This is a genomic window from Mycolicibacterium bacteremicum (assembly GCF_002086115.1).
In the GTDB taxonomy this organism is placed as follows: Bacteria; Actinomycetota; Actinomycetes; order Mycobacteriales; family Mycobacteriaceae; genus Mycobacterium; species Mycobacterium bacteremicum.
In genome coordinates this window covers 1-55249 of record NZ_MVHJ01000010.1, presented here as the reverse complement: position 1 = coordinate 55249, position 55249 = coordinate 1, and the positions used below count along the sequence as shown (strand labels likewise).

The window sequence follows — 55249 nt, the reverse complement described above, 5'->3', positions numbered from 1 at the left end:
AGAGGAACCACACCAGCTTGGGTACCGGCTGGCCGGACTTCGCGACGGTGGTCAGCCAGGCGTAGTCCTCGGAGGTGAGCCGCTCGACGATTTCCGGTGTCAGGTCTGCAGTCATGATCGCGAATGTAGTCTCGCGTCATGACACTCAACCTGACCGCGGATGAAGTTCTGACCACGACGCGTTCGGTGCGCAAGCGGCTCGATTTCGACAAACCGGTGCCGCGCGAAGTGCTCCTGGAATGCCTCGACATCGCGCTGCAGGCGCCGACCGGCTCCAATTCCCAGGGCTGGCAATGGGTTTTCGTCGAGGATCCGGAGAAGAAGAAGGCGATCGCCGATATTTACCGGGTCGCGGCGACGCCGTACCTGGATGCGCCCAAACCGCAGTACGGCGACAGTCGTGACGAGCGGACCCCGAAGGTGGTGGATTCGGCCAAGTATCTCAACGACCACCTGCATGAGGTCCCGGTCATGCTCATCCCGTGCCTGGAAGGCCGCCCCGACGGCGCGCCCGCGGGGATGAGCGCCGGGTTCTGGGGTTCGCTGATGCCCGCGGTGTGGAGCTTCATGCTGGCGCTGCGCAGCCGCGGCCTCGGTTCGGCGTGGACATCGCTGCACCTGATGGGCGACGGCGAGAAGCAGACCGCCGAACTGCTGGGCATCCCGTTCGACAAGTACTCCCAGGGTGGGCTGTTCCCCATCGCCTACACCAAGGGCACCGACTTCAAGAAGGCCAAGCGCCTGCCCGCCGCCGAGCTGACCCACTGGGACACCTGGTGATCAGACCGCGCCGGTGAACCCCTGCTGGCGCCACGCCTCGTAGGCCGCCACCGCGGCGGCGTTGGACAGATTCAGCGATCGCCGCCCGGCCAGCATCGGGATGCGCACCCGAGCGGTGATGTGCGGGTCGGCCAGCGTCAGCTCGTCCAGACCGGTGGGTTCGGGCCCGAACATCAGCACGTCGCCGGGTTGATAGGACACCTGCGCGAACGAACTGTCGGCGTGCGCGGTGAAGGCGAACACCCGGGTCGGGCCGATCACCGCCCACGCCGCATCCAGATCCTGGTGCACGGTCACCGACGCCAGGTCGTGATAGTCCAGTCCGGCCCGACGCAGCTTCGGTTCGGACAGGTCGAAGCCCAACGGTTCGACCAGATGCAGGTGAGCGCCGGTCGCGGCCACCATGCGGATCGCGTTGCCGGTGTTCGGGGCGATGCGCGGGGAGTAGAAGAGCACATGAAACACCGGGTCATCATCCCCTGCGGATAATGGCGGCATGGTCGAGCAGAGTCTCTGGATGCAGAAGGTGGCGGCCAACCCGGGCCATTCGCAGTGGTACATCGACCGGTTCCGGTCGATGGCGCAGGCGGGCAAGGACCTCGACGGCGAGGCCCGCTTCATCGACGCGATGGCCCCGCGTGGCGCGCGCATCCTCGATGCCGGCTGTGGCCCCGGCCGGGTGGGCGGGTATCTGGCGGCGGCCGGACACGATGTCGTCGGCGTCGACGTCGACCCCGCGCTGATCGCCGCCGCCGAAGCCGACCATCGGGGCCCGCGCTGGCTGGTCGGTGATCTCGCCGAACTGGATCTGCCCGCCCGCGGTATCGCCGAACCGTTCGATGTGATCGTCTCGGCGGGCAATGTGATGACGTTCCTGGCGCCCAGCACGCGCACCCGGGTGCTCGGCCGGTTGCGCGCCCACCTGGCCGGCGACGGCCGCGCGGTGATCGGCTTCGGCGCCGGCCGCGAATACCCGTATGCGGACTTCCTCGCGGACGCCGGCGAGGCCGGGCTGACACCGGATTTGCTGCTGTCGACCTGGGATGTGCGGCCCTTCCGGGAGGACGCCGACTTCCTGGTCGCCATCCTGCGCGCCGGCTGACCTCCGCGAGCGTGCGCAAACTTTCCGTTGCTGGCGGCGTGTCGGGGTGCAGACACGCACGCTCGCCGGGAGGAAAAGGTTGGGCAACGTAACGGTCACGAACTGCCACAACCGTGCCGCGGAGTATGGAAACCCCTGTGCGCGACTGCCATACTCGACAAATTGCCAGGCGTCCCACGCCGGCCCCATCGTGGGCTCAAGCAGCAGGAAGCATATGAACGCGCCACCACCGACCCGCAGCCGGCTCTGATGACGAGCTTCGCCGCGCCGCGCGCGGACGATGAAACCCACGGCGCACCAGCCCAACCCGTGAAGCGTCCGGCACGCTGGTCGCTGAGCAACTGGCCCGTCGGCGCAAAGGTGTTGGCCATCGCGCTGGTGCCGCTGGTACTGGCCGCCACCTTCGGCGGTCTGCGCATCTACTCGGGGTTCACCGAGGCATCGGATCTGCGTCGCGCCGCCGACCGGGCCGAGCTGGTGCCCGCCATCGAGAACTACATGGCCGCACTGGAAGCGGCGCTGCTCGCGCAGGACCCGCAGCAAGCCCTCGGCGACTTCGACACCGGCCGGCAGGAGCTGCAGACCCGGCTCGATGACACCGATGTGGTGCCCGATGTCGACGCCGGGGTCACCGCCCTGCTGCAGGACGGGCAGGACCTGGTGAACCGGGTGGCGTCCAACTCGATCTCGCTGCGTGACCGCGTCACGACCTATGCACCGATCCTGCTGACCGCCGAGGACGCCGTCAACGGCTCGGTCCGCGTCGACGACGCCGCGATCCGCGCCGAGACCCTCGGCCTGTCCCGGGCCATCGGTGCCCGCGGCCAGATGACGATGCAGCAGCTGCTGGTCGACCGCGGCGCGGAGGTGCCCGAAACCGAACTGCGCACCTCGATGAGCACCGTGGCGGGCACCGAACCGTCCACGCTGTCCGGCATGAGCCAGATCCTCGGTGTCGGCTCGGCCGAGGCTCAGGAACTGCAGTCCCAGTTCGTCGGGCGGATGGCGATCATGGCCGACCCGGCCGCGGTGCTGGTGAACAACCCGCAGCTGCGCGAGTCCATCGCCGCCACCGGGGAGATCGCCGGCCGTGTCATCGAGCAGACCACCGCCTCGGTCACCGGCGCGGTGGACGAACAGGCGGCCGCCGCGCGCAGCGCCGCCGTCCGCGACGCCGTCGTCGTCATCGCCGCCATGCTGCTGGCGCTGCTGATCGTCGCGCTGGTGGCGCGCTCACTGGTCCGGCCGCTGCGCCGGCTGCGGGACAGCGCGCTCAAGGTGGCCCATACCGACCTGGCCCGTGAGCTCGACCAGGTGCGCGCCGGCGGCGACCCGGGCCCGGTCACCCCGATCCCGGTGCACACCACCGAGGAGGTCGGGCAGGTCGCGCACGCCGTCGACGAACTGCACGAACAGGCCGTGCTGCTCGCCGGTGAGCAGGCCCGGCTGCAGGTTCAGGTCAGCGACATGTTCGAGACGCTGTCCCGGCGCAGTCGCTCGCTGGTGGACCAGCAGCTCACCCTGATCGACCAGTTGGAGCGCGACGAACAGGACCCGCAGCGGCTCGACAGTCTCTTCCGGCTCGATCACCTGGCCGCCCGGATGCGCCGCAACGGTGCCAACCTGCTGGTGCTGGCCGGCACCAACACCACCCGGGAGCACGCCGAGCCGGTGCCCGTCGCCGCCGTCGTCAACGCCGCCGCCTCCGAGGTCGAGGACTACACGCGCATCGTCACCGCGTCGCTGCCGGACTGCGAGATAGTCGGCGCCACCGCCGCCGACCTGGTGCACGTGCTGGCCGAACTGATGGACAATGCGCTGCGGTACTCACCCCCGGCCACCGCGGTCCGGGTTTCCGGGGTACGCACCGAAGACGGCGCGCTGGTCCTCGAGGTCGGCGACGAGGGGCTCGGGATGGCCGAACCCGACCTGCGGGTCGCCAACACCCGACTGCAGTCCGGGGGTGAGGTCAACCCGTACACCGCCCGGCACATGGGACTGTTCGTGGTGGGCCGGCTGGCCGACCGGCACGGCCTGGTGGTGCGGCTGCGCGCCACCGTGCCCGGCGAGCCCAGCTCGGGCACCACCGCGGGCGTCTATCTGCCGGCCGAACTCGTCGCCGGCGCACCCGTCGGTCCGCGGTTCGCGGAGATCGTGCCTGCCCCGGCCGCCGATCCGTTCGTCGCCCCGGTCCCGCAGGAATCCGCCGCACCCCTCGATCACCCAGCGGGATCGGCTCTACCGCAACGCACCCCCGGATCCAGTGGGTTCGAGGCCGCACCCCGCACCGAACCGCTGCCCACGGCGGCGCCCGCCGAGGCCACCGCGTTCTTCACGCCGCGGCCGCAGGCACCCGCAGAACCCGTCGACTCCGACGACGCGATCTATCAGAAGATGCTCTCCGAATGGCTGGTCGATCCCACGGATCTGGGGACGAGCACTGATCTGGACTGGAAGTCGGTGTGGGACAACGGCTGGTCGGCCGCGGAATCGGCCGAGGCCACACCGGTCGACGAGCACACACCCGAGGGGCTGCCGGTCCGCCGGCCGGGCGCCCGGTTGGTGCCGGGGGCGGGCGACACGCCCGGCAGGCATGCCTCGGTAGCATCGGATTCCGCCGACCCGCCCACCGGGCCGCTGCCGGATCCGGCGGCCATCCGCGCCAGCCTGAGCAGTCACTTCGGTGGGGTGCACGCCGGTCGGTCGCATGCCCGCGACACCGAAGGAGAGCAGTGACGACCCGGGAGTCGCTGGACTGGTTGGTCGCCAAGTTCGCCCGCGAGGTCGACGGGGTCTCGCATGCCGTGCTGGTCTCCGCCGACGGACTGTTGATGGCCGCCAGCGAACACATGCCGGCCGAGCGGGCCGACCAGCTGGCGGCGGTCACCTCGGGCCTGGCCAGTCTGTCCACCGGTGCTGCGCAACTGTTCCAGGGCGGCCATGTCATGCAGTCCATCGTCGAGATGGAACACGGATTCCTGCTGCTGATGCGCGTCGGCGACGGATCGAACATCGCCGCGCTGGCCACCCGCTCCTGCGATATCGGCCAGATCGGCTACGAGATGGCGATCCTGGTCGAGCGAGTCGGCAACGTGGTGCAGGCCGCGCGCCGCAGCCGCCAGCCCTCGTGAGGTCGCGATGGACACCCCGCCCGACGCCTGGGAGAGCGGCGAACCGGCCGACGTGCCCAGCATGGTGCGGCCCTACACGCTGACCTCGGGACGCACCCGCACCCCGATCGAGCTGCCGCTGGAGGCCCCGGTCCGCACCGTGGAACCCGATCGGGCCGGCCGCTGGCCGGCGCGCGACGTCCGATCGGAGATCCTTTCGCTGGGCCGGCACGGGCCATCGGTCGCGGAGGTCGCCGCCCGGTTGTCATTACCGCTCGGAGTGGCGCGTGTGCTCATCGGCGACCTGGTCGCGGACGGGTATCTTCGGGTGCACGCGACGCTGGACGACACCGCCTCCGCCGACGACCGTCGCGACCTGATCGGAAGGACGTTGCGTGGCCTTCGGGCACTCTAGGCCGGGATCGACCAAGATCGTCATCTCCGGCGGCTTCGGCTCCGGCAAGACGACATTCGTCGGCGCGGTCAGCGAGATCATGCCGCTGCGCACCGAGGCCCTGGTCACCACGGCGTCCTCCGGGGTCGACGGTCTGGAGGCCACCCCCGGCAAGAACACCACGACGGTCGCGATGGACTTCGGCCGCATCACGCTGGCCGACGATCTGGTGCTCTACCTGTTCGGCACGCCCGGGCAACGCCGGTTCTGGTTCATGTGGGACGACCTGATCCGCGGCGCCATCGGCGCGGTGATCCTGGTGGACATCCGGCGCCTGCAGGACAGCTTCGCCGCGGTGGACTTCTTCGAGGCGCGTGGGCTGCCGTTCATCATCGCGGTCAACGAGTTCGATGACGCGCCACGCTATCCCGAGGCGTCGGTGCGGCAGGCGCTGGCGCTGCGTCCGGACATCCCGATCGTCGCCGTGGACGCCCGGGATCGGCGGTCCGCACGGGCGGCGCTGATCACGGTGGCCGAGTACGCGCTGGCCAGCGTATGACCGACGACCAGGTCTGGGTGGACCGCGAGTTCACCGCCCACGACTTCCGCGACGAAGATCTCAGCCGGCTGCGCACCGAGCGGGTGGTCTTCGACGAGTGCGATTTCAGCGGCGTCGACCTCACCGAGTCCGAGCATCTGGGTTCGGCCTTCCGCAACTGCACCTTTCGGCGGGCCGCGCTGCTGCACAGCACCTTCCGGCAGTGCAGTCTGCTGGGTTCGGTGTTCACCGAGACGCGGCTGCGACCGGTGCAGTTCATCGAGGTCGACCTGTCGCTGAGCGTGCTGGGTGGCTGTGACCTGCGGACCGTCGACCTGTCGGATTGTCGGCTACGCGAGGCCAACCTGGTGGGCACCGACCTGCGCAAGGCCGTGCTGGCGCGTGCGGACCTCAGCGGTGCGCGGGTGCAGAACGCCAAGTTCGACGAGGCCGACCTGCGTGGTGCGCGCGTCGACCCGACCTTCTGGACGACGGCCAAGCTACGCGGCGCGCGGGTGAACATCGAGCAGGGGTTGGCCTATGCCGCGGCACACGGGTTGGATGTGCACGGCGAGTAGTCACGGCTGACCGGAAATGGTGAGTAGGCTCCGCGTATGAGCCCAGCATCGGAAGGTGACCGTAGGTCACATGTCGAGCGGCGGGCGGACAGCCGGACACTGATCCTCGAAGCGGCGGTGCAGGCCCTGGTCGACCACGGCTACCGCGGCGCCACCACCGTGGTGATCCAGCAGCTGGCCGGCGTATCGCGCGGCAGGTTGCTGCACTACTTTCCGTCCAGGGACGAACTGTTGGTGGCCGCCGCGCAGTACCTCGCGGTGGAGCGGATCACCGAGATGGAGCAGTGGTTCGATGCCGCACCCGATGGCGCCGCGGGCAGTCCGGAACGGCTCGATTATGCGGTGTCATTGCTGTGGAGCACATTTCGGCAGCCGTACTTCTGGGCTGCGATGGAGCTGTGGATGGCGGCCCGGACCGATCCCGGCCTGCGGGCCGAACTGGCCCAGGCCGAACGGCGATTGGGGCGGGCCATCGACCATGTCATCGCGACGATGTTCGGTCCGGTGCACAGCAGTCACCAGGCGTTCGCGGACGTCGCTGAGCTGCTGTTCACCAGCATGCGCGGCGTTGCGCTGACCTATGCCATCGACGACCGTATCGCGGACGAGGATCCACACGTCCCGCTGTGGAAGGAGATTGCCCGGACGCTGCTGACAGCCGGGTAGACACGTCGTCAAAAACAGTCAATGGTGACTGTTACTCTGGCAAGGTGATCGGTTCACCGCCCCGTACGCAGGACCAGATGACCCACGATGTCTGGCTACCGGACGAGATCGTCGCGCTGCGTCGCGATGCGAGGAAAGCCGTGCAGCGGCGGCTGGCCCCGCATGCCCGCGAGATCGGGCAGCGCGAGGAGTCCGCGGACAGCTTTCCCTGGGCGGCGTTCCGCGGACTTGCCGAGGAGGGCATGTTCGCGGTCCCGTTCAGTCCCGAATACGGCCGGGGTCTGGCGCATCCGCTACTCGGCACCTGCACGGTGGCCGAGGAGATCGCCTACGAATCGTCGTCCATGGCGGGTGTGTATGACGGGCAGTGCATCCTGGTGCCACAGACCCTGGAGTTCGCCACCGAGGAACTGCGATCCCGCCTGATACCCGAATTGGTGAGCGGGAGGACAGCCTTCGCCTTCGCCATGACCGAACCGGAGACCAGTTCGGACCTCACCGCCCAGCGCCTGCGCACGGTCGCCGAGGAGGTTTCCGACGGTTTCGTGCTGAACGGTCGCAAGCGGTGGATCACCAACAGTGTGGCGGCGGGGTGGGTGTCGGTTCTGGTGCGGGCCGGAGCGCACGGTGACCGGGCGACGATGCTGCTGGTGGATCTCACGTCGCCGGGCATCCGGATCGGTGTTCCGGATCTGAAGATGGGCCACCGGGGCCAGATCACGGCGGATATCGAGTTCGTGGATGTGTTCGTGCCGCGATCCCACGTGCTGGGCACCGTCGGCGGCGGCATGGCCGTGGCACTGTCGGCGCTGGTGCGCGGCCGCATCGGAATCGGGGCGGCCGGCGTCGGGGTGGCCCAGGCTGCATTGGATCTCGCGGTGCACCGGCTCCGGACTCGCGAGGTCTTCGGTGCGCCGCTCGGCGCCATGCAGCACTGGCAGTTCACCATGGCGCAGCGGGCCACCGAGATCGAATGCGCGCGCACGCTCTATCAGAAGGCGGCGACCCTGGTGGACCGCGGCGATCGCACCGCGGAGCCCGAGGCCGCGATGGCCAAGGCATACGGCACCCGGCTGGCCAACGACATCGTGCGCGAGGCGATCCAGATATACGGAGCGCTCGGCTTCGCCCGGCAGGTCGGCGAGACCGGCGAGTCGGTGCGACTGGAGGAGATGTTTCGCGACGCGAAGATCCTGGAGATCTTCGAGGGGGCCAACGAGCTCCAGCAGTGGATCGTGGCCCGCCGGTTGATCGGTCGCGAGATCACCGGCTGACCGGCCTCCGGTTCGGTGACGTGTGGAGTCCCAGCCGGCATGGTTACGGCTCCGACTCCACAAACCGCGGCGAATCAGCCCGCCTTGAGCCGGATCTTCCAGCGCACGAAGGTCAGGTAGCCCACGCTCAACAGCGCCAGCATGCCCATGTCGAACCACCAGGCCGACGCGGTGTGCTCCCAGTGTGAATCCTTGGGCGTCAGCGGGCCGGGGACCAGGTGGATCAGGTCCACCGTCGATGCCGAGGCGGCAAAGCCCCAGCGCGCCGGGGTGAACCAGGACAGCTGGTCGAGCACCAGGCGATCGGTCACCGGGATCATGCCGCCGGAGAACACCAACTGGCTCATCACGGCGACCACCAGCAGCGGCATGATCTGCTCGTTGGACTTGGCCAGTGCCGAGAGCGCCAGACCCACCATGGCCGCGGTCACCGTGGTCGCCGCCATCACCAGGAACAGCTCGGCCGTCGGCGGCAGGAACGACAGCGAGCCCTGCGTCGGGCCGCCCTTACCCAGCACGGCGATGGCGGTGACGATCGAGGACTGGATGATCGCGAACACCGCGTAGATGCACACCTTGGCCAGCAGATACGCCGTCGTCGACAACCCGACGGCTTGCTCGCGGCGGAAGATGGCGCGCTCACCGATCAGATCGCGCACGGTCAGCGCGGTGCCCATGAAGATGGCGCCGACGTTCAGCAGCACCAGGATCTGGCCGGGCTCGTTGGGGGCGTCACCCAACGGATCGGGCACCCCGAAGCCGACGGTGCCGGGCACCGACAGCGACAGCACGCCCATGATGAAGGGCAGCACCGCCAGGAACGCGAAGTAGCCGCGGTCGGAGACGATGAGCCGCATCTGCCGGCGCCCGATGGTCGAGAACTGCCTTCGGACACTGGTTTTCGCGGGCTTGCCCAGATCGGCGGGTTGCTCGGAGGCCTCGGCCTGCGGCAACGGACCGCTACGGGCCAGATAGTTCTGGTGCGAGGCGTCCGGATCGCCGGCGACCGAGGAGAAGATGTCGGCCCAGTTGGTGGTGCCCAGCTCCGGACCGATCTGGCTCGGCGGGCCGTAGAAGGCGGTCTTGCCGCCGGGTGCCAGCAGCAGCACCTGATCACACACGTCCAGATAGGTCAGCGAGTGCGTCACCACCAGCACCACACGGCCGGCGTCGGCGAGCTGACGCAGCATTGTCATGACCTGACGGTCCAGCGCGGGGTCCAGACCCGAGGTCGGCTCGTCGAGGATCAACAGCGAAGGCCCGGTCAGCAGCTCCAGGGCCACCGACGCGCGCTTGCGCTGGCCGCCGGAGAGCTTGTCCACCCGGGTTTCCAGGTGCTTGGTCATCTCCAGCTCTTCGAGGACCTGCAGGACCACCCGCTCGCGGTCCTCCTTGGTGGTGTCCGGGGGCAGGCGCAGCTCGGCGGCGTACATCAGCGCCTGCTTGACCGTCAGCTGACCGTGCACCACATCGTCCTGGGGGACCATGCCGATCCGGGAGCGCAGCGAGGCGTACTCGGCATGGATGTCGTGACCCTCGAAGGACACCGTGCCCGAGGTGGGATGGGTGAGGCCGGCGACCTGCTTGGCGAAGGTCGACTTACCCGCACCCGACGGGCCGATCACCGCGGTCAGCGTGCCCGGCCGGGCGTCGATCGAGATGTTGTTGAGCAGGGTCTTGTTGCCCTCGATGGTCCACGTCAGGCCGCGGACCTCCAGGCCACCGGTCCGGGTGGCGGCCTGGGTCTCCGAGCCGCGGACCAGCGTGCCGCCGGTGAAAACCAGGTCGACGTTGCCGATGGTGACCACGTCACCCTCGCGCAGCAGTGCGTCATCGACACGCTGACCGTTGACGAAGGTGCCGTTGATGCTGCGGTTGTCGAGGATCTCGGTGCCGCCCGGACCGGAGACCAGGGTGGCGTGGTGCCGGGAGGCCAGCACGTCGGGGATGACGATGTCGTTGTCGGTGGCGCGACCGATCTTGATACCGCCCGGCGGCACCTCCGGCGCCTTCCCGGGGCGCAGGATCTTGAGCATGCTCGTGGCGAGGTTGTTCTCCGACGGGCGGGCCACCGCGGTCGGTCCCATCGCGGTCTGCGACGGGTCGGCCGGCGGGATGTAGGTCGGCTGCGAGCGCGAGACGGTCGGCGGCGGCTGTGGCGGCAGGTAGCCCTGCTGCGGCGCGCCCTGATACGGCTGCTGCCCGGTCGGGTGATACGGCTGCTGTCCGGTCGGTTGACGCGACGGCGGCCCCGACGGGTAGCGCGGCGGCTGCTGGGACGGGGCGCCGCCGGTCGGCCACGGCGGCGGAGCCTGCGTCGGGGGCGGCTGCATCGGGGCCTGGGTCGGCCAGGACGCGCTGGGCCGCGGGCCGGTCGGGGTGGCGACCGCCTGCGTGGGCGGCGGGCTGCCCACCGCACCCTGGTGACGGCCGACCTCGAAGACCAGCTGCGGGCCGTCCGGGTTACCGATGTTGACGTGCTGGCCGTCGGTGATGTCCAGGGTCGGGACGCGCTGGCCGTTGACGTACATGCCGTTGAGGCTGCCGTTGTCGATGGCGATCCAGCGGCCCTGATCGAAGCGCAGCACCAGGTGGGCGCGCGAGATCAGCGGGTGGGCGATACGGACATCGGCACGTAGGTCGCGGCCGACGACGACGTCGTTGCCTGCGGAGAAGGTACGGGTCGATCCTTCGTATCGAACGGTCAGCGCGGGCGTTCCGGGGCGGCTCATCGGGACCAACTGTATCGGGTACGCGGACGCAATTCCTGCGTCGAGGTCACCGTTCGGCACGCCGAGCGCAACGAAATGGTCGCTGCCACCGTCCGGGCACGACCATTTCGTCGCTCTGGGTGAACGGCCTCAGATCGTCAGCGCGTCCGGCGCCCCGGTGACCACGCAGTGGGTGTGGGTGTAGATGGTCGGCATGCACTTGTTGCAGTGCGTGCACAGTGACCGGACCGCGGAATCGGCCTTGATCCGATTGACCAGGTCGGGCTCGGCCAGCAGGGCGCGGCCCATGGCGACGAAGTCGAAGCCCTCGGCCATGGCCTTGTCCATGGTCTCGCGATTGGTGATGCCGCCGAGCAGGATCAGCGGCATCGTGAGCTCGGCCCGGAATGCGCGGGCATGCCGCAGCAGATAGGCCTCGCGGTAGGGGTATTCGCGTAGGAACTTCGTGCCGGTCATCCGCATGCCCCAGCTGATCGGCGGTTTGAAGGCACCGGCGAACTCCTTGAGTGGGGCGTCGCCGTGGAACAGGTACATCGGGTTCACCAGCGAGCTGCCCGCGGTCAGCTCGATGGCGTCCAGCCCGCCGTCGGACTCCAGCCACTTGGCGGTCTGCAGCGCCTCGTCGAGCGGGATGCCGCCACGCACCCCGTCGGTCATGGTGAGTTTGGCGGTGACGGCGATCTGCTTGGCACCGTGGCTGTCGACGGCGTCGCGCACCGCGCGGACCACGCCGCGGGCCACCTTCGCCCGGTTCTCCAGGGACCCGCCGAACTCGTCGGTGCGACGGTTGAGCAGCGGCGACAAAAACGAGCTGGCCAGGTAGTTGTGCCCGAGGTGCACCTCTACGGCGTCGAAGCCGGCGTCGATGGCCAGCCGGGCCGCGTCGGCATGCGCGGCGATGACGTCCCGGATGTCGTCCTTGGTGGCCTTGCGGGCGAACCGCATCGACAGCGGGTTGAAGAACCGGATGGGCGCCAGCGCCGGCGCCTTGTTGGTGCGGGCGTTGGCCACCGGTCCGGCGTGGCCGATCTGGGCGCTGATCGCCGCGCCCTCGCCGTGCACGGCGTCGGTGAGCCTGCGCAGGCCGGGGATGGCCTCCGGGCGCATCCAGATCTGCCAGCCGTCGGTGCGTCCGCCGGGTGCCACCGCGCAGTAGGCGACGGTCGTCATGCCGACACCGCCGGCGGCCGGCAGCTGGTGATACCGGATCAGATCGTCGGTGACCAGCGCGTTCGGGCTGGCCGCTTCGAAGGTTGCGGCCTTGATGATGCGGTTGCGCAACGTCACCGGCCCGAGCTTGGCCGCGCCAAACACGTCGGTGAACACTTCAGGCTGGGTGTTCATACCGGGCGAGCCTGCCACAATGTGTTCCGTGGCAGCGACGATTCTGGACGGTAAGGCAACCCGCGACGAGATCCTCGACGATCTCAAGGGCCGGGTGGCGACTCTGACGGCGGCGGGACGCACCCCCGGGCTGGGCACCATCCTGGTCGGCGACGACCCGGGATCGCAGGCCTACGTGCGCGGTAAGCACGCCGACTGCGCCAAGGTCGGCATCAACTCGATCCGTCGCGATCTGCCCGCCGACATCAGCCAGGCCACCCTCGACGAGACCATCGACGAGCTCAATGCCAACCCCGAGTGCACCGGCTACATCGTTCAGCTTCCGCTGCCCAAGCACCTGGATGAGAACGCCGCCCTGGAGCGCATCGACCCGGACAAGGACGCCGACGGTCTGCACCCGACCAACCTGGGCCGGCTGGTGCTCGGTAAAGAGGCCCCGCTGCCCTGCACGCCGCGCGGCATCGTGCATCTGCTGCGCCGCTTCGACGTCCCGATCGCCGGTGCGCACGTGGTGGTGATCGGGCGCGGGGTGACGGTCGGCCGCCCGCTGGGGCTGCTGCTCACCCGCCGTTCGGAGAATGCAACGGTCACGTTGTGCCACACCGGGACTCGCGACCTCGCCGAGCTCACCCGGCAGGCCGACATCATCGTGGCGGCCGTCGGGGTGCCGTACATGGTGACCGCGGACATGGTCAAACCCGGTGCGGCGGTCGTCGACGTCGGCGTCAGTCGGGTGGAGGGCAAGCTGACCGGTGACGTGGCGCCCGATGTCTGGGATGTCGCCGGGCACGTGTCGCCGAACCCGGGTGGGGTGGGCCCGCTGACCCGGGCCTTCCTGCTGACCAATGTCGTGGAGCGCGCGGAGCGCGGGTGACGGCGATCAGCGCTCGCGCGCACAGCACATGACACCGCAGGAGTTCGCCCGCAAGGTGCTGGCCGGCCAGTGGCCGATCCTGCTGGTCGCGTTGATCTTCGTGGCCTCCTTCGGCCTGGTGATCGCCGGCTACTGGCGCCGGGGCGCCCTGGTGATGGGCATCGCGGTCGGGGTGGCCGCGGCGTTGCGCCTGGCGCTCTCCGATGACCGCGCCGGACTTCTCGTGGTGCGCTCGCGCGCAATAGATTTCGCGACGACGGCATCGGTGAGCGCGGCCATGCTCTATATCGCATGGACCATCGACCCGCTGGGGACCAGCTAGCTCGTCAGGTCGGCCCGGATCCCGACGGTGATGTAGGGCAGTGCCAGTCCGGTGCTGTTGGCCAGGGCCGGATGGGTTTTCAGGAGCTCGCGCACCCGGTCCAGGGTCCGCTCGCGCACCTCGGTGGGTGAGGTGATGCAGTAACTGCGCGAGGCCACCAGGTCGATGAGGGCCCGCGGCGTCAGGTAACTCGTCCACTCGACGTGGGTGCGTTCGATCGACCCGAACGGTGCGGCGAGTGTCACCTCGTCGTTGAGCGGGTCGTGTTCGTGGCCGATGATGGCGCCCAGATCCTTGACCCAGCCCATCCGTTCGTCGCGGGTGTTCCACACCAGCCCGAGCCGGCCGCCCGGCCGCAGCACCCGGGCGATCTCCTTGGCGGCGCGTTGCGGGTCGAACCAGTGCCACGCCTGGGCAACGAGCACACAGTCGACGCTGTCATCGGGCAGCGGGATCTCCTCGGCCGTCCCGAGCAGGGCGGGTGTCTTCGGCAGCGAGGAGGACAGCACCTCCAGCATCTCCGCGATCGGATCGACGGCAATCACGTCGAGGCCACGCTCGACCAGTCGCACGGTCAGCTTGCCGGTGCCCGCACCCAGGTCGAGCACCGTGCGGGCACCGGTCGGCAGCAGCCAGTCGATGGCCTCCGGTGGATAGGACGGGCGGCCACGCTCGTAGGCGGCGGCCTCCTCGCCGAAGGACAGGGATCGGGGATCGGGCCTGCTCACTGCGCCGCGATCTCCAGCGTCCGGCGGATCAGCGGTGCGACCGCATCGGTTTCGACGAGGAAGCCGTCGTGACCGTAGATGGATTCGACGACCGAGAGCCCCGGGCAGCCGGGCAGCAAATCGGCGAGTTCCTGCTGCTGACGCAGCGGATACAACCGGTCCGACGTGATGCCGCCGACCAGCACCGGCACCGCACACCCGGCCAGCGCCGCGGGCACCCCGCCCCGGCCGCGGCCGACGTCGTGACTGCTCAGCGCGTCGGTGAGCGCGACATACGTGCCGGCGTCGAAGCGGGATACCAGCTTGCCGCCCTGATGTTCCAGATAGCTCTGCACGGCATAACGGCCGCCGGTGGTGGGATCTTCGTCGCCCTGTGCCTCGTTGGCGAACCGCGAATCCAGTTCCGCCTCACCGCGATAGGTCAGATGCGCGATCCGGCGCGCGATCTCCAGGCCCGCCGCCGGGGTACGGCCGGTGCCGTAATAATCACCGCCCTGCCAGTCCGGGTCGGCCTTGATGGCGGCCACCTGCGTGCTCTGGGTACCGATCTGGTCGGCAGTGGCGCGGGCGCCGACCGCCAGGACCAGGCCGGCCCGCACCGTCTCGGGGTGCCCGACGATCCACTCCAGGGCGCGGGCGCCGCCCATCGAGCCGCCGATCACCGCGGCCACCCGGGTGATCCCCAGCGCGGCCAGCGCGGCCAGGTCGGCGTTCACCTGGTCGCGGATGGTGATCGCGGGAAACCTTGAGCCCCAGGGCTTTCCGTCGGGAGCCGGCGAGCTGGGTCCGGTCGAACCGCGGCAGCCGCCCAGTGCGTTGGTGGCGATGGCGCACCACCGGTCGGTGTCGATGGTGGCGCCGGGGCCGGCCACCCCGTCCCACCAGCCCGGTGTCGGGTGCTCCGGGCCCGCCGGGCCGGTGATGTGTGAGTCGCCGGTGAGGGCGTGCAGCACCATGACGACGTTGTCGCGGGCGGGGGACAGCTCACCCCAGCGCTGCACCGCGATCGAGACATCCGGGAGAACGACACCGCTTTCCAGGGTCAGGTCGCCGATCTCGACGACCCCGAGCTCACCGTGCGCGGGCAGCGTCGACACCGCGTCGCTCTGTATGTCGAAGGTGGTCATGTCGCCTCACACCGATGCGACGCTCTGGCCGGTGCCCGCGAACACGCGGGCGGCGGCGAAACCCCGGTCCAGGTCGGCCAGGATGTCCTCGATGCCCTCGATACCGACGGCCAACCGGACCAGGCCGGGCGTGACACCGGTGGTCAGCTGCTCCTCGGGGGTCAGCTGCTGGTGGGTGGTCGAGGCCGGGTGGATGACCAGCGAGCGCACGTCGCCGATGTTGGCGACATGACTGTGCAACGTGAGCGCGTTGACGAACGCCTGCCCGGCCGCGATACCGCCGGCCAGCTCGAAGGCCAGCACCGCACCGGTGCCCTTGGGGGCCAGTCGGCGACCCACCTCGTACCACGGTGAACTGGGCAGCCCGGCGTAGTTCACCGAGATCACCTCGTCGCGGCCCTCCAGGTACTCGGCGACCTGCTGTGCGTTGGCCACGTGCCGCTCGAGGCGCAGGCTCAGCGTTTCCAGGCCCTGGGCGATCAGGAACGCGTTGAACGGCGCACCCGCCGAGCCCAGGTCGCGCAGCAGCTGCACCCGGGCCTTCAGCGCATAGGCCGGCGGGCCGAGCTCGGCGAACACCACACCGTGGTAGCTCGGGTCGGGCGTGGTGAAGCCGGGGTGGCGGCCCTGGGTCCAGTCGAACCGGCCACTGTCGATGATGACGCCGGCGATCGCGGTGCCGTGCCCACCGAGGTACTTGGTCGCCGAGTGCACGACGATGTCGGCGCCGTGCGCGATGGGCTGGATCAGGTACGGCGTGGCAATCGTGTTGTCGACGATCAGCGGGATGCCGTCGGCGTGGGCGACCTCGGCGACGGACGGGATGTCGAGCACGTCGATCTGCGGATTGGAGATCGTCTCGGCGAAGAATGCCTTGGTGTTCGGCCGGATCGCCGCACGCCAGGACTCGGGATCGTCGGGATTGTCCACGAACGTCGTCTCGATACCCAGCTTGGGCAGCGTGTAGTGCAGCAGGTTGTAGGTGCCGCCGTAGAGCCGGGGGGAGGACACGATGTGATCGCCGGCCTGGGCCAGGTTGAGGATCGCGAACGTCTCGGCGGCCTGGCCGGAGGACAGGAACAGCGCGGCCACACCACCCTCAAGCGCGGCGATGCGCTGCTCGACGACATCCTGCGTCGGGTTCATGATCCGGGTGTAGATGTTGCCGGGCTCGGCCAGACCGAACAGTGCCGCGGCGTGCGCGGTGTCGCGGAACGTATAGGAGGTGGTCTGGTAGATCGGCAGCGCCCGGGCGTTGGTCGCGGCGTCGGGGGTCTGGCCGGCGTGGATCTGCTTGGTCTCGAACGACCACTCTTGTTCTGGCGTGCTCATGAAGAACGAACCTCCATCGGTGTCTGGGGGTCCGTCGGTACGGACCCGCGCTTGCCGCGTAGCCGTCACAGCTACTCAACCTGGTCTTCACCCGGAGCACCCCACCGCGGTTGGAGGGTTGCCGGCCAGCAAGCCGGGGCTTGATGCTGGCGCTCATGACCGAAACAAAGCCTAGCTCACCACTGTGACCTGGTGCCACCTGGTTCCGCAGACCTGTCAGGACAAACTTACTGACCAGTAGCGAAAGCTGACCCATCGCGCCGTCGGTGGCCCTTGTAGTGTTGCCCGTGAGGGCAGCTCCCGACCGTCACCCACGCGGCTGCGGGCTGTCCGCCGAGCGAGATCGTCGCTGTCGAATCACATACGGCAGGGCCGATTTTCGTTACACCTGTCCGACAGTGACGCCGGGAGTACACATGAGCGCCGAGCAGCCGACCATCATCTACACGTTGACCGACGAGGCGCCGCTGTTGGCGACGTACGCCTTCCTGCCGGTGATCCGTACCTTCGCCGATGCCGCCGGCATCGACGTCAAGACCAGCGACATCTCCGTCGCCGCGCGCATCCTCGCCGAATTCAGCGACCGTCTGACCGACGAGCAGAAGGTGCCCGACAACCTGGCCGACCTCGGTGCGCTCACCCAGGACCCCAGCGCCAACATCATCAAGCTCCCCAACATCAGCGCCTCGGTGCCGCAGCTGCTGGCCGCGATCAAGGAGCTCAAGAACAAGGGCTACGACCTGCCGGACTTCCCGGGCGACCCGAAGACCGACGAGGAAAAAGAGATCCGCCAGCGCTACGGCAAGGTGCTCGGCAGCGCGGTGAACCCGGTGCTGCGCGAGGGCAACTCGGACCGTCGCGCCCCCAACGCCGTCAAGGACTACGCCCGCAAGCACCCGCACAGCATGGGCACCTGGTCGCAGGCCTCGCGCACGCACGTGGCCACCATGAAGACCGGCGACTTCTACCACGGCGAGAAGTCGATGACGGTGGACAAGGACCGCAAGGTCAAGATGGTGCTGCAGACCGGTGCGGGGGAGACCGTGCTCAAGCCCGAGGTGAAACTCACCGCCGGGGACGTCATCGACAGCATGTACATGAGCAAGAAGGCGCTGATCGAGTTCTACGAGGAGCAGATCGAGGACGCCTACAAGACCGGCGTCATGTTCTCGCTGCACGTCAAGGCGACCATGATGAAGGTCAGCCACCCCATCGTCTTCGGGCATGCGGTCAAGGTGTTCTACAAGGACGCATTTGCCAAGCACGGCAAGCTCTTCGACGAACTCGGCGTCAACGTCAACAACGGGCTCTCCGATCTCTACGACAAGATCGAGACCCTGCCGGCCAGCCAGCGCGAGGAGATCATCAACGATCTGCACGCCTGCCACGAGCACCGTCCCGAGCTGGCCATGGTCGACTCGGCCAAGGGCATCTCCAACTTCCACTCGCCGTCCGATGTCATCGTCGACGCCTCGATGCCGGCGATGATCCGGCTCGGCGGCAAGATGTACGGCGCCGACGGCCGCACCAAGGACACCAAGGCGGTCAACCCAGAGTCGACCTTCTCCCGCATCTACCAGGAGATGATCAACTTCTGTAAGACCCACGGAAACTTCGATCCGACCACCATGGGCACCGTGCCCAACGTCGGTCTGATGGCCCAGAAGGCCGAGGAGTACGGCAGCCACGACAAGACCTTCGAGATCGCCGAGGCGGGCACCGCCCAGATCGTCGACATCGACTCCGGTGAGGTGCTCCTGGAGCAGGACGTCGAAGAGGGCGACATCTGGCGCATGCCGATCGTCAAGGACGCGGCCATCCGGGACTGGGTGAAGCTGGCGGTCAACCGGGCCCGGCTGTCCGGGATGACCACGGTGTTCTGGCTCGACGACGAGCGTCCGCACGAGAACGAGCTGCGTAAGAAGGTCAAGGCCTACCTCAAGGAAGAGGACACCGAGGGCCTGGACATCACGATCCTGCCGCAGGTGTGGGCCATGCGGTACACCCTGGAGCGCGTCATTCGCGGTCAGGACACCATCGCCGCGACCGGCAACATCCTGCGTGACTACCTGACCGACCTGTTCCCGATCCTGGAACTGGGCACCAGCGCCAAGATGCTCTCGATCGTGCCGCTGATGGCCGGCGGCGGGTTGTACGAGACCGGCGCCGGTGGCTCGGCGCCCAAGCACGTGAGTCAGCTGGTCGAGGAGAACCACCTGCGCTGGGACTCGCTCGGTGAGTTCCTGGCCATCGGTGCGTCGCTGGAGGACCTCGGCAACAAAACCGACAACGCCAAGGCCAAGGTGCTGGCCCAGACGCTGGACTCTGCCGTCGGAAAGCTGTTGGAGGAGAACAAGTCTCCCTCCCGCAAGGCCGGTGAACTGGACAACCGCGGCAGCCAGTTCTACCTGTCGCTGTACTGGGCGCAGGCGCTGGCCGAGCAGTCCGAGGACTCCGAACTGGCCGAGCACTTCGCCCCGCTGGCCAAGACGCTGGCCGAGAACGAGGACACCATCGTCGCCGAACTCAACGAGGTGCAGGGCGGGCACGCCGATATCGGCGGCTACTACTACCCGGACCCGGAGAAGACCGCCGCTGTGATGCGTCCGTCCAAGACGTTCAACACCGCGTTGGAGTCTGCACGGAGCTAACTTCGTCGCGATCGACACCAGTTCAGCCTCGATGGGGTCCACCCCGTCGAGGCTGAACTCGTGTAGGGGTCTCGGCGGATAGAGCTACCTGGTTGCCGTCTCGGCGGCATCAATACCGAACTCGCGCGCCTACCCGGCGGGCGGTGCCTCGCGCGTCGGTTCGGTGTGCTGGTCGACGAAGTCGGCGATCAGCTCGGTGATCTGTCCGGGTGCTTCCAGCATCGGGATGTGCCCGAGGCCCGGCAAGCGGGTCACCTTGGCGTCGGTGGGCAGGTTCTCGATGAAGTACTTGGTGCCGCGCGGGCTGGGGAACACCCGGTCCTTCTCGCACAACACCAGGTGCGTGGGCACGCCGACCTGGGCGAGCTCCAAGAGTCCGGGCAATCGCAGCGTCTTGATCAGCAGCTGGACGTAGGCCGTGCAGTGCGTCGCATCCTCGACCAGCGCCTCCAGATCGGCGCGGCTCGGGCCGTCGGCCGGCCCGCTGACCGGCAGGGTCGCGATGCGGGTGCCGAACGGCAGGTCCAGGATGCGTGGACCGAGCAGCCGGGCGGCGATCAGAGCCGGCCCGCCGGCGAGGAATTTGAGCACGGTCTCGTACTTGGTGGGCGAGTGCTGGCGCCAGCCGCCGGCCGGGGCGATCGCGGTCAGGGTGCGCGCCCGGCCGCGCCGCTCCAACTCGAAGGCCACCCAGCCACCGAGCGAGTTCCCGACGACATGGGCGGTCTCCCAACCGATCTGGTCCATTCGCCGCTCGATGTCGTCGACCAGGGCGGCGGTGTCGAGGAACCAGGTGCCCGACCGGGCCCCACCGTGATGTCCGACCATGGTCGGTGCCAGCACCTCGAAGCGGCCGGTCTCGGCGAGCTGGTCGGCCACCGTGCGCCAGACGTTCTGCGAACACAGGAACGGGTGCAGCATCAGGATCGGTTCACCCGATCCATGGTGGATGGGTGCGCGTTGGGTCATAGCGCCCGACAGTATGGCGGTACCGCGGGTACCGCAAGGGTCCGCCGGCCGGGGGAGCGCGAACATGTCGGGGTGCTCCACTAGGGTCGACGCCCGTGATCGTCACCACCGTCAACGCCAACGGCATCCGGGCCGCGGTCAAACAGCGTTCCGAGACCAACCTGGGCCTGCTGCCCTGGCTGAAGGAGACCGCTGCCGACGTCATCTGTCTGCAGGAGACCCGTGCCGATGACGAGCAGCTGGCCGACGCGCTGTCGCCGGCGCTGGCCGATGGCTGGCACCTGGCCTCGGCCGAGCCGCACGTGAAGGGTCGCAATGGCGTTGCGGTGCTGTCGCGCACCCCCTTCGACGCGATCCGGATCGGCACCGGCGCCGAGGAGTTCGCCACACACGGCCGCTACCTGGAGGTCGACACCGCCGGGACGACGGTGGCCAGCGTCTACCTGCCCACCGGCGAGGCCGGGACCGACCGGCAGCTGGAGAAGGAGCGGTTCATGGCCGCCATCGAGGCCCGGATGGCCGAACTGCTCGCCGGTGGCCGCGATGCCGTGCTGTGCGGTGACTGGAACATCGCGCACACCGAGAACGACATCAAGGCCTGGAAGAACAACGTCAAGAAGGCCGGATTCCTGCCGAGCGAGCGGCAGTGGCTGACCGATCTGCTGGCCACCGGGTGGGTCGACGTGGTGCGTGCGCTGCATCCCGATGTGGCCGGACCGTACAGCTGGTGGTCCTGGCGAGGTAAGGCCTTCGACAACGACGCCGGCTGGCGCATCGATTATCACCTGGCGAGTCCGGCGCTGGCAGCCCGCGCGCTGTCGGCCCGGGTCGAGCGCGCTGAGCTGTACGCACTGCGGTGGTCCGACCATGCCCCGGTGACCGTGCAATTCTCGGCCTGAGGTTCAGGCTGGCGCGCGCCACTGCGGGTCGCGGCCCAGCAGGCGCAGTACCTCGTCCAGATCGCCCCACCCGCCCCCAGGGCGGGCCGGCCCGAACGGCGCGCCGGCGTCATTGCGGCTCGCGTCATCGGGGATGCTCCGCACGATCGGCAGGGCGGCGGCGACCAGGTCGGCCGACGGCGCGAACGGAACCCCGACGCTGACCGCGACATCCCAGCCGTGCACCAGGTAGTCGACGAAGTGCATGCTCATCGCCACCGAACCCGGAACCGTTGCCTGCGCCCCGAACTCGGGTAGCGCGAACACGACATCGGCGATCCCCGGTGCGCCGAACGCGTCCAGGGCGTCGCCGGCAGCGCTCCGGTAGCTGCCGGCCGGGTCGGCGCGCACCGCGTCGGCGACGGTGGCCGGATCCCAGACCCCCTGGTCGGCGCCGGCGCCGCGCGCGGATGCGGCAAAACCGCGGTGCTGCACGGTCATATGGGCGAGCAGGTCGGCCAGGTCCCAGCCGGCGCACGGGGTGGCGTTGCCGAGGTCGGTGCCCTCGACGGTGTCGACGATCGCGATGGACTGCAGGACGGCGGCCCGGTGAAAGGCGGGATAAATGGTAAGCATGTGCATACGATAAGCGATCGCATATAATTGGGCAACGCTTAACATATTGCGGTGCCACGTCGCCCTGATCTGGCCGCCATGCTCGCGCCGTTGCTGCGCGAGCTGGCGCCCGCCGAGGTGCCCGTGCTCGCCGCGCACGACCTCACCATGTGGGGGTACGCGGTCTTGTGCGCTCTCGACGAAGGCGCGGTGCGCAGCCAGGCGGCGCTCGCGGCATCGATCGGTGCGGACAAGACGCGCATCATCCGCACGCTCGACGAACTGCAGGATCGCGGCTTCATCGAGCGCGGGCCCGACCCCGAGGACCGGCGCGTCCGGCTGCTGGCCATCACCGCAGCGGGCAGACGGGTCAAGGACTCCGCCCAGGCCGAGATCCAGCGCGGCGAGGAACGCCGGCTGGGGGTGCTCAGTGCCGCGGACCGGCGCACCTTTCTGCGGGTGCTCGACCTGCTGAGCCGCGCGGAAACCGGATAGGCGAAAATCGACTCATCATGAGCGTCCCCTCCAAGAGCGTCGTATTCTCCGGCGCGCAGCCCACGTCGGACTCCCTGCACCTCGGCAACGCCCTCGGCGCGGTGAACCAGTGGGTGAGCATGCAGCGCGACTACGACGCCTATTTCTGCGTCGTCGATCTGCACGCGATCACCATCCCGCAGGATCCCGAGGTGCTGCGCAAACGCACCCTGGTCACCGCCGCGCAGTACCTGGCCCTCGGTGTGGACCCCGAGCAGGCGACGGTCTTCGTGCAGAGCCATGTGCCCGCCCACACCCAGCTGGCCTGGGTGCTGGGATGCTTCGCCGGTTTCGGGCAGGCGTCGCGGATGACGCAGTTCAAGGACAAGTCGCAGAAGCAGGGCGCCGAGGCCACCACCGTCGGACTGTTCACCTACCCCGTGCTGATGGCCGCCGACATCCTGCTCTACGACACCGATCTGGTGCCCGTCGGTGAGGATCAGCGCCAGCATCTCGAACTCGCCCGCGACCTCGCCGAGCGCATCAACGCCCGCTTCCCGAAAACCTTCGTCGTCCCCGAGGCCACCATCCCCAAGGCCACCGCGAAGATCTTCGACCTGCAGGACCCGACGGCGAAGATGAGCAAATCGGCCACCACCGACGCCGGCCTGATCAGCCTGCTCGACGATCCGAAGAAGACCGCCAAGAAGATTCGGTCCGCCGTCACCGACAGCGAACGCGACATCCGTTTCGACCGCGATGCCAAGCCCGGGGTGTCCAACCTGCTGACCATCCAGTCCGCGGTCACCGGCACCGATGTCGACACCCTCGTCGCCGGATACCAGGGCCGCGGCTACGGCGACCTGAAGACCGAGACCGCCGATGCCGTGGTGGAGTTCGTGACGCCCATCAAGGCGCGCGTCGACGAGCTGCTCGCGGACCCGGCCGAACTGCAGGCGGTGCTGGCCAAGGGCGCCGACCGGGCCAACGGCGTGGCTTCAGCCACCCTCCAGCGGGTATACGACCGGATGGGTTTTCTCGCGCCGACGCACTGACCGCCCGCGGAAGGGGTACCCATGGCCGACGCCGATCCGGACCAGCCTGGTCTCATCGACCGGTTGCGCAACCGCTTCGGATGGTTCGACCGCGTGATGCTGGCGCAGGGGCGCTACAACGATTGCAAGGGCGATTTCTACGCGGCGGGCATCACGTACTTCACCATCTTCGCGCTGTTCCCGCTGTTGATGGTCGGCTTCTCCATCGGCGGGTTCATCCTGGCCAATCAGCCCGACCTGATGATCCAGGTCGAGGACAAGATCCGCTCGACGGTGTCGGGTGATTTCGGCGCGCAGCTGGTCGAGCTGATGGACTCGGCCATCGAGTCGCGCGGCACGGTCGGGATCATCGGCCTGGCCACCGCGGCGTGGGCGGGTCTGGGCTGGATGAACAATCTGCGCGAGGCGCTCAGTCAGATGTGGGAACAGCGGCACGAGCCTTCCGGATTCGTGGCCACCAAGCTGTCGGATCTGGCCGCCCTGGTCTCGGCGTTCCTGGCGCTCACGCTCACGATCGGGCTGACCGCCCTGAGCAAGAAGTCGGCGATGAGCACCGTGCTGGGCTGGTTCGGCCTGCACGACGTGCCGGGACTCGGTGTGGCACTTCAGGTCGCATCCTGGTTCGTCTCGATTCTGATCTCGTGGATGTTCTTCACCTGGATCATCGCCCGGCTGCCGCGTGAGTCGGTCAGCTTTCGGAGCTCGCTGCGGGCCGGGCTGCTCGCGGCGATTGCCTTCGAGATCTTCAAACAGGTGGCCTCGATCTACCTGCAGTCGGTGCTGACCGGGCCGGCGGGCGCCACCTTCGGGCCGGTGCTCGGCTTGATGGTGTTCGCCTACATCACAGCGCGACTGATCCTGTTCTCGACGGCGTGGGCGGCCACCGCCCCGGAGAATCTGGCCGCCGCACCGGTGGAACCGCCCGGCCCGGTGCTGATCCGGCCGCGGGTTCAGGTCCGGGAGGGCGCGGGATTGCCGGGTGCGGCAGCCGGATTCGCCGCGGGCACGCTCGGTGGGCTGGGGCTTGCCCGGCTGCTCCGCCGTCGGCGTCAATGACCGATGAGTTTGAGCCCCACGACACAGCCGATGATGCCCAGGATCAGCCCCACCTTGATCAGCGAGGCGCCCTCCGATCCGGTGAGCATCGCGTACCCGACGGTGAGCGCGGCGCCGATGCCCACCCAGATCGCATAACTGGTGCTGATGGGCAGGGTGCGCATCGCATAACCCAGACCGGCCATCGAGAACACCAGCGCCACCGCGAAAGTCACCGACGGCCAGAGCCGGCTGAAGCCCGCTGATTTTCCGAGTGCGGTCGCCCAGACGGCTTCCAGCACCCCCGACACCACCAAGATCACCCAGGCCATGACACACCTCCGTTGGCTGCCGTCTTGTCGCTGGCCGGGTACGGTGCCTCTCGTCCGGTGTCACACGGTGACATCTTCGACGGTAGCAAACTGCGGTAGCGTCGGGCCGGTGTCGTTGGTCACCAGCTGGTCGGAGTCGATGGGCCTGCGCGCCCCGATTGTGAACGCCCCGATGGGCGGTGCCGCCGGCGGCCGGCTGGCCTCCGCGGTCACCGCCGCGGGCGGGCTCGGGATGATCGGAATGGGCAGTGCCGCAACGCCCGAGGCGCTGCGCGCCGAGCTGGCGCTGGTGGACGGTCGCGTCGGTATCGGACTGGTGCACTGGGTGATGGCCGAGCGCCCGGCCCTGCTCGATACCGCACTGGCCGCCCGGCCCGCGTTGCTGTCGGTGAGTTTCGGTACCGACTGGGCCTGGGTGCACCAGGCCCACGACGCCGGAGTCGCGGTCACGACGCAGGTCGCCTCCATCGAGGCGGCCCGGCGCGCCGCGGATGCCGGCGTCGACGTGCTGGTGGCACGCGGTGCCGAGGGCGGGGGCCACGGTGAACCGCTGTGGGGAACGTTGCCGCTGCTGGCGGGAGTGCTTGACGCGGTGGATGTTCCGGTGCTGGCGGCCGGTGGGGTCAGCTCCGCGCGCGGGCTCGCCGCGGTGTTGGCCGCGGGCGCGTCGGCGGCCTGGATGGGCACGGTGTTCGCGGCCTGCCCGCAGGCGCTGACCGCCGATGACGCCCGCGCCGAACTGCTTGCCGGTCAGGATACCGAGCTGACCTCCGAGCATGACATCGCGGCCGGATACCGTTGGCCTGCCGGTATTCCGGAGCGGGTGCTGCGCGGATCGCCGGTCAACGCGGGGCAGGGTGTCGCGTCGGTGCGGGAGTCGGTTGACGCGGGGGAGCTGGTGGCGACGCTGTGCGCGGACGCCGAGGACTTGTTGCGCCGGCCGGTGCGGTGAGCCGCGGGGCTCAGGCGCGCTGACGGTTCATCGACCGGGCCACCATCATCAGCGAGAACACGATGATGGCGCCCACCAGGCCGACCCCGATGCGCACCGGCAGGGTATCCGCCGGCGGCAGTGCGGTCGCGGCAACGGCCGTGGGATCCGGTGCGTCTTCGGTTTTGGTGACCGCCAGCGACGGATCCGCCTCGATGAGGGTGCCGACCTTGGTGCCCGGCGGTGTCGAGAAGCCGTAGTCGAGCAGCCGTGCGGCCTGCTCCCACGGTGCGATCGGCACCCGGGTGCCCTTGAGCATCACGGCCACCAGGCGGCGTCCGTCGCGCTCGGCGGCGCCGACGAATGTCTGCCCGGCGTCGTCGGTGTAGCCGGTCTTGCCGCCGAGTGCGCCCGGGTAGTTGTAGAGCAGCTTGTTGTCGTTCTCCAGCTCGTAGGTCGGCCACGGATACTTCTGGCTGCCAACGATCTTGGTGAAGGTGTCGTTCTGCCAGGCGTAGCGGTAGAACAACCCGATGTCATACGCCGAGGTGCTCATGCCGGGGCCGTCCAGGCCCGAGGGCGTCGCCGCACGGGTGTCGCGTGCGCCGAGCTTGCGGGCCAGCGCGTTGATCTTCTGCAGCGCGGTGTCCATCCCGCCCAGTTGCATGGCCAGGGCGTGGGCGGCGTCGTTGCCGGACACCATGAGCAGGCCGTGCAGCAGATCGTTGATGGTGTAGCGCTCGCCGGTCTTGACCCCGACGCTGCTGCCCTCGGCGTGCTCGTCGCCCTCGGTGCCGGTGACGATGCGGTTGATCGGCAGTTCCTGGATGGACTGCATGGCCACCAGCACCTTGATCACGCTGGCCGGGCGGTGCCGCCCGTGCGGGTCCTTGGCCGCGATCACCTCGCCGGTGTCCAGATCGGCCACCAGCCACGCCTCGGCGGACACGTCACCGGGCACCGGTCCGGTGCCCGCCGCGGTCACGATCCCGCAGCCGCCGAGTGCCTCGCCGCCCAGCGGGGTGGCCGGCACCGGGATCGGTCCGGGCGTCGGATCGCCCGGTTTGGGGACTTCGGAGGCGTCGACCGCCGGCGGCGTCGTGGTGCGGTAGGGGCAGGGGTCCGGCGCCGGTTCGGCGCCCGCGAAGGGTGCGCTGACCAGCGCCGGAGCGGTCAGCATCAAAGCCGCGGTGACCGTGCAGGTCAGTCGGCGCAACGTCGCGAGAGAAGCCATGATGAGTGCAGATTAGGAGACCGCGGCGCGATTTCCGCCTCGCCACGCTGTGGCTGGTGTGACTTATGTGAATGATGTGATTCAACGACGACGACGGTGCGCCCAGATCGAGAACATGCCGCTCGTCTCGATCTGCGCGCACCGTCGGTGCTCGTCCGGGTGTGCCGCCGTCACATCCGGCGGCCGGCCTCCGACAACACGTTGTGCAGGATGTCGTAGATCGCGTCGAACTCGGCCTGCCCGCTGATCAGCGGGGGAGCCAGCTGCACCACTGGGTCGCCCCGGTCGTCGGCGCGGCAGTACAGGCCGGCCTCCCACAGCGCGGGGGTCAGGAAACCGCGCAGCAGCCGCTCGGACTCCTCGTCGTTGAACGTCTCCTTGGTGGCTTTGTCCTTGACCAACTCGATGCCGTAGAAGAAACCCTCACCGCGGACGTCACCGACGATCGGGAGGTCGTAGAGCTTTTCCAGGGTGGCCTTGAACGCCGGGGCGTTCTGCTTGACGTGGTCGTTGATGCCCTCGCGCTCGAAGATGTCGAGGTTGGCCAGTGCGACGGCGGCCGAGACCGGGTGCCCGCCGAAGGTGTAGCCGTGGCCGAAGACCGTCGAGCCGTCGTCGAACGGCTCGAACAGCCGGTCGCTGGCGATCATGGCGCCCAGCGGTGAATAGCCCGACGTCAAACCCTTTGCGCTGGTGATGATGTCGGGCACGTAGCCGAAGTCGTCACAAGCGAACATCGAGCCGATCCGGCCGTAGGCGCAGATGACCTCGTCGGAGACCAGCAGCACGTCGTACTCGTCGCAGATCTCGCGGACGCGCTCGAAATATCCCGGCGGCGGCGGGAAGCAGCCACCGGCGTTCTGCACCGGCTCCAGGAACACCGCGGCGACGGTGTCGGGGCCTTCGAACTCGATGGCCTCGGCGATGCGGTCGGCGCAGTACTGTCCGAAGGCCTTCTCGTCATGCGCGAAGGGCTCCGGTGCGCGGTAGAAGTTGGTGTTCGGGGCACGGAAGCCACCCGGCGTCAGCGGCTCGAAGGGCGCCTTGAACGCCGGGATGCCGGTGATCGCCAGCGCCCCCTGCGGGGTGCCGTGGTAGGCGATGGAACGCGAAACCACCTTGTGCTTACCGGGTTTGCCGGTCAGCTTGAAAAACTGCTTGGCCAGCTTCCATGCCGATTCGACGGCCTCGCCGCCGCCGGTGGTGAAGAACACCCGGTTCAGATCGCCGGGTGCGTAGTTGGCCACCCGCTCGGCCAGTTCGATGGCCGTGGGCGTCGCGTAGGACCACAGCGGGAAGAAGGCGAGCTGCTCGGCCTGCTTGGCCGCGGCGGCGGCGAGCTCCTCACGGCCGTGGCCGACCTGGACGACGAACAGCCCGGACAGGCCGTCGATGTAGCTGTTGCCCTTGTCGTCGAAGATGCGGGTGCCTTCGCCGCGGGTGATGATCGGCGGGGTGATGTCGGCGCCGTGGCGGGCGAAGTGTCCCCACAGGTGGCGCTTGGCCTTGGCGGCCAGATCGGTGGTGGTGGCGTTCTCCGTGTCGGAGATGATGGTCATCGGGTTCCCCAGTTGTATTGCTGTTTGACGAGTTTGAGATAGACGAGCGTTTCGGTGGATATCACCCCTGGGACGGCGCGGATCTTGGTGTTGAGCAGGTCGAGCAGGTCGCCGTCGTCCTCGCAGACCACCTCGGCGATGGCGTCGAAGGTGCCGGCGGTCAGGACGACGTAGTCGACGGACTCCAGTTGGGCCAGCTTCTCGGCGACCTTGGTGGTGTCCCCGGTGCAGCGGATGCCGATCATCGCCTGGCGGGCGAACCCCAGCTGCATGGGATCGGTGACGGCGACGATCTGCATGACGCCGGCATCGACCATGCGCTGCACCCGCTGGCGCACGGCCGCCTCGGACAGGCCGACCGCCTTGCCGATTCCGGCATAGGACCGTCTACCGTCCTGCTGCAGCTTCTCGATGATGGCCTTGGACAGCTCATCGAGCTGGAACGCGGCCCCCGGACGCGAATGGTTGATCCGCAGGGACACGGCGGAGGGGCCGGGCGGGGAGTCCGGGTGCGACATGCTCACGATTGTGCACGGAATCCGTCGTTGCAAGCAACCATTTGTATGAAATCAGGCGTTCGTGATGCTGTGAATTGCCGGAATGCGTAGCCTTGGTGCCCGTGAGTGCTCAAACCCCGGCGATCGCCGGCAGTTGGATCAATGGTGCAGCAACAACCACGACGGGGCCGGCCTTCGAGGTCATCAACCCCGCGACCGGTGCGGTGGCGGCGACATATGCGCTGGCCACCCCGGCCGATGTCGACGCCGCGGTGGCGGCAGCGCGCGCGGCGCAACCGGCCTGGGCGGCCGCGCCGCCGGTCGAGCGGGCCGGCGTGCTGGCCAAACTGGCCGAACTGATGGAGGCGGCCGCCGACACGTTCATCGCCGAGGAGGTCGCCCAGTGCGGCAAGCCGGTGCGGTTGGCCACCGAGTTCGACGTGCCGGGCAGCATCGACAACATCGCGTTCTTCGCCGGTGCCGCACGGCATCTGGAGGGTAAGGCCAGCGCCGAGTACTCGGCCGACCACACCTCCAGCATCCGGCGCGAGGCCGTCGGCGTCGTCGCGACCATCACGCCGTGGAACTACCCGCTGCAGATGGCGGTCTGGAAGGTCATCCCGGCGCTGGCCGCAGGGTGCGCGGTGGTCATCAAACCCGCCGAGATCACCCCGCTGACGACACTGACGCTGGCCCGCATCGCCGCCGACGCGGGGCTGCCGGCCGGCGTCCTGAACGTCGTGACCGGGTCGGGCGCCGACGTGGGGACCGCGCTGGCCGGGCACCCCGATGTGGACGTGGTGACCTTCACCGGGTCGACGCCGGTGGGACGCAAGGTGATGGCCGCCGCGGCGGTGCACGGCCACCGCACCCAGCTCGAGCTCGGTGGCAAGGCGCCGTTCGTGGTGTTCGACGACGCGGACCTCGACGCCGCCATCCAGGGCGCGGTCGCCGGGTCGCTGATCAACAGCGGCCAGGACTGCACCGCGGCGACCCGGGCCATCGTCGCGCGCGACCTCTACGACGACTTCGTTGCCGGTGTCGGTGAGGTGATGAGCAAGATCGTCGTCGGCGACCCGCACGACAAGGACACCGATCTGGGTCCGCTGATCACCTACGCGCACCGGGAGAAGGTCGCCGCGATGGTGTCGCGGGCGCCGGATCAGGGTGGGCGCATCGTCACCGGGGGCGTCATCCCGGACCTGCCCGGAGCGTTCTACCGGCCGACCCTGATCGCCGATGTGTCGGAGTCCTCGGAGGTCTACCGCGACGAGATCTTCGGCCCGGTGCTGACGGTGCGCGCGTTCACCGATGACGACGATGCGCTGCGCCAGGCCAATGACACCGCCTACGGTCTGGCCGCCTCGGCGTGGACCCGCGACGTGTACCGGGCCCAGCGGGCGTCCCGCGAGATCAACTCCGGGTGTGTGTGGATCAACGACCACATCCCGATCATCTCCGAGATGCCACACGGGGGTGTCGGGGCCTCCGGGTTCGGAAAAGATATGAGTCAGTACAGCTTCGAGGAGTATCTGACCATCAAGCACGTGATGAGCGATATCACCGGTGTTGCCGACAAGGAGTGGCACCGGACGATCTTCGCGTCTCGCTGAGTGCGCGATGTGCGGAGTCTGAGCCGTGATCATCACGGCTCGGACTCCGCACGTCGCTACTCGTCGCGGGGGATCACGATCACCGGGGCATCGGTGCCGGCCAGGATGCGCGATGCCGTCGAGCCCAGGAAGATCCGCTTCGGCGCGGCGAACCGGCTGGAGCCGACGACCAGGATGTCGTCGGGGTCCCAGCTGAGCTTCTTCAGGGCGGATTCCAAAGTCATCCCGTCGGCGACGAGTGATTCGATGTCGGGTGAATCGGGCAGGGCGCGTGCCGCCACACCCAGATTCTCCTGCGCGGCCGACACCTGCATGGCGCGCAGATCCTTCAGGTCTTCGGCCTCGGCCAGATTCTCCGCGGACACCAGCGACACCATCCGGATCGACAGATTCGCCGCGCTGGCAAGGGTGATCGCGAACGGCAGCGGGTTGTCGTCACCGGGCCGGCTGGGCACCGCGGCCGTCACCGCGGCGATGGTCTCCGGCGGGTCCTCGGCATAACCGCGCGGGGCCAGTGCCACCGGAATCGTCGAACTGTGCAGCAGCGCACTGGAAACCGGACCGATCACATGGCCACCGAAGAAGCCGTCGCGGGCCCCGCCGACCACGATCAGATCCGATTCGTGCGCCTCGGCGAATTTCTCCAGTTCCTCGGCGAACGATTCCCCGACCAGCACGGTGGCGTCGACGGACTTGGCCGCGCCGGTCAGCGTGCCGACCGCCTTGGCGACCCACTGCTTGCCCTTCTCGATCAGCAGTTCCTGATACTGGGCGCGGCCGGGATGTCCGTCGGGCAGTTCCTCGCGGACCACGAGCACCACGTCGACGTCGGCGTCGAAGGTGCGGGCCAGCGCGGCGGCCAGCGCGACGCCGTCGTCGCCGGTGGGGGTGGCCAGATAGCCGACCGTCAGATGCATGGTGTCGCCTGCGCTTTCGTGTCAGTACACATCGGGGACCTTGACCTCGGTATCGGCGCGCAACGTCTGACCGCGGAAGAAGCGCTTGGTGCCGAAGGCAAAGCACGCCAGCATCAACGGGATACCCAGGACCAGCATGCCGACGCCGAGTACGAACACTCCGCCGATCGGTCCGAATGCGGTGAAGCCGTAGTCGGGGGCGATCATGTCCTTGGCGCTGATGCCGAACGCCACGGCCATGGCCAGTCCACCCAGCAGTGGGAAGATGCCGCGGAAGAACAGGTTTCGTACCGAGGAGAACAACGTCCGGCGGAAGTACCAGACGCAGGCGAACGCGGTGATGCCGTAGTAGAAGGCGACGGCCAGGCCCAGTGAAGCCACCGAGTCGGCCAGCGCGTTCTCCGACAGGAAGGTGAGCACGAGGTAGAAGAACAGCGCCATGGCACCCATCACGATGGTGCCGAAGGCCGGCGTCATGTACTTGGGATGGACGCTGGCGAAGCGTCTGGGCAGCGCCTCGTAGACGGCCATCGACAGGGTGCCGCGCGCGGTGGGCAGGATGGTGGTCTGGGTGGAGGACAACGCCGACACCGACACCGTCAGCAGCAGAAGCGAAGCCAGGATGGGGCCACCGACGGGCTCGCCGAGGACGGTCAACACGTCGTCGGTGTTGTTCGGATTGTTCAGCCCGATGCCGACCACGCCGAACCCGGCGAAGGATTGAACCGCGTAGGCCACCAGTACATAGGTGCAGACCAGGATCAGGGTGGTGATGACCGCGGCGATACCCGGTGTGCGGCCCGGGTTCTTGGTCTCCTCGCCGACGGCCAGGCAGGCGTCCCAACCCCAGTAGATGAAGACGCACAGGATGATCGCCGCCGCGATCGAGGAGATGTCCAGGCCGGCCGGCCACAACCAGGACAGCGACGGGCTGACGGCCTGGGCGCCCGCGGTGTTGCCGAACACCCGGATCAACGCCCAGATGCTCGCGACGATCAGCACGCCGAACTGGATGGTGATCAGGACGTTCTGCATCTTCTCCGAGACGACCACGCCGCGCGCGCTCACCAACGTCATGGCGATGATGAAGAACGAGCCCAGGGCAACCTTGGCGAACAAGTTGTCCGCCAGCGCATCCTGGCCGAGAAATTTGAACAGGTAGATCGCGGCGATCTCGGCGACGTTGGCGAGCACGATGATCGCCGACACGGCCAATCCCCAGCCGCCGATCCAGCCGATCCACGGGCCGAAGGCCTTGGTGCCCCAGGTGAAGGTGGTGCCGCAATCCGGGGTGTCGGCCGAGAGTTCCTTGTAGGCGAAGGCGACCAGCAGCATCGGGATGAAGGCCAGCACGAACATCGCCGGCGCCTTGTCGCCGACATTGAGCACCACGTAGCCCAGCGTCGCTGCCAGGCTGTAGGCCGGTGCCACCGCGGCCAGTCCGATGACCACGTTGCCGACCAGGCCCAGCGCGCCGGCCTGCAGGCCCTTGTCGGTGGTCGCCGGTGTCGGCTGCTCCGCGATTGCCATGCGCGTGAATATACGGTTTCAGTTGTCTCTGGGGGCTGATACGACGAAAAGGTTTTCATTCGGGTAACACGGCAACGGATTCAACACATGCGGAGGCTTGCGGCGGCGAGTTCTAGACTCGGCGCATGACGGCGAGCACGTGGACCGACGAGTTCGAGGAGTTGCGTCCGCACCTGCTGGCCGTCGGGTACCGACTCACCGGAACCTACGCCGACGCCGAGGACATCGTCCAGGACGCCTGGCTGCGCCGACACGGGACCGGTGAGCAGATCGTCGACCTGCGGGCGTGGCTGACGACGGTGGTGAGCCGACTCGGTCTGGACAGGCTGCGCTCGGCGGCGCACCGCCGGGAAACCTATGTGGGGCAGTGGTTGCCGGAGCCGGTGGTGACCGGACTGGCCGGTGATGATCCGCTGGCCGCGGTGGTGGCCGGTGAGGACGCCCGCTTCGCGGCCATGGTGGTGCTGGAGCGGTTGACGCCCGAGCAGCGGGTGGCCTTCGTGCTGCACGACGGTTTCGGGGTCCCGTTCGATGAGATCGCCGCGATCCTGGGCATCAGTGCCGCCGCAGCGCGTCAGCACGCCTCGCGGGCCCGCCGCGCCGCAGCCGCACCGGACGCCGTGTCACCGGACACCCACAACGAGGTGGTGGGCCGGCTGATGGCGGCGCTGGCCGAGGGTGATCTCGACGCCGTCGTCGCGCTGCTGCATCCCGAGGCCACCTTCACCGGTGACTCGAACCGGCGGGCACCGACCGCCCCGCGTGTCATCCACGGCGCCGAGAAGGTGGCGCGGTTCCTGTCCGGGTTGGCCCGCCGGTACGGACCGAACTGGATGGCCGGCAGCGAACTGGTGCTGATCAACGGCGAACTCGGCAGCTACACACCCGGCGCGCCCGCCGTCGACGGCTATCCCGAACTCATGCCGCGCATCAGCGCGATGACCATCAGAGACGGGTTGGTCTACGCCGTCTGGGATATCGCGAACCCGGACAAGTTCACGGCGTCTCCGCTGCATCGGCCCACGGAACCCGGCACGCATCCCCGGAACTGAAGCCCTGCTCGGTGATGCCCAGCGCCGAGTACATCCGGGCCCGCATGTTCTCCACCCCGATCTGATAGGTCAACTCGATGACGCCGTCGTCGCCGAAGCGCCGCCTCAGGTCGGCCACCTGCTCGTCGGTCACGGTGTGCGGATCCGTGGTCATCGCATCGGCGTAGGCGATTGCGGCGCGCTCGTCGTCGTCGAACAGTGGTGAACTCGCGTACTCGTCGATGGTCTTGAGCCTGTCGACGTCCAGACCGTCCAGGCGTTGCAGCATGGAGCCGAAATCCACGCACCAGGAACACCCGATGGTGCGCGCGGCCCAGAACACGGACAGCTCGCGGACGCTGGCCGGCAGGGTCTTCGATCCGGACTGCAGCAGCATCTCGTGCACGGCGTTGGCCGCAAGCAGCCGCGGGTGGTGTGCGGCGACGGTGAACGGTTCGGGGACTTCGCCGAACCTGCGCTTGGCGAACCGGTACATCAGCCGGGTGAGGATGCCGGCGTCGGCGGGGGCCAGGGGAGCGATTCTCGTTGTCATACAGATAAGACGGGACAGGCCGACAATTTGTGACCGGTGTTCCAGTTCGAACCCCTCGGGTGCGGGTAGAGAGGAAGCGTGACTGACAAACTGCCGAGCCGCGGCTCGGTATTCGGTGCCCATCTCCGGTCGGCCGCCACGGTCTCGGTCCAGGTCGTCGCGGTGTCGGCGTTCCTGTGGATTCTGGCGTGGGTCGTCGGTGAGGCCTGGGTGATCATCCTGCCGGTGGCGCTGGCGGTGGTGGTCTGCACCGTGTTGTGGCCGCCGGTGCGCTGGATGCGATCCAGGGGAGTCCCGCCCGCCGCCGCGGCTCTGCTGATGCTCGTGGTGGCGCTGGCGGTGATCGCGGGGTTGATCGCGGCGGTGGCCCCGGCGATCGTCGAGCAGTCGACCGAACTCGCCGAGCAGGCGACCGCCGGCGTGGTGCAGGTGCGCGACTGGCTGGGCGGTCCGCCGCTGAACATCAGTCAGGCGCAACTCGATTCGGCCGTGACGGCGATCAACGACCAGCTCAACTCGAGCAGCAGCCAGATCGCGAGCGGCGTGTTCACCGGGGTCGGGGCGGCCACCTCGGCACTGGTCACGCTGTTCACCACCATCGTGGTGATCTTCTTCCTGCTCAAGGACGGCCCGCGGTTCATCCCGTGGCTGCGGCGTTCTGTCGGGCATCCCGGCGCTCCGCACCTGGCCGAGGTGTTGCAGCGCATCTGGGCCACCCTGGGCGGGTTCATCCGCACCCAGGCGCTGGTCAGTTTCGTCGACGCCGTGCTGATCGGGATCGGCCTGGTGGTCCTGGGCGTGCCGCTGGCCTACGCGCTGGCGATCATCACCTTCATCGGTGGTTTCGTGCCGATCGTCGGTGCCTTCGTGGCCGGCGGCCTGGCGGTGCTGATCGCGTTGGTGGCCAACGGCCCGGTGAACGCCCTGATCGTGTTGGCGATCATCATCGCGGTGCAGCAACTGGAGGGCAATGTGCTGCAGCCGTGGTTGCAGTCCAAGTCGATGAAGCTGCACGCGGTGATCGTGCTGCTGGCGGTGACGCTGGGCGCATCGACGTTCGGCGTCATCGGCGCGTTCCTGGCGGTGCCGGTGGCCGCGGCGGTCGCGGTGATCATCCGGTATTACGACGAGCAGGTCGCCGAGCGGGCGGGGGAGAACATCGGGCCCGAGCCGCCCCCGGAGGATGCGGCCGCTGAGGAGTGACCGCCAATCTGAAGTAGATGGCGTGATTGGCCAGTATTTCCGCCATCTAGTTCAGACCCGGCGGCGGTGGAACCGGCGGGCCCACCGCTGCGTCTGAATTCGCATGGTCTTTCTCGGCTCCGAAGCGCTGGCCGCCGGTACCGTCACGCGCCATCAGCTCACCCACCACCACGAGATGTTGCACCGTGATGTGTATGTGGCGCGGGGTTCCGTGCTGACGCCGGTCGATAAAGCGCGGGCTGCGTGGCTCTGGTCGCGACGTCGTGGTGTTGCCGCGGGGCTGTCGGCGGCCGCTCTGCACGGCTGCAGATGGATCGACCCGGCATTACCCGCCGAGCTGATTCAGCGCAGCCAGCACAAGGTGGCCGGCATCCTGCTGCATTGTGAGCATCTGCCCGCAGACGACATCTGCGTCCTCGACGGCATCCGGGCGACGACACCGGCCCGGACCGCCTTCGATCTCGGCCGCCGCCGGGGATTGGTGCGTGCTGTGAGCCGGGTCGACGCGTTGCTACAGGCAACGGATCTCACACTTGATGGGCTGCAGGCTCTGATGGACGATCACGGGGGAGCGCGTGGCGTCGTGCAGCTGCGCCGAGTAATCGACCTGGCCGATGTTGGCGCCGAGTCACCGCAGGAGACGCGGCTGCGCCTGGTGCTGACACAGGCCGAGTTGCGGCCGTCGCGAACCCAGATCGAGGTGTTCGACCATGAGATTCTGGTCGGCCGCCTGGATATGGGCTATCCGGAGTGGAAGGTCGGGGTGCAGTATGACGGGGCGCAACACTGGACCGATCCTCGCCAGCGGGCGCTCGACATCGATCAGGATGCCCGTTACCGCGAACTGGGCTGGCGCATCGTCCGGGTGGACGCAGACCTACTGCGCCGCAGGCAGCTGCTGATCGTCCGCCGGGTCCGGGGCGATCTGGACGCCGCCGGTGCTCCCCAGGAGCTGCCCAACATGAAGAAGATGGCGAGACTTCTAGGAAATCTCGCCATCTAGTTCAGACTCGAAGCAAGCAGAAGGACCTAACGCGCGAACATCAGCGCGCGCTTGACCTCCTGGATCGCCTGGGTCACCTGGATGCCACGCGGGCAGGCCTCGGTGCAGTTGAACGTGGTGCGGCAGCGCCACACACCGTCGACCTCGTTGAGGATGTCCAGGCGCTCGGCCGCACCCTCGTCACGCGAATCGAAGATGAACCGGTGCGCATTGACGATCGCGGCCGGGCCGAAGTAGGACCCTTCGCTCCAGTACACCGGGCACGAGGTGGTGCAGCAGGCGCACAGGATGCACTTGGTGGTGTCATCGAACCGGGCCCGGTCGGTCGCACTCTGCACGCGTTCCTTGGTCGGCGGGTTGCCGCTGGTGATCAGGAACGGCTTGACCGCACGGTAGGCGTCGAAGAACGGCTCCATGTTCACGATCAGGTCCTTCTCCACGGGCAACCCGCGGATCGGCTCGATCGTGATGGTCAGCTGCTTGGAAGCCTTCTTGGGCAGCATGTCGCGCATGAGCACCTTGCACGCCAGCCGGTTCACCCCGTTGATGCGCATGGCATCCGAACCGCACACCCCGTGCGCGCAGGACCGGCGGAACGTCAGCGTGCCGTCGAGGTACCACTTCACGTAGTGCAGCAGGTTCAGCAGCCGGTCGCTGGGCAGGCACGGCACCCGGAAGCTCTGGTAGCCGGCCTCGTCGGGAGCGTCCGGGTTGAACCGGGCGATCTTGAGCGTGACCATGACCGCGCCGTCGGGCACGGGCGGCAGCTCCGGCCCGTCGGTGGCAGGCTTCTCCAACACTGAAGTCATTTTGTCTCCTCGCGCAAGCGCTCGTCAGCCGCCATGGTCAGTACTTCCGTTCCATCGGCTCATACCGGGTCTGGACCACGGGCTTGTAGTCCAACCGGATATCGCTCAGCAGATCGGTGCCCTCTTTGTAGGCCATCGTGTGACGCATGTAGTTGGTGTCGTCGCGGTTGGGGTAGTCCTCGCGGGCATGGCCGCCGCGGGATTCCTTGCGGTTGAGTGCACCGACGACGGTCACCTCGGCCAGCTCCAGCAGGAAGCCGAGCTCGATCGCCTCCAGCAGATCGCTGTTGTAGCGCTTGCCCTTGTCCTGCACCGAGATCCGCGAGTAACGCTCCTTGAGTGCGTGGATGTCGGTGAGCGCCTGCTTCAGCGTCTCCTCGGTGCGGAACACCGCGGCGTTGTTGTCCATCGACTGCTGCAGCTGGGTGCGGATGTCGGCGACGCGCTCGTTGCCGTGCTCGGACAGGATGTCGCCGACCCAATCCACGACCATGTTCGCCGGGTCGTCCGGCAGATCGACGTGGTTGTGGTTGAGCGCGTACTCGGCGGCGGCGATACCGGCGCGACGGCCGAACACGTTGATGTCCAGCAGCGAGTTGGTGCCCAGCCGGTTGGCGCCGTGCACCGACACACACGCACACTCGCCGGCGGCGTACAGGCCGGGGATGATGTTGGTGTTGTCGCGCAGCACCTGGCCGTTGACGTTGGTCGGGATGCCGCCCATCACGTAGTGGCAGGTGGGGTACACCGGCACCAGCTCGGTCACCGGATCCACGCCCAGGTAGGTGCGGGCGAATTCGGTGATATCGGGCAGCTTGGCCTCCAGCACGTCCTCGCCGAGGTGCCGCACGTCGATGTAGACGTAGTCCTTGTTCGGTCCGGCGCCGCGGCCCTCGAGCACCTCGAGCACCATCGAACGGGCGACGATGTCACGCGGGGCCAGGTCGACGATGGTCGGTGCGTAACGCTCCATGAAGCGCTCGCCGTCGGCGTTGAGCAGGCGGCCGCCCTCGCCGCGCACGGCCTCCGAGATCAGGATGCCCAGACCGGCCAGACCGGTCGGGTGGAACTGGTGGAACTCCATGTCCTCCAGCGGAAGTCCCTTGCGGAAGATGATGCCCAGGCCGTCACCGGTGAGGGTGTGGGCGTTGGAGGTGGTCTTGTACATCCGGCCCGACCCGCCGGTGGCGAAGACGATCGCCTTGGCGTGGAAGACGTGGATGTCGCCGGTGGCCAGCTCGTAGGCGACCACGCCGGTGGCCACCGGGCCGCCGGGGGTGTCGGTGAGCACGACGTCGAGGGCGTAGAACTCGTTGAAGAACTGCACATCATGCTTGACGCAGTTTTGGTAGAGCGTCTGCAGGATCATGTGGCCGGTGCGGTCGGCGGCGTAGCAGGCCCGGCGCACCGGGGCCTTGCCGTGGTCACGGGTGTGACCGCCGAAGCGGCGCTGGTCGATCCGGCCCTCGGGGGTGCGGTTGAACGGCATCCCCATCTTCTCCAGGTCGTAGACCGCGTCGATGGCTTCCTTGCACATGATCTCGACGGCGTCCTGGTCGGCGAGGTAGTCCCCACCCTTGACGGTGTCGAAGGTGTGCCATTCCCAGTTGTCGTCCTCGACGTTGGCCAGCGCGGCGCACATGCCGCCCTGGGCCGCGCCGGTGTGACTCCGCGTGGGGTACAGCTTGGTCAGCACCGCGGTGCGGGCGCGGGGTCCGGCCTCGACGGCAGCGCGCATGCCCGCGCCGCCGGCGCCGACGATGACGACGTCGTAACGATGTTCTTGAATCATCCTGCGTCCCTAGCTAGATATTGGCGTCGAACGTGACGAGCACGTAGCTGCCCAGCACCAGCGTGAAGCCGGTCGCCAGCAGCAGCAGCGAGTTCAGCCAGAACTTCGTGGTGTTCTTGCGGGCGTAGTCGCCGATGATGGTGCGCATGCCGTTGGCGCCGTGCAGCATCGCCAACCACAGCAGGGCCATGTCCCAGATCTGCCAGAACGGCGACGCCCAGCGTTCGGCGACGTAGTTGAAGTCGATCCGGTACACACCGTCTTCCCACAGCAGCATGATGAAGAGGTGGCCGAGCGCCAGGAAGACCAGCGCCACGCCGGAGAACCGCATGAACAGCCAGGCGTACTTCTCGAAGTACGGGATGCCGCGGGGCTTACGCGGTGCGCGCGGGTGGTCCAGGCTCGCCGGCCGGTCGTGTTCCTTCTCCTGCACCGGGGCGATACGCCCCTCCTTGTGGTGCGGGGTCCATGCTTCGGTCACAGGAATCGCTCCGCCATGTGCATACCGATCACTCCCACGGACGGGATCATCACGGCCAGCCAGACGCCGGCGATGACCCACAACATCTTGCGCTGATACTTGGGACCCTTCTGCCAGAAGTCGATCAGGATCACCCGGATGCCGTTGAGCGCGTGGTACAGCACCGCGGCCACCAGGCCGAGTTCCATCAGCCCGATGATCGGCGTCTTGTACGTCTCGATGATCTGGTTGTAGGCCTCCGGGCTGACCCGGACGAGTGCCGTGTCGAGCACGTGCACCAACAGGAAGAAGAAAATGGTGGCGCCGGTGATGCGGTGCAACACCCAGCTCCACATACCTGGGTCGCCGCGGTACAAGCTGCGGCGGCGCGCCGGTTTCGATCGCGGTGCCGGGATATCGGATTCCGCGGCCGTGGCTGTGCTCATTGAGTCCTCCAACGCCTTCGGTGGACGTCTGGGGGCAAGGCTGATATCCGTCCCCAAACCTCGTGGCGACTCTAATCCCATTTGGGGTGCCTGAAGAACTAGCGTGGGGGTCCAAGCGGCCCCCTTACCACAAAGTTAGGGTTACCTACCTTGTTCCCCTGCTTGGGAAGTGGAGTTTTCGGAATGCATTCAGACGACGGTGAACGGGCGCGAAATGACTGGTGAAATCAAATGGAATGTGCTGCGGGACAAGGCAATCGACGTATCGAGACGGGCGTACGCGCCCTATTCGGGCTTCCCGGTGGGGGCGGCGGCGATCACCGACGATGACCGAATCATCCTCGGATGCAATGTGGAGAATGTCTCATATGGCCTGGGTCTCTGTGCCGAGTGCGCTGTGGTCTGCGCCCTGCATTCCAGCGGTGGTGGACGGCTGGTCGCGCTCAGTTGTGTCGCCGCCGACGGGGCCCCGCTGATGCCGTGCGGCCGGTGCCGGCAGCTGCTCTACGAACACGGCGGGCCCGAGCTGCTCATCGACCACCCCGACGGCCCCAAGCGGCTCGCCGAACTGCTGCCCGACGCGTTCGGCCCGAACGACCTGGAGCGGGCGGGGAGGCACCCATGAACCATCCGAAGCCGAGCGGGAGTGCGGATCGCAGCGAGGGACGAGCGAGCGCAGGGGCGAACATCGAGTTCGATGCCCCGTCGGTGATCCGCACCAAGCGTGACGGCGGCGTGCTGTCCGACGCCGCCATCGACTGGGTGATCGACGGGTACACCCACGGCCGGGTGGCCGACGAGCAGATGTCGGCGCTGCTGATGGCGATTTTCCTGCGCGGCATGACGCCCGCGGAGATCGCCCGCTGGACCGCGGCGATGATCGACTCCGGCGAGCGCTTCGACTTCGGCGATCTGGGCCCGCCGATGGTGGACAAACACTCCACCGGCGGGGTCGGTGACAAGATCACCATCCCCCTGGTACCGGTGGTACTGGCTTGTGGCGCAGCGGTTCCGCAGGCCGCCGGCCGCGGTCTGGGCCACACCGGCGGCACGCTGGACAAGTTGGAATCCATTGCCGGATTCACCGCCGAACTGTCCACCGCGCAGATCCGAGCCCAGCTCGCCGGAGTGGGCGCGGCGATCTTCGCAGCCGGCGGGCTGGCCCCCGCCGACCGCAAGATCTATGCGCTGCGCGATGTCACCGCGACCACCGAATCGCTGCCGCTGATCGCCAGCTCGGTGATGAGCAAGAAGCTCGCCGAGGGGGCCCGGTCGCTGGTGCTCGACGTGAAGGTCGGCAAGGGGGCCTTTCTGAAGACCGAGGCCGAATCACGGGAGCTCGCCGCGACGATGGTCGCCCTCGGCAACGCCAGCGGGGTGCCGACGCGCGCGCTGCTGACCGATATGAACCGTCCGCTCGGCCGCACCGTCGGCAACGCGGTGGAGGTCGCCGAGGCCCTGGAGGTGCTCGCCGGGGGCGGGCCTGAGGATGTCGTGACGCTGACGGTCGCGCTGGCCGCCGAGATGCTCGACGCCGCCGGGGTGGACCACACGGACCCGGCCGAGACGCTGCGAAATGGCACCGCCATGGACCGGTTCCGTGAACTGGTCACCGCCCAGGGTGGTGACCTGGACCGGCCGCTGCCCGTCGGCGCGCACTCGGAGACGGTGACGGCCGGCACCGGCGGGGTGATGGGCGATATCGACGCCATGGCGGTCGCGATGGCGGCCTGGCGTCTCGGCGCCGGCCGCGCGGCGCCCGGCCAACCCGTGCAATTCGGTGCCGGGGTACGCATCCACCGCCGGCCGGGCGAACCCGTCGCCGCCGGGGAACAGCTGTTCACGCTCTACACCGACACCGCCGACCGGCTCGCGCCCGCGCTGGCCGAACTCGAGAGCGGCTGGAGCGTCGGCGCCGCGGCACCGGAGATCGGTCCGCTGATCATCGACCGCATCGAAGGGTGACCGACCGGCGACGGTTCGGTGAACAGGGCTGCCGGTTCTTGCCTGCGCGAGGAAGATGGACAGATGAGTACGCCTTTGACGCTCGACCTCATCGAACAGGCCCCCAAGGCCCTCCTGCACGACCACCTCGACGGGGGGTTACGGCCGGCCACCGTGCTCGATCTGGCGCAGCAGAACGGATATGAGGGCCTGCCCACCACCGACGCCGACGAGCTGGCGACCTTCTTCCGTACGGCCGCCCACAGCGGGTCGTTGGAGCGCTACCTGGAGCCGTTCGCCCACACCGTCGGGGTGATGCAGACCCCGGAGGCGTTGCACCGGGTGGCCTACGAGTGCGTCGAGGACCTCGCCGCCGACAACGTCGTCTATGCCGAGGTGCGGTTCGCTCCGGAACTGCACATCGACGGTGGCCTGTCGCTGGACGCCGTCGTCGACGCGGTGCTCGACGGATTCGCCGAGGGCGAGAAGGCGGCGGCCGGGGCCGGGCGCGCGATCGTGGTGCGCTGTCTGGTGACCGCCATGCGTCATGCAGCCCGGTCCCGTGAGATCGCGGAACTGGCCGTACGGTTCCGCGACCGCGGGGTGGTCGGATTCGACATCGCCGGCGCCGAGGCCGGGTATCCGCCCAGCCGGCATCTGGACGCCTTCGAGTACATGCGAAGCAACAACGCGCGCTTCACCATTCATGCCGGCGAGGCGTTCGGGCTGCCCTCCATCCACGAGGCGATCGCGTTCTGCGGAGCCGACCGGTTGGGGCATGGGGTGCGCATCGCCGACGACATCACGGTGGCCAAGGACGGCACCCTACAGCTGGGCCGGCTGGCAGCATTGCTGCGGGACAAGCGAATTCCGCTCGAACTGTGCCCGAGCTCCAACGTGCAGACCGGCGCGGTCGGCAGCATCGCCGAGCACCCGTTCGATCTGTTGGCGCGCGCCCGGTTCCGGGTCACCGTGAACACCGACAACCGGCTGATGAGCGACACCACCATGAGCCAGGAGATGCTGCGCCTGGTCGAGGCGTTCGGCTACGGCTGGAGCGACCTGCTGCGATTCACCATCAACGCGATGAAGTCGTCGTTCCTGCACTTCGACGAGCGACTGGCGCTCATCGACGGGGTGATCAAGCCGCGGTACGCGGTGCTGATCGGCTGACTTGTGGGGTTTCGGCCGGACTCTTTAGGGCTGAAACTCCGCAGTTCACTCGGCGCGCAGCCGTGACTCGGTGAAGCGCTCCAGTTCCTCCCACTGCTCCACCGCGGCGGCCGTGGAGCCCTTGGGCTTGGGCTTGCCGGGGTCGAGCACGTGGTCGACGAAGGCGCCCAGCGGTTGGTCGGCGGCCAGCGCCTTGGACACGCTCGGGTCCTCGGCGTAATCGCCGACGTCCCTGAGGAATTCCAGCGCCAGGTCGAGTTGGTCACGGTCCACGGCCTCGGGACCGTCGGCGATGTCATCGGCCAGGCCGGACAGCACGTAGATGTTCTCGTCGGTGACCTCGACGCGCAGCGAGCCGTCGGTGGCGGCGGTCCGGATGATCTCGTAGGAGCTGAAGCCGGACAGGTCGCTCTCGTGCTCGTCGGCCAGGTAGCGGGCCAGCGCGCGTTCGGAGCTGAAGACGCTGATGCGGCCGTTGCGGCCGAGGAAGCGCGGCTCGTCGCCGATGTAGCAGCGCAGCGTGTAGAGGGTGCCGCCGCTGGTCATGATGCGGATCGGGTCGATGCCGACCTGCGTCCAGAAGTCTTCGTCGCCGCCGAGCACCTGACGCTCGGCCTCGGCCTCGAGAGCATCTTCCTCTTCCTCGGTGTCGACCACGCCCTCGATGACCACGTCGTCATCGTCGTCGACCAGGATGTCGTCCTCTTCGGGTGCGGGCTCGTCGAGTTCGGCGGCGGCCTTGGCCGATTCGGCCTCGTCCACGTCCGGCGTGCTCACCAGCGCGTCGAGGGTGTCGATGACACCGTCCCAGGCGCGGCCGATGACGGTCTCGATCTCCGACCACCGCTTGCGGCCGGCGCGGCCCTCGAAGGCCTCGATACCGCCGCCCAGGGTGCCCAGCACCGGGTTGCCGTTGAAGAACTTGGTGATGGTGGGTAGCTCGCACACGTTGCCGATGGCCGACACCAGCGCCAGCGCGCCGCGTAGCGCAGCGACCGAATCGGCGGTGGGCTTCTCGGCGACGACCTCGGGCACGCCGATCAGGTCGTGCTGCTGATCCTCGGCCGGATCGAACCGGTGCGCGTTAGCTTTGGTGAGCCTGTCCCAGGCCGGGTGATCGGTCAGGTCGTTGTCATCGTTGGTCCGCACGAATGCGGCCAGGTCGGCGGCCGACTCGAACGCGAAGATGTCCTCGTCCTTGCCGAGGAACGCCTCCCACTCGTCGCCGGCATCACGCCAGCGCGGAGCCCACAGGGTGTACAGGTCGCCATTGGTCAGTCCGAGCCGGACCGGCACGATGTCAGCCGCCATGCGGCATAGCGTAACGATGCATGCTGAGCGGTTTCGGGCCACACCCTGGGACAGCGACCGCACCTCACGCGGTCGGCCGCCAGAAGCCCTGGAATCCCTGGCCGGCGTTGGTCGTGCGGATGGGCGACAACTGCACCGGGTCACCGGCCTCGATCATCGTCCCGTTGCCGACGATCATCGCGACGTGACCGTCCCAGACCGCCAGGTCGCCGGGTCGCAGCGAACCGGCATCGACGGCCGCGCCGATGTCCTGCTCCTGGGCCAGCCGCGGCAGGGTCAGGCCGGCCTCGCGGTAGGCCCACTGCGTCAACCCACTGCAGTCCAGCCCGACGCCCGCGGTGGTGCCGCCCCATTGATAGGGCACGCCGAGCTGGGTGAGCGCATGCCGCACCGCCCCGGCGGCCACCGCATTCGGCGCCTGCACCGAGGTGCCGTCGGGCAGGCGCACCGCCACCCCCGCGCCGAATTCGGCGGCATCGGGCCGCGGGGTGTCGCGGTGCGCGGCCAGGACCGCCTCACCGGGACCCGAACCACCCCAGGCCGTCGGGCCCGGGCCGAAGCCGCCGACGCCGGGCACCGCACCGAACCCACCCGCGGCCGGCATCGCCTGCGCCCCGCCGGCCAGTGCGCCACGCAGGCCGTCGACAAGTTGTCCGGCGGTCGCCTGCGCGTGCTGGGCCTCCCCGGGCAGTGCCGCGCTGCCGCCGGGCTGCGCCTCCAGCGCGGTGGCCCGGGCCTCGAAGTCGGCGATCAGCCGTTCCAGCTCGGCCCGGGCGACGCTGACCTGCTGCGCCGCGGCGTCGACCTCGCCACCCATCGCCTCGAGTTCTCCGGCCAGCGTGTGCAGCGCCGCGGCCAATTGGTCCAGCCGGTCGGTCGCCGCGGCGGCAGCCGGCCCGGCCCACGCGTGCTGCAGCCGCTCGCTGAGCCGGGCGACGGCGGCGCCGAGGTCGGACAGGTGCGCGCGCAGCCGCTGCAGGTCGACGGCGGGCCGGGCGGCATCGCCGGGCCCGAGCTGTGCCAGCAGCTGGTGCAGCGGGGCGCTGAGGGCGGTGGGCATGTCAGATGGCGAGGACGGCGACGGCATGCTGTTCGGCGCCGATGTAGGCGGCCGCGCCACCGGCCGCGGCACCGGCCGCTGCGTCCAGGGCCGCGCTCAGCCGCGCGGCCCACTGCGCCGTCGCATCGAGCGCGGTGGTCAACGCGGTCATGAACTCGGCGCCCACCGGTCCGAGGGCGGCGGCGCAGGCCGGTGCGACCCCCGGCAGGGCGGCGGCGACGGCGTCCAGGTCGGCGGACAGCCGCCGCAGCTCGGTGCCCAGGGTTGCGATGGCCGCGGTATCAGCGAACATGCCGTTATGACGCAGCCGCCGCCGCTTCGGTTCCATCGAGTTTTCGACCGCCGGGCCGACTAGTCTCTCAGCCCATGGATCCCATCGATGTCCATGTCGTCGATCACCCGCTGGCCGCAGCCCGTCTGACCGCCCTGCGCGACGAACGCACCGACAATGCCGCCTTCCGTGCGGCATTGCGCGACCTGACCCTGATGCTGGTCTACGAGGCGACCCGGGATGCCGCCACCGAGTCGATCCGGGTGCGCACCCCGCTGACCGAGACCGACGGCACCAGGCTGGCCAACCCGCCGCTGCTGGTGCCCGTACTGCGGGCCGGGCTGGGCATGGTCGACCAGGCGCACGCGCTCATCCCCGAGGCCCAGGTCGGATTCGTCGGGATCGCCCGCGACGAGCAGACCCACCAGCCCACGCCGTATCTCGCCTCGTTGCCCGATGATCTGCGCGGCCGTGCGGTGTTCGTGCTCGACCCGATGCTGGCCACCGGGGGATCGATGGCGCACACCCTCGGGTTGCTGCAGGAGCGCAATGCCGATGACATCACCGCGATCTGCGTGGTCTGCGCACCGGAGGGGATCGCCGCGCTGGAACAGGTTGCGCCCGGAATCCGGCTCGTCACCGCGACGATCGACGACGGGCTCAACGAGATCGCCTACATCGTGCCGGGATTGGGTGACGCCGGTGACCGGCAGTTCGGGCCGCGCTGACTAGAACCGCTCGACGACCGTGCGCACCGCTGCGCCCAGGGTCGCGGCCTCGGCGCGCGCGGCGGGCAGGTCATCGGTGCGCGGGCGGCGGATCTCGATGTAGGACTTCAGTTTCGGTTCGGTGCCCGACGGTCGCACCACCACCCGCAGTCCGTCGCCGGTGAAGACCAGACCGTCGGTGCGCTGCTGCCCGCGGCGCAGGTTCAGATCCTCGACCCCGACCGCGATCCCGGCGAACTCCTGCGGCGGGTCGGCCCGCAGCCGGGTCATCGCCGCGGTCGCGTCGTCGACGCGACGTGACACGGCCAACGTGTGGTGCACACCGTGGCGGCGCGCGAGGTCGTCGAGCGCGTCGAGCAGGGTGCGGCCCTGTGCGCGCAGGGCCGCCACCAGATCGCAGCCCAGTACGGCGGCGCTGATGCCGTCCTTGTCCCGCACCGCATCCGGGTCCACGCAGTGCCCGATGGCCTCCTCGTAGGCGTAGATCAGCCCGTCGCCGGCGCGGGCCAGCCATTTGAATCCGGTCAGCGTCTCGACGTGCCGCGCGCCGTGGTGGGCGGCGATCGCAGCCAGCATCCGGGAGGACACCACCGTGCTGGCCACCAGGGCGTGCTGCGGATCCGGGTGCGAGGAGAGCAGGTAATCGCCCAGCAGCCAACCGGTTTCGTCGCCGGTGAGCATGCGCCAGCCGGGCGTTGCCCCCTCGCTGCCCGCGGTCGGAACACCGATGGCGCACCGGTCGGCGTCGGGATCCAGCGCGATCGCGATATCGGCGTCCTCGTCGGCCGCGGCCGCCAGCACCAGGTCGGCGGCCCCGGGCTCCTCTGGATTGGGGAAGGCCACGGTGGGGAAGTCGGGGTCGGGCGCGAACTGTTCGGCGACGATGTGCACGTCGTCGATACCCGCCAAAGCCAGTGCATCGAGTGCGAATTCGCCGCCGACACCGTGCAGCGGGGTCAACGCCACCCGCACCGACCCCGCCGAGCGGCGCACCGCGGCCGCTTTCTCGAGATAGTCGGCGACGATATCGGCACCGGCGAATTCGACCGGAGTACGGGCGATCTGATCGGCATGCGGGGCGCGCGCGATGGCGGCCTCGATATCGCGGTCGGTGGGCGAGATGATCTGCATGCCGCCGTCGCCGTAGACCTTGTAGCCGTTGTCGGTGGCCGGATTGTGCGATGCGGTGATCTGCACCCCGGCGGCTGCGCCGAGTCGGCGGACCGCGAAGGCGACCACCGGGGTGGGGGCCGGGGCATACAGGAAGGTCACCGCGAAGCCCTCGGCGGCAAGGACTTCGGCGGCGGCGGTGGCGAACTGCTCGGACCCGTGTCGGGCGTCGCGACCCACCACGACCGGCGATCCGCCCAGGCAACGCTGCTTGAGCACCTGGGCCAGCGCCCAGGTGGTGCGCAGGACGACGGCCAGATTCATCCCGCCCGGCCCGCCGCGCAACGGACCGCGCAGGCCCGCTGTCCCGAAGGTCAACGGATGGGCGAACCGGCGGGCGAGTTCGTCGTCGTCGCAGCCGGCCAGCTCGGCGGCGGTGGCCGGATCCGGGTCGTGGGCGATCCAGTCTCGCGGCTGCGTCATGCCCCGATTGTGCCTGCCTCGGCGTCGGCGAGCTTGCGTAGTACCGGGGCGACGAGCATCAGCAGGTCGAACTCCAGATCGGTCAGGTTCTCGCGCATCGACCGGTGCAGCCAGGCGTCTCGCTCGGCGCGGTCGGCGGCGAGCAGGTCGGCGCCGGCATCGGTCAGTTCGACCAGCTGGCGCCTGCGGTCCTCGGCATCGGTGCGCCGCGACGCCAGACCCGCCGCGACCAGGCCGTTGATGCTGTCGGTCAGCGACTGCACCCGCACGTGCATCCGGGTGGCGAGCTCGGCCGGGGTGGCGGCGCCGGTCCGGGTGACCTCTGCCAGCACCTGCATCTGGCTCAGCGTCAGACCGTGGTCGGGGCGATGACGGCGCAACTGACGGGCCACCGCCATCACCGATTCCCGCAGCGCGGTGGCAGCGGGTGGATCCGAGTGCGTCATATACCAAGTTATACCTTGCTATTACTACAAGAAAGTGCAGTTTGCATGACCTCGATGGCAAGGAGATACTTGTCATCGAAGGGAGTGATCGTTGACAGGCAAGGCGCGCACGACGGCGAAGTGGTTGGTTCTGGCGGCGACCAGCGTGGCCGTGACGGTGGGGTTCACCGCGGTGGGCGTGCCGTCGGCGGGGCTGTTCGCCGCGCTCGTCGTCGGCATCGCGCTCGCCCTGACGTCCTTCGCTCCGGCCGGGGTGCCACGTCGGCTCGCAACGGCAGCCCAGGGTGTGCTCGGGGTGTACATCGGCACGATGGTGTCCCAGGACGCGGCGGCCGCCCTCGGTCCGGACTGGCCGGTCGTGGTGGCCGTCGCGGTGGCCACCCTGCTGCTCAGCGTGCTGGCCGGAGCGCTGCTCGGACTGCGCCGTGACATCACCCCGCTGACCGGGTCGCTGGCGCTGACGGCGGGCGGCGCCTCGGGGCTGGTTGCCATTGCCCGCGATCTGGGCGGCGACGAACGTGTGGTCTCGGTGGTGCAGTACCTGCGGGTGGGAGTCGTGACGGCATCCATGCCACTGGTGGTGACCTTGATCTTCCACGCCGACAAATCGCACCCGGCGGCCTCACCGCTGACCGACACCGCCGCCGCACCGTGGTATCTGAGCGTCGCGATCATGGTCGTGCTGGTGCTGGTCGGGACCGTGGTCGGCAAGCTGATCCGGCTGCCCGGGGCGGGCCTGCTCGGACCGCTGGCGCTGACCGTCGCCCTCGAGCTGAGCGGCTACTCGTTCGGCCTGAGCGTGCCCGTCGTGCTGGTCCAGCTCGGCTATCTGCTGATCGGGTGGCAGGCCGGATTGACGTTCACCCGCGAATCCCTGCGCTCGGTCGGCCGGGCGCTGCCGGCGGCGTTGGCACTGATCGTCGTGCTCACCGTCGCCACCGCCGGTCTCGGCGTGCTGCTGGCCCATCTCACCGGCCTCACCCTGCTCGAGGGGTATCTGGCCACCAGCCCGGGTGGGGTGTACGCAGTCCTGGCCACCGCCGTCGAGACCGGCTCCAACGTCACCTTCATCATCGCCGCCCAGGTGGTGCGCATCCTGCTGATGCTGTTCGCGGCGCCGTTCCTGGCCAAGGGGATGGCGGCACTGAGCCGGCGCCGCGCGGCGCGTCGGGGCGACGCCGCGGTCACTGCGCACGCTGTCAGATGATCTGCTTCAGCGCCGGTCCAGGCCGGACAGCCGGAGTGCCGCGGCACGTCGGACGGCAGGCACGGTGCCGGCCAACCGCAGGGCGGCGTTGCGGAACGGCCGTCGGTGGCGGGGCAGGGTCGCAACGTCGGTGAGTCTGCCCGCCATGGTGATGACGCGTTCGGCGGTGCGGTGGCGCGCTGCGGCGTAGTCGTCGAGCAGCGCTGTCGGCTCGCCGCCCAGCACCCGGTCGAGCACCTCGCCGGCGGCGACGGCGTCCTCGATGCCGAGGTTCATGCCCTGCCCGCCCGCGGGCGAGTGCACATGCGCCGCATCGCCGGCCAGCAGCACCCGATCTGCGCGGAACGCATCGGCGATCCGGTGGTGCACACGAAAGCGTGAACCCCACACGACCTGCTCGACGATCGCCGGCCGTGCCTGCGGGCCACGCTCGTCGAGCAGCCGTTGGACGAACGGGACGTCGGGTTCGGCCGGCGCCACGTCGACCGTCGCGACGATCCGGTGACGATTGTCGGGCAGCGGCGCGACCACCACCAGGCCCGCCGGCGAGAAGTACAGGACCACCTCGTCAGCAGGCATGCCGCCGGACAGGCGGACATCGGCGAGCACGAACGACTCGGCATAGGTGCTGCCGCTGAAACCGATGCCTGCGCCCTGCCGCACGGTGCTGCGCAGACCGTCGGCGCCCAGCAGGTAGTGCGCGTGGATCTGCCCGCCGTCGGCACAGGTGGCGATCACACCGTCGGTGTGGTGCGTGACGGCGGTGACCTCCGCCGGGCGCCGGACCTGCCCGCCGAGGTTCTGCAGCCGCTTGAGCAGCAGCGCTTCGGTGTCGGCCTGCGAGATCATCAGCGTGTACGGATATGGCGTCGGGAGGTTGCCGAACGGCACGGTGAGCAGGACCGAATCACGGTCCCGGATGGTGAACACCGGCGTGTGCACGCCGCGGCTCACCAGATCGGGTGTGACGCCGTAGGGAGCGAGCAGTTCCAGGGTGCGTGAGTGCACGACGGCGGCGCGGGAGGTGTTCGCTCCGGCGGCCTGGTCGTCGACCACCAGGACGCGGCGGCCCCGCTGGGTGAGCACCACCGCGGCGGTCAGGCCGACCGGGCCGGCTCCGACGATGAGGACGTCGAACATGGCAACTCCTTAGTCAACGAGCGTTGGCCAACAACTGTTGGCAACGATATGCCCGCTATTGCACCAAGTCAACAGTTGTTGGCCTACGATCGTTGGCATGAGACGCTCGGCATCCGAGACCAAGGCCGTGATCCTGGCCGCAGCCCGGGAACGATTCGCCGCCGATGGCTACGAGCGGGCCACCATCCGTGCCATCGCCGCCGACGCCGGGATCGACCCGTCGATGGTCATGCGCTATTACGGCAGCAAGGAAGGCCTGTTCGCCGCGGCCGCCGAGTTCGACCTCGAACTGCCGGAGCTGGCCGACGTTCCGATCGACGAGGTCGGGACGGCGCTGGCGGCCCACTTCGTCGCGCGGTGGGAACGTGATGAGGCACTGCTCATCCTGCTGCGTGCCGGCGTCACCAACGAGGCGGTGGCCGAACGGATGCGCACGATCTTCGCCGCGCAGCTGGCCCCGGTGATCGGCACGGTCATCGCGGACCCGGCGCAGGCACCGATCCGCGCCGGCCTGGCGGCCACCCAGGTGCTCGGGATGGTGCTGTGCAGGTACGTCCTCGCCTTCGCGCCGTTGCAGCAGATGACGAACGACGAGGTGGTCGGGTGGATCGGACCGACGTTGCAGCGCTACCTGGTCGGCTAGATCCGCGCGATGACCGCCGCCAACAGCGCACCCATCCGGGTTGCCGACTGCCGGCCCGCCTCCAGCACCTCTTCGTGGTTCAGCGGTTGTCCGGTCATCCCCGCGGCCAGATTCGTCACCAGCGAGATGCCGAGCACCGTGGCGCCGGCCGCCCGGGCCGCGATGGTCTCGTGCACCGTAGACATGCCCACCAGGTCGGCGCCGATCGTGCGCAGCATCCTGATCTCCGCCGGCGTCTCGTAGTGCGGGCCGGGCAGCCCGGCGTACACGCCCTCGGCCAGGCCGGGATCGATATCGCGGGCCACCGCCCGCAACGCGGGGGAGTAGGCGTCGACCAGGTCGACGAACTGCGCACCGACCAGGGGGGAGCGCCCGGTCAGATTGAGGTGGTCGGAGATCAGCACCGGCTGACCGACCGACATGTCGGCGCGCAGACCGCCGGCCGCGTTGGTCAGGACCACCGTGCGCACGCCCGTGGCGCACGCCGCACGCACCGGGTGCACGACATGGCGCAGGTCATGCCCCTCATACGCGTGAATCCGTCCGACCAGCACCAACACCCGGTGTGCACCGATGCGCAGCGAATGCACCTGCCCGCTGTGACCGGCCGCGGTGGGCGGGGTGAAGCCGGGCAGATCGGCCATCGGCAGCGACACCGACGGCTCACCCAGCGAGGCCAGCGCGGGGGCCCACCCGGACCCGAGCACGACGGCGACATCGTGGGCGGGCACACCGGTCTGTTCACCGATCGCGCGGGCGGCGGCATCGGCGGCGGACTGAGGATCTGACACGAGTGAGATACTGCCAGGATGTCCACGGTCACCGCGTCGTCGAGCGTCGAGGACGCCGTCAACCGCCGCAGTGGCGATCTGATCGCGCTGTCGCACGATATCCACGCCGAGCCCGAACTGGCGTTCGCCGAGCACCGCAGTTGCGCCAAGACCCGGGCGCTGGTCGCCGAGCGCGGCTTCGAGATGCTCGACGCCCCCGGCGGGCTGGACACCGCGTTCCGCGCCGAGTACGGCAGCGGGGACCTGGTGATCGGGATCTGCGCCGAGTACGACGCACTGCCCGAGATCGGGCATGCCTGCGGACACAACATCATCGCCGCCTCCGCCGTGGGCACCGCGCTGGCGCTGGCCGAGGTGGCCGACACCCTGGGCCTGAAGGTGGTGCTGATCGGCACCCCGGCCGAGGAAGCCGGCGGCGGGAAGGTGTTGTTGCTCAACGCCGGGACGTTCGATGACATCGCCGCCGCGGTGATGCTGCATCCCGGGCCCGCCGATATCGCGGCGGCCCGCTCGCTGGCCCTGTCCGAGGTCGCGGTCGGCTACACCGGTCGGGAGTCGCACGCGGCCGTCGCGCCGTATCTGGGCGTCAACGCCGCCGACGCGGTGACCGTCGCGCAGGTGGCGATCGGCCTGCTGCGCCAGCAGCTGGCACCCGGGCAGATGATGCACGGCATCGTCACCGACGGCGGTCAGGCCACCAACGTCATCCCCGGGCACGCCGAGCTGCGCTACACCATGCGCGCCACCGACATGAGCTCGCTGAAATCCCTGGAGGAACGGATGGCCGGGTGCTTCGCGGCCGGCGCGGTCGCCACCGGCGCCACCCACGAGATCCGCGAGACGGCCCCGCCGTATGACGCGCTGGTGCCCGACCCCTTCCTGTCCGAGGTGTTCCGGTCCGAGCTGCTGCGCGCCGGACGGCACCCGCTGCCGGTCGAGCTGGAGGCCGCGCTGCCGCTGGGCAGTACCGATATGGGCAACGTCACCGCGCTGCTGCCCGGTATCCATCCCGTCGTCGGGATCGATGCCGGCGGCGCGTCGCTGCACCAGCCGGAGTTCACCGCCGCGGCGGCCGGACCGAGTGCGGACCGGGCCGTCGTCGAGGGGGCGATCATGTTGGCGCGCACCGTCGTTGCGCTGGCCGAAGATGCCGGTCAGCGCGACCGGGTGCTGGCCGCACACGCAGCGCGGAGGGCCTCATGACCCTGCGCGCGCACACCGAGGCCTGGCTGGCCGCCCACCACGACGATCTGGTGTCCTGGCGTCGCCACATCCACACCCATCCCGAGCTGGGCCGCCAGGAGTTCGCCACCACCGAGTTCGTCGCCACCCGGCTGGCTGATGCCGGGCTGAACCCGAAGGTGCTGCCCGGTGGTACCGGGCTGACCTGTGACTTCGGCCCCGAGGATCGGCCGCGGATCGCGCTGCGCGCCGATATGGACGCACTGCCGATGGCCGAGCGCACCGGCCTGCCGTTCAGTTCGGCCGTCCCGGGTGTCGCGCACGCCTGTGGTCATGACGCCCACACGAGCGTCCTGCTGGGTGCGGGTCTGGCGATGGCGTCGGCCCCGGAACTGCCCGTGGGGGTGCGGCTGCTCTTCCAGCCCGCCGAGGAACTGATGCCCGGTGGGGCCATCGACGCGGTGGCCGCCGGGGCGGTCAACGGGGTGGCGCGGATCTTCGCGCTGCACTGTGATCCGCGCCTGGAGGTCGGCAAGGTGGCGGTCCGGCTGGGTCCCATCACCTCGGCAGCGGACTCCATCGAGATCACCCTGCACTCACCCGGTGGGCACACCTCGCGGCCGCACCTGACCGGCGATCTGGTCTACGCGTTGGGCTCACTGATCACCGGGGTGCCCGGGGTGCTGTCGCGGCGCATCGACCCGCGCAAGAGCACCATCATGGTGTGGGGCGCGGTCAACGCCGGCGTCGCGGCCAACGCCATCCCGCAGACCGGGACTCTGGCAGGCACCATCCGCACCGCCAGCCGGGAGACCTGGCTCACCCTCGAAGCGCTTGTCCGCGAGGTGGTTTCGTCCCTGCTGGCGCCGCTGGCGGTGGAACACAGCGTGAATTACCGCCGCGGCGTGCCCCCGGTGGTCAACGAGGAACTGTCCACCCGCATCTTCACCCACGCCATCGAGGCACTCGGGCCGGATGCGCTGGCCGACACCCATCAGTCCGGCGGCGGCGAGGACTTCTCCTGGTATCTGGAGGAAGTGCCCGGCGCGATGGCCCGCCTGGGGGTGTGGTCGGGACGCGGGCCGCAGCTCGATCTGCACCAGCCGACATTCGACCTGGACGAGCGCGCGCTCGCGGTCGGGGTGCGCACGATGGTCAATCTGGTGGAGCAGTCCGGCCTCGTCTGAGCGCGAGCGACCATTGCTCCTATGTCAAGCAGCGGCCTGCGTGTGGGTTTCTTGGCTGGTTCCGCTTTTGGTTTGGTCTGCGTGT

Annotated in this window: 56 protein-coding genes and 2 riboswitches (1 of these 58 cut by a window edge); of the genes, 29 read left to right on the top strand and 27 right to left on the bottom strand. The window is 68.9% G+C overall.

Translation table 11 applies throughout. From position 1 onward, the window contains the following. Positions 1–115 carry the 5' portion of a TIGR03667 family PPOX class F420-dependent oxidoreductase gene (locus BST17_RS13890; RefSeq protein WP_083058919.1) on the bottom strand. The gene continues 296 nt to the left of window position 1, outside the view, so only the first 115 of its 411 coding nucleotides appear in the window; it begins with the start codon at positions 113–115; its stop codon lies off the left edge, out of view. 23 nt (positions 116–138) lie between these two features. Here BST17_RS13890 and BST17_RS13885 point away from each other — a divergent pair, with 23 nt between their 5' ends. Further along, positions 139–780 carry a nitroreductase family protein gene (locus BST17_RS13885; protein WP_083058915.1) on the top strand — a complete coding sequence of 214 codons (642 nt, stop codon included), beginning with the start codon at positions 139–141 and terminating at the stop codon, positions 778–780. On the opposite strand, the gene BST17_RS13880 is transcribed toward BST17_RS13885, so the two are convergent. Continuing rightward, positions 781–1245, bottom strand: a complete 465-nt coding sequence (locus BST17_RS13880) for a tRNA (cytidine(34)-2'-O)-methyltransferase (protein ID WP_083058912.1) — start codon at positions 1243–1245, stop codon at positions 781–783. Positions 1246–1276: 31 nt separating this feature from the next. Between BST17_RS13880 and BST17_RS13875 the strand changes: the two genes are divergently transcribed. From BST17_RS13875 to BST17_RS13840, 8 genes are all read left to right on the top strand, one after another. Continuing rightward, complete coding sequence (locus tag BST17_RS13875) at positions 1277–1882, top strand: class I SAM-dependent methyltransferase (RefSeq protein WP_083058909.1); 606 nt, start codon at positions 1277–1279, stop codon at positions 1880–1882. A gap of 249 nt (positions 1883–2131) precedes the next feature. After that, complete coding sequence (locus BST17_RS13870) at positions 2132–4618, top strand: ATP-binding protein (protein ID WP_083058905.1); 2487 nt, start codon at positions 2132–2134, stop codon at positions 4616–4618. Next, on the top strand, positions 4615–5013 hold the full coding sequence (locus tag BST17_RS13865) for a roadblock/LC7 domain-containing protein (RefSeq protein ID WP_083058901.1): 399 nt from the start codon (positions 4615–4617) through the stop codon (positions 5011–5013). Before BST17_RS13870 ends, BST17_RS13865 begins: the two co-directional genes overlap by 4 nt. Positions 5014–5020: 7 nt before the next feature. Continuing rightward, the gene (locus tag BST17_RS13860; protein ID WP_083058897.1) at positions 5021–5407 is read left to right on the top strand and encodes a DUF742 domain-containing protein; all 387 of its coding nucleotides are present in this window, start codon (positions 5021–5023) and stop codon (positions 5405–5407) included. Next, the gene (locus BST17_RS13855) at positions 5388–5945 is read left to right on the top strand and encodes a GTP-binding protein (RefSeq protein ID WP_083058893.1); all 558 of its coding nucleotides are present in this window, start codon (positions 5388–5390) and stop codon (positions 5943–5945) included. Before BST17_RS13860 ends, BST17_RS13855 begins: the two co-directional genes overlap by 20 nt. Then, on the top strand, positions 5942–6502 hold the full coding sequence (locus tag BST17_RS13850) for a pentapeptide repeat-containing protein (RefSeq protein ID WP_083058889.1): 561 nt from the start codon (positions 5942–5944) through the stop codon (positions 6500–6502). The genes BST17_RS13855 and BST17_RS13850 overlap by 4 nt, the downstream gene beginning before the upstream one ends. Before the next feature lie 36 nt (positions 6503–6538). Further along, complete coding sequence (locus BST17_RS13845; protein ID WP_083058885.1) at positions 6539–7168, top strand: TetR/AcrR family transcriptional regulator; 630 nt, start codon at positions 6539–6541, stop codon at positions 7166–7168. Positions 7169–7245: 77 nt separating this feature from the next. Next, the gene (locus tag BST17_RS13840; RefSeq protein ID WP_083058881.1) at positions 7246–8442 is read left to right on the top strand and encodes an acyl-CoA dehydrogenase family protein; all 1197 of its coding nucleotides are present in this window, start codon (positions 7246–7248) and stop codon (positions 8440–8442) included. A gap of 74 nt (positions 8443–8516) precedes the next feature. Here the strand turns inward: BST17_RS13840 and BST17_RS13835 are convergent, their stop codons facing one another. After that, positions 8517–11174 carry an FHA domain-containing protein gene (locus BST17_RS13835; RefSeq protein ID WP_083058877.1) on the bottom strand — a complete coding sequence of 886 codons (2658 nt, stop codon included), beginning with the start codon at positions 11172–11174 and terminating at the stop codon, positions 8517–8519. A gap of 129 nt (positions 11175–11303) precedes the next feature. Then, the gene (locus tag BST17_RS13830; protein ID WP_083058873.1) at positions 11304–12518 is read right to left on the bottom strand and encodes an NADH:flavin oxidoreductase; all 1215 of its coding nucleotides are present in this window, start codon (positions 12516–12518) and stop codon (positions 11304–11306) included. Positions 12519–12546: 28 nt separating this feature from the next. Between BST17_RS13830 and BST17_RS13825 the strand changes: the two genes are divergently transcribed. Both BST17_RS13825 and BST17_RS13820 read left to right on the top strand, forming a co-directional pair. Next, positions 12547–13392 (top strand): bifunctional methylenetetrahydrofolate dehydrogenase/methenyltetrahydrofolate cyclohydrolase, encoded by an 846-nt coding sequence (locus BST17_RS13825; protein WP_083059243.1) that lies wholly within the window; start codon positions 12547–12549, stop codon positions 13390–13392. A gap of 28 nt (positions 13393–13420) precedes the next feature. After that, complete coding sequence (locus BST17_RS13820) at positions 13421–13714, top strand: DUF3017 domain-containing protein (protein ID WP_083059245.1); 294 nt, start codon at positions 13421–13423, stop codon at positions 13712–13714. Here the strand turns inward: BST17_RS13820 and BST17_RS13815 are convergent. The 3 genes from BST17_RS13815 to BST17_RS13805 are packed head-to-tail and all read right to left on the bottom strand — an operon-like array spanning position 13711 to position 16901. Then, entirely contained in the window at positions 13711–14442 is a 732-nt protein-coding gene (locus BST17_RS13815) for a class I SAM-dependent methyltransferase (RefSeq protein ID WP_083058869.1), read from the bottom strand. The two genes, BST17_RS13820 and BST17_RS13815, sit on opposite strands and share 4 nt — an antisense overlap. Then, a complete protein-coding gene (metX, locus tag BST17_RS13810) occupies positions 14439–15569 on the bottom strand; it encodes a homoserine O-acetyltransferase MetX (RefSeq protein ID WP_276071101.1) in 1131 nt (376 codons plus the stop codon). The genes BST17_RS13815 and metX overlap by 4 nt, the downstream gene beginning before the upstream one ends. A 6-nt stretch (positions 15570–15575) precedes the next feature. Then, a complete protein-coding gene (locus tag BST17_RS13805; protein ID WP_083058864.1) occupies positions 15576–16901 on the bottom strand; it encodes a bifunctional o-acetylhomoserine/o-acetylserine sulfhydrylase in 1326 nt (441 codons plus the stop codon). 42 nt (positions 16902–16943) lie between these two features. Continuing rightward, positions 16944–17062, bottom strand: a riboswitch (SAM riboswitch). A gap of 255 nt (positions 17063–17317) precedes the next feature. On the opposite strand from BST17_RS13805, the gene BST17_RS13800 reads away from it, so the two are divergent. Then, positions 17318–19552: an NADP-dependent isocitrate dehydrogenase gene (locus BST17_RS13800; RefSeq protein WP_083058860.1), complete on the top strand. Its 2235-nt coding sequence runs from the start codon at positions 17318–17320 to the stop codon at positions 19550–19552. 129 nt (positions 19553–19681) lie between these two features. On the opposite strand, the gene BST17_RS13795 is transcribed toward BST17_RS13800, so the two are convergent. Beyond that, positions 19682–20521 (bottom strand): epoxide hydrolase EphH, encoded by an 840-nt coding sequence (locus BST17_RS13795; protein ID WP_083058856.1) that lies wholly within the window; start codon positions 20519–20521, stop codon positions 19682–19684. A 95-nt stretch (positions 20522–20616) separates the two neighbouring features. Between BST17_RS13795 and BST17_RS13790 the strand changes: the two genes are divergently transcribed. Further along, a complete protein-coding gene (locus BST17_RS13790) occupies positions 20617–21420 on the top strand; it encodes an exodeoxyribonuclease III (protein ID WP_083058852.1) in 804 nt (267 codons plus the stop codon). A gap of 3 nt (positions 21421–21423) precedes the next feature. Here the strand turns inward: BST17_RS13790 and BST17_RS13785 are convergent, their stop codons facing one another. Next, on the bottom strand, positions 21424–22041 hold the full coding sequence (locus BST17_RS13785; protein ID WP_083058849.1) for a TIGR03086 family metal-binding protein: 618 nt from the start codon (positions 22039–22041) through the stop codon (positions 21424–21426). Between the two features lie 72 nt (positions 22042–22113). Here BST17_RS13785 and BST17_RS13780 point away from each other — a divergent pair, with 72 nt between their 5' ends. Genes BST17_RS13780 through yhjD form a run of 3 tightly spaced genes read left to right on the top strand, consistent with a single transcriptional unit; the run spans position 22114 to position 24599 of the window. Then, positions 22114–22509 (top strand): MarR family winged helix-turn-helix transcriptional regulator, encoded by a 396-nt coding sequence (locus BST17_RS13780; RefSeq protein WP_083058846.1) that lies wholly within the window; start codon positions 22114–22116, stop codon positions 22507–22509. Positions 22510–22526: 17 nt separating this feature from the next. After that, entirely contained in the window at positions 22527–23543 is a 1017-nt protein-coding gene (gene trpS, locus BST17_RS13775) for a tryptophan--tRNA ligase (RefSeq protein ID WP_083058842.1), read from the top strand. Positions 23544–23564: 21 nt separating this feature from the next. Further along, positions 23565–24599 (top strand): inner membrane protein YhjD, encoded by a 1035-nt coding sequence (yhjD, locus tag BST17_RS13770; protein WP_083058838.1) that lies wholly within the window; start codon positions 23565–23567, stop codon positions 24597–24599. On the opposite strand, the gene BST17_RS13765 is transcribed toward yhjD, so the two are convergent. Further along, positions 24593–24910, bottom strand: coding sequence for a DMT family transporter (locus BST17_RS13765; protein ID WP_083058834.1), 318 nt, complete (start codon positions 24908–24910; stop codon positions 24593–24595). The genes yhjD and BST17_RS13765 overlap by 7 nt on opposite strands. Positions 24911–24922: 12 nt before the next feature. Then, positions 24923–24987, bottom strand: a riboswitch (guanidine-III (ykkC-III) riboswitch). A gap of 62 nt (positions 24988–25049) precedes the next feature. On the opposite strand from BST17_RS13765, the gene BST17_RS13760 reads away from it, so the two are divergent. Further along, entirely contained in the window at positions 25050–25862 is an 813-nt protein-coding gene (locus BST17_RS13760) for a nitronate monooxygenase (RefSeq protein ID WP_083059239.1), read from the top strand. Between the two features lie 10 nt (positions 25863–25872). On the opposite strand, the gene BST17_RS13755 is transcribed toward BST17_RS13760, so the two are convergent. From BST17_RS13755 to BST17_RS13745, 3 genes are all read right to left on the bottom strand, one after another. Beyond that, positions 25873–27075: a D-alanyl-D-alanine carboxypeptidase gene (locus tag BST17_RS13755; protein ID WP_083058831.1), complete on the bottom strand. Its 1203-nt coding sequence runs from the start codon at positions 27073–27075 to the stop codon at positions 25873–25875. A 170-nt stretch (positions 27076–27245) separates the two neighbouring features. Continuing rightward, a complete protein-coding gene (locus tag BST17_RS13750; RefSeq protein ID WP_083058827.1) occupies positions 27246–28634 on the bottom strand; it encodes an aspartate aminotransferase family protein in 1389 nt (462 codons plus the stop codon). After that, positions 28631–29152: an Lrp/AsnC family transcriptional regulator gene (locus tag BST17_RS13745; RefSeq protein WP_083058823.1), complete on the bottom strand. Its 522-nt coding sequence runs from the start codon at positions 29150–29152 to the stop codon at positions 28631–28633. Before BST17_RS13745 ends, BST17_RS13750 begins: the two co-directional genes overlap by 4 nt. Before the next feature lie 101 nt (positions 29153–29253). Here BST17_RS13745 and BST17_RS13740 point away from each other — a divergent pair, with 101 nt between their 5' ends. Beyond that, the gene (locus tag BST17_RS13740) at positions 29254–30744 is read left to right on the top strand and encodes a gamma-aminobutyraldehyde dehydrogenase (protein ID WP_165762274.1); all 1491 of its coding nucleotides are present in this window, start codon (positions 29254–29256) and stop codon (positions 30742–30744) included. A 56-nt stretch (positions 30745–30800) separates the two neighbouring features. Here BST17_RS13740 and BST17_RS13735 read toward each other — a convergent pair whose 3' ends face one another. Continuing rightward, a complete protein-coding gene (locus BST17_RS13735) occupies positions 30801–31661 on the bottom strand; it encodes a universal stress protein (protein WP_083058817.1) in 861 nt (286 codons plus the stop codon). 21 nt (positions 31662–31682) lie between these two features. Then, a complete protein-coding gene (locus tag BST17_RS13730; RefSeq protein WP_083058814.1) occupies positions 31683–33191 on the bottom strand; it encodes an APC family permease in 1509 nt (502 codons plus the stop codon). A gap of 125 nt (positions 33192–33316) precedes the next feature. On the opposite strand from BST17_RS13730, the gene BST17_RS13725 reads away from it, so the two are divergent. Beyond that, positions 33317–34243: a sigma-70 family RNA polymerase sigma factor gene (locus BST17_RS13725; RefSeq protein ID WP_083058810.1), complete on the top strand. Its 927-nt coding sequence runs from the start codon at positions 33317–33319 to the stop codon at positions 34241–34243. On the opposite strand, the gene BST17_RS13720 is transcribed toward BST17_RS13725, so the two are convergent. Then, positions 34188–34775: a carboxymuconolactone decarboxylase family protein gene (locus BST17_RS13720; RefSeq protein WP_083058806.1), complete on the bottom strand. Its 588-nt coding sequence runs from the start codon at positions 34773–34775 to the stop codon at positions 34188–34190. The two genes, BST17_RS13725 and BST17_RS13720, sit on opposite strands and share 56 nt — an antisense overlap. Before the next feature lie 78 nt (positions 34776–34853). Between BST17_RS13720 and BST17_RS13715 the strand changes: the two genes are divergently transcribed. Both BST17_RS13715 and BST17_RS13710 read left to right on the top strand, forming a co-directional pair. Further along, positions 34854–35978: an AI-2E family transporter gene (locus tag BST17_RS13715; protein ID WP_083058803.1), complete on the top strand. Its 1125-nt coding sequence runs from the start codon at positions 34854–34856 to the stop codon at positions 35976–35978. Between the two features lie 211 nt (positions 35979–36189). Further along, positions 36190–36981: a type IV toxin-antitoxin system AbiEi family antitoxin gene (locus tag BST17_RS13710; RefSeq protein ID WP_331250689.1), complete on the top strand. Its 792-nt coding sequence runs from the start codon at positions 36190–36192 to the stop codon at positions 36979–36981. A 26-nt stretch (positions 36982–37007) separates the two neighbouring features. On the opposite strand, the gene BST17_RS13705 is transcribed toward BST17_RS13710, so the two are convergent. Genes BST17_RS13705 through sdhC form a run of 4 tightly spaced genes read right to left on the bottom strand, consistent with a single transcriptional unit; the run spans position 37008 to position 40488 of the window. Continuing rightward, complete coding sequence (locus BST17_RS13705; protein ID WP_083058797.1) at positions 37008–37790, bottom strand: succinate dehydrogenase iron-sulfur subunit; 783 nt, start codon at positions 37788–37790, stop codon at positions 37008–37010. A gap of 37 nt (positions 37791–37827) precedes the next feature. Continuing rightward, a complete protein-coding gene (gene sdhA, locus BST17_RS13700) occupies positions 37828–39582 on the bottom strand; it encodes a succinate dehydrogenase flavoprotein subunit (RefSeq protein WP_083058793.1) in 1755 nt (584 codons plus the stop codon). 13 nt (positions 39583–39595) lie between these two features. Beyond that, the gene (locus tag BST17_RS13695) at positions 39596–40063 is read right to left on the bottom strand and encodes a succinate dehydrogenase hydrophobic membrane anchor subunit (RefSeq protein ID WP_083058790.1); all 468 of its coding nucleotides are present in this window, start codon (positions 40061–40063) and stop codon (positions 39596–39598) included. Then, the gene (gene sdhC / locus BST17_RS13690) at positions 40060–40488 is read right to left on the bottom strand and encodes a succinate dehydrogenase, cytochrome b556 subunit (RefSeq protein ID WP_083058787.1); all 429 of its coding nucleotides are present in this window, start codon (positions 40486–40488) and stop codon (positions 40060–40062) included. The genes BST17_RS13695 and sdhC overlap by 4 nt, the downstream gene beginning before the upstream one ends. 214 nt (positions 40489–40702) lie before the next feature. Between sdhC and BST17_RS13685 the strand changes: the two genes are divergently transcribed. The 3 genes from BST17_RS13685 to BST17_RS13675 all read left to right on the top strand — a co-directional run bounded on the left by BST17_RS13685 (position 40703) and on the right by BST17_RS13675 (position 43605). Beyond that, positions 40703–41113 (top strand): cytidine deaminase, encoded by a 411-nt coding sequence (locus BST17_RS13685; RefSeq protein WP_083058784.1) that lies wholly within the window; start codon positions 40703–40705, stop codon positions 41111–41113. Continuing rightward, a complete protein-coding gene (locus BST17_RS13680; RefSeq protein ID WP_083058781.1) occupies positions 41110–42453 on the top strand; it encodes a thymidine phosphorylase in 1344 nt (447 codons plus the stop codon). The genes BST17_RS13685 and BST17_RS13680 overlap by 4 nt, the downstream gene beginning before the upstream one ends. A 63-nt stretch (positions 42454–42516) precedes the next feature. Then, positions 42517–43605 carry an adenosine deaminase gene (locus tag BST17_RS13675; RefSeq protein ID WP_083058778.1) on the top strand — a complete coding sequence of 363 codons (1089 nt, stop codon included), beginning with the start codon at positions 42517–42519 and terminating at the stop codon, positions 43603–43605. 45 nt (positions 43606–43650) lie between these two features. On the opposite strand, the gene satS is transcribed toward BST17_RS13675, so the two are convergent. The 3 genes from satS to BST17_RS13660 all read right to left on the bottom strand — a co-directional run bounded on the left by satS (position 43651) and on the right by BST17_RS13660 (position 46268). After that, positions 43651–44916 (bottom strand): protein export chaperone SatS, encoded by a 1266-nt coding sequence (gene satS / locus BST17_RS13670; protein ID WP_083058775.1) that lies wholly within the window; start codon positions 44914–44916, stop codon positions 43651–43653. 64 nt (positions 44917–44980) lie between these two features. Continuing rightward, the gene (locus tag BST17_RS13665) at positions 44981–45976 is read right to left on the bottom strand and encodes a C40 family peptidase (protein ID WP_083058771.1); all 996 of its coding nucleotides are present in this window, start codon (positions 45974–45976) and stop codon (positions 44981–44983) included. Position 45977: 1 nt separating this feature from the next. Next, a complete protein-coding gene (locus tag BST17_RS13660; protein ID WP_083059237.1) occupies positions 45978–46268 on the bottom strand; it encodes a hypothetical protein in 291 nt (96 codons plus the stop codon). 83 nt (positions 46269–46351) lie between these two features. On the opposite strand from BST17_RS13660, the gene upp reads away from it, so the two are divergent. Then, the gene (gene upp / locus BST17_RS13655) at positions 46352–46975 is read left to right on the top strand and encodes a uracil phosphoribosyltransferase (protein ID WP_083059235.1); all 624 of its coding nucleotides are present in this window, start codon (positions 46352–46354) and stop codon (positions 46973–46975) included. On the opposite strand, the gene BST17_RS13650 is transcribed toward upp, so the two are convergent. Together BST17_RS13650 and BST17_RS13645 are read right to left on the bottom strand one after the other, a co-directional pair. Then, a complete protein-coding gene (locus BST17_RS13650) occupies positions 46976–48568 on the bottom strand; it encodes a phospho-sugar mutase (protein WP_083058767.1) in 1593 nt (530 codons plus the stop codon). It abuts the gene before it with no gap. Beyond that, entirely contained in the window at positions 48565–49014 is a 450-nt protein-coding gene (locus BST17_RS13645; RefSeq protein WP_083058764.1) for a MarR family winged helix-turn-helix transcriptional regulator, read from the bottom strand. The genes BST17_RS13650 and BST17_RS13645 overlap by 4 nt, the downstream gene beginning before the upstream one ends. A 91-nt stretch (positions 49015–49105) precedes the next feature. Between BST17_RS13645 and BST17_RS13640 the strand changes: the two genes are divergently transcribed. After that, positions 49106–50221 carry an AbrB family protein gene (locus BST17_RS13640; RefSeq protein ID WP_083058761.1) on the top strand — a complete coding sequence of 372 codons (1116 nt, stop codon included), beginning with the start codon at positions 49106–49108 and terminating at the stop codon, positions 50219–50221. Between the two features lie 6 nt (positions 50222–50227). Here the strand turns inward: BST17_RS13640 and BST17_RS13635 are convergent, their stop codons facing one another. After that, a complete protein-coding gene (locus BST17_RS13635) occupies positions 50228–51361 on the bottom strand; it encodes an FAD-dependent oxidoreductase (protein WP_083058757.1) in 1134 nt (377 codons plus the stop codon). 97 nt (positions 51362–51458) lie between these two features. Here BST17_RS13635 and BST17_RS13630 point away from each other — a divergent pair, with 97 nt between their 5' ends. Next, positions 51459–52004: a TetR/AcrR family transcriptional regulator gene (locus BST17_RS13630; RefSeq protein ID WP_083058754.1), complete on the top strand. Its 546-nt coding sequence runs from the start codon at positions 51459–51461 to the stop codon at positions 52002–52004. Here BST17_RS13630 and BST17_RS13625 read toward each other — a convergent pair. After that, on the bottom strand, positions 52001–52795 hold the full coding sequence (locus tag BST17_RS13625) for a purine-nucleoside phosphorylase (protein WP_083058752.1): 795 nt from the start codon (positions 52793–52795) through the stop codon (positions 52001–52003). The two genes, BST17_RS13630 and BST17_RS13625, sit on opposite strands and share 4 nt — an antisense overlap. Positions 52796–52813: 18 nt before the next feature. Between BST17_RS13625 and BST17_RS13620 the strand changes: the two genes are divergently transcribed. Together BST17_RS13620 and BST17_RS13615 are read left to right on the top strand one after the other, a co-directional pair. After that, entirely contained in the window at positions 52814–53998 is a 1185-nt protein-coding gene (locus tag BST17_RS13620) for a M20 family metallopeptidase (RefSeq protein WP_083058749.1), read from the top strand. Further along, the gene (locus BST17_RS13615) at positions 53995–55164 is read left to right on the top strand and encodes an amidohydrolase (RefSeq protein ID WP_083058745.1); all 1170 of its coding nucleotides are present in this window, start codon (positions 53995–53997) and stop codon (positions 55162–55164) included. Before BST17_RS13620 ends, BST17_RS13615 begins: the two co-directional genes overlap by 4 nt. The last annotated feature ends 85 nt before the right edge of the window (positions 55165–55249 follow it).

Excerpts from the sequence above, each read along its gene's own strand:
- BST17_RS13885 (WP_083058915.1), top strand. The coding sequence starts at position 139 with ATGACACTCAACCTGACCGCGGATGAAGTTCTGACCACGACGCGTTCG.
- BST17_RS13875 (WP_083058909.1), top strand. The coding sequence starts at position 1,277 with ATGGTCGAGCAGAGTCTCTGGATGCAGAAGGTGGCGGCCAACCCGGGC.
- BST17_RS13870 (WP_083058905.1), top strand. The coding sequence starts at position 2,132 with ATGACGAGCTTCGCCGCGCCGCGCGCGGACGATGAAACCCACGGCGCA.
- BST17_RS13860 (WP_083058897.1), top strand. The coding sequence starts at position 5,021 with ATGGACACCCCGCCCGACGCCTGGGAGAGCGGCGAACCGGCCGACGTG.
- BST17_RS13850 (WP_083058889.1), top strand. The coding sequence starts at position 5,942 with ATGACCGACGACCAGGTCTGGGTGGACCGCGAGTTCACCGCCCACGAC.
- BST17_RS13845 (WP_083058885.1), top strand. The coding sequence starts at position 6,539 with ATGAGCCCAGCATCGGAAGGTGACCGTAGGTCACATGTCGAGCGGCGG.
- BST17_RS13840 (WP_083058881.1), top strand. The coding sequence starts at position 7,246 with ATGACCCACGATGTCTGGCTACCGGACGAGATCGTCGCGCTGCGTCGC.
- BST17_RS13835 (WP_083058877.1), bottom strand. The coding sequence starts at position 11,174 with ATGAGCCGCCCCGGAACGCCCGCGCTGACCGTTCGATACGAAGGATCG.
- BST17_RS13830 (WP_083058873.1), bottom strand. The coding sequence starts at position 12,518 with ATGAACACCCAGCCTGAAGTGTTCACCGACGTGTTTGGCGCGGCCAAG.
- BST17_RS13820 (WP_083059245.1), top strand. The coding sequence starts at position 13,421 with ATGACACCGCAGGAGTTCGCCCGCAAGGTGCTGGCCGGCCAGTGGCCG.
- metX (WP_276071101.1), bottom strand. The coding sequence starts at position 15,569 with ATGACCACCTTCGACATACAGAGCGACGCGGTGTCGACGCTGCCCGCG.
- BST17_RS13805 (WP_083058864.1), bottom strand. The coding sequence starts at position 16,901 with ATGAGCACGCCAGAACAAGAGTGGTCGTTCGAGACCAAGCAGATCCAC.
- BST17_RS13800 (WP_083058860.1), top strand. The coding sequence starts at position 17,318 with ATGAGCGCCGAGCAGCCGACCATCATCTACACGTTGACCGACGAGGCG.
- BST17_RS13795 (WP_083058856.1), bottom strand. The coding sequence starts at position 20,521 with ATGACCCAACGCGCACCCATCCACCATGGATCGGGTGAACCGATCCTG.
- BST17_RS13785 (WP_083058849.1), bottom strand. The coding sequence starts at position 22,041 with ATGCACATGCTTACCATTTATCCCGCCTTTCACCGGGCCGCCGTCCTG.
- BST17_RS13780 (WP_083058846.1), top strand. The coding sequence starts at position 22,114 with ATGCTCGCGCCGTTGCTGCGCGAGCTGGCGCCCGCCGAGGTGCCCGTG.
- trpS (WP_083058842.1), top strand. The coding sequence starts at position 22,527 with ATGAGCGTCCCCTCCAAGAGCGTCGTATTCTCCGGCGCGCAGCCCACG.
- yhjD (WP_083058838.1), top strand. The coding sequence starts at position 23,565 with ATGGCCGACGCCGATCCGGACCAGCCTGGTCTCATCGACCGGTTGCGC.
- BST17_RS13765 (WP_083058834.1), bottom strand. The coding sequence starts at position 24,910 with ATGGCCTGGGTGATCTTGGTGGTGTCGGGGGTGCTGGAAGCCGTCTGG.
- BST17_RS13760 (WP_083059239.1), top strand. The coding sequence starts at position 25,050 with ATGGGCCTGCGCGCCCCGATTGTGAACGCCCCGATGGGCGGTGCCGCC.
- BST17_RS13755 (WP_083058831.1), bottom strand. The coding sequence starts at position 27,075 with ATGGCTTCTCTCGCGACGTTGCGCCGACTGACCTGCACGGTCACCGCG.
- BST17_RS13750 (WP_083058827.1), bottom strand. The coding sequence starts at position 28,634 with ATGACCATCATCTCCGACACGGAGAACGCCACCACCACCGATCTGGCC.
- BST17_RS13745 (WP_083058823.1), bottom strand. The coding sequence starts at position 29,152 with ATGTCGCACCCGGACTCCCCGCCCGGCCCCTCCGCCGTGTCCCTGCGG.
- BST17_RS13735 (WP_083058817.1), bottom strand. The coding sequence starts at position 31,661 with ATGCATCTGACGGTCGGCTATCTGGCCACCCCCACCGGCGACGACGGC.
- BST17_RS13730 (WP_083058814.1), bottom strand. The coding sequence starts at position 33,191 with ATGGCAATCGCGGAGCAGCCGACACCGGCGACCACCGACAAGGGCCTG.
- BST17_RS13725 (WP_083058810.1), top strand. The coding sequence starts at position 33,317 with ATGACGGCGAGCACGTGGACCGACGAGTTCGAGGAGTTGCGTCCGCAC.
- BST17_RS13720 (WP_083058806.1), bottom strand. The coding sequence starts at position 34,775 with ATGACAACGAGAATCGCTCCCCTGGCCCCCGCCGACGCCGGCATCCTC.
- BST17_RS13705 (WP_083058797.1), bottom strand. The coding sequence starts at position 37,790 with ATGACTTCAGTGTTGGAGAAGCCTGCCACCGACGGGCCGGAGCTGCCG.
- sdhA (WP_083058793.1), bottom strand. The coding sequence starts at position 39,582 with ATGATTCAAGAACATCGTTACGACGTCGTCATCGTCGGCGCCGGCGGC.
- sdhC (WP_083058787.1), bottom strand. The coding sequence starts at position 40,488 with ATGAGCACAGCCACGGCCGCGGAATCCGATATCCCGGCACCGCGATCG.
- BST17_RS13685 (WP_083058784.1), top strand. The coding sequence starts at position 40,703 with ATGACTGGTGAAATCAAATGGAATGTGCTGCGGGACAAGGCAATCGAC.
- BST17_RS13680 (WP_083058781.1), top strand. The coding sequence starts at position 41,110 with ATGAACCATCCGAAGCCGAGCGGGAGTGCGGATCGCAGCGAGGGACGA.
- BST17_RS13675 (WP_083058778.1), top strand. The coding sequence starts at position 42,517 with ATGAGTACGCCTTTGACGCTCGACCTCATCGAACAGGCCCCCAAGGCC.
- satS (WP_083058775.1), bottom strand. The coding sequence starts at position 44,916 with ATGGCGGCTGACATCGTGCCGGTCCGGCTCGGACTGACCAATGGCGAC.
- BST17_RS13665 (WP_083058771.1), bottom strand. The coding sequence starts at position 45,976 with ATGCCCACCGCCCTCAGCGCCCCGCTGCACCAGCTGCTGGCACAGCTC.
- BST17_RS13660 (WP_083059237.1), bottom strand. The coding sequence starts at position 46,268 with ATGTTCGCTGATACCGCGGCCATCGCAACCCTGGGCACCGAGCTGCGG.
- BST17_RS13650 (WP_083058767.1), bottom strand. The coding sequence starts at position 48,568 with ATGACGCAGCCGCGAGACTGGATCGCCCACGACCCGGATCCGGCCACC.
- BST17_RS13645 (WP_083058764.1), bottom strand. The coding sequence starts at position 49,014 with ATGACGCACTCGGATCCACCCGCTGCCACCGCGCTGCGGGAATCGGTG.
- BST17_RS13635 (WP_083058757.1), bottom strand. The coding sequence starts at position 51,361 with ATGTTCGACGTCCTCATCGTCGGAGCCGGCCCGGTCGGCCTGACCGCC.
- BST17_RS13630 (WP_083058754.1), top strand. The coding sequence starts at position 51,459 with ATGAGACGCTCGGCATCCGAGACCAAGGCCGTGATCCTGGCCGCAGCC.
- BST17_RS13620 (WP_083058749.1), top strand. The coding sequence starts at position 52,814 with ATGTCCACGGTCACCGCGTCGTCGAGCGTCGAGGACGCCGTCAACCGC.
- BST17_RS13615 (WP_083058745.1), top strand. The coding sequence starts at position 53,995 with ATGACCCTGCGCGCGCACACCGAGGCCTGGCTGGCCGCCCACCACGAC.